General features: G+C 42.5%; 48 protein-coding genes (2 of these 48 running past the window's edge). 30 read left to right on the top strand and 18 right to left on the bottom strand.

Translation table 11 applies throughout. The features are described from left to right. Positions 1-369, top strand: partial view of a glycoside hydrolase family 3 protein gene (locus IT970_RS12310; RefSeq protein ID WP_036966252.1) — the 3' portion only. 2,148 nt of this gene lie to the left of the window's left edge; the window shows 369 of its 2,517 coding nt (coding positions 2,149-2,517); its start codon lies off the left edge, out of view; it ends in the stop codon at positions 367-369. After that, complete coding sequence (locus IT970_RS12305) at positions 360-1,391, top strand: glycoside hydrolase family 16 protein (RefSeq protein WP_196857376.1); 1,032 nt, start codon at positions 360-362, stop codon at positions 1,389-1,391. The genes IT970_RS12310 and IT970_RS12305 overlap by 10 nt, the downstream gene beginning before the upstream one ends. A 65-nt stretch (positions 1,392-1,456) precedes the next feature. Here IT970_RS12305 and IT970_RS12300 read toward each other — a convergent pair whose 3' ends face one another. From IT970_RS12300 to IT970_RS12285, 4 genes are all read right to left on the bottom strand, one after another. Then, the gene (locus tag IT970_RS12300; RefSeq protein ID WP_036966259.1) at positions 1,457-2,467 is read right to left on the bottom strand and encodes a cupin-like domain-containing protein; all 1,011 of its coding nucleotides are present in this window, start codon (positions 2,465-2,467) and stop codon (positions 1,457-1,459) included. Continuing rightward, a complete protein-coding gene (locus IT970_RS12295) occupies positions 2,467-3,192 on the bottom strand; it encodes a SapC family protein (RefSeq protein ID WP_196857375.1) in 726 nt (241 codons plus the stop codon). The genes IT970_RS12300 and IT970_RS12295 overlap by 1 nt, the downstream gene beginning before the upstream one ends. A 20-nt stretch (positions 3,193-3,212) precedes the next feature. Next, entirely contained in the window at positions 3,213-4,754 is a 1,542-nt protein-coding gene (locus IT970_RS12290; RefSeq protein WP_196857374.1) for a tryptophan halogenase family protein, read from the bottom strand. Positions 4,755-4,844: 90 nt separating this feature from the next. Next, complete coding sequence (locus tag IT970_RS12285) at positions 4,845-7,793, bottom strand: TonB-dependent receptor (protein ID WP_231387279.1); 2,949 nt, start codon at positions 7,791-7,793, stop codon at positions 4,845-4,847. 317 nt (positions 7,794-8,110) lie between these two features. On the opposite strand from IT970_RS12285, the gene IT970_RS12280 reads away from it, so the two are divergent. Then, complete coding sequence (locus IT970_RS12280) at positions 8,111-8,722, top strand: fumarylacetoacetate hydrolase family protein (RefSeq protein WP_036966270.1); 612 nt, start codon at positions 8,111-8,113, stop codon at positions 8,720-8,722. Here the strand turns inward: IT970_RS12280 and IT970_RS12275 are convergent. The 3 genes from IT970_RS12275 to IT970_RS12265 all read right to left on the bottom strand — a co-directional run bounded on the left by IT970_RS12275 (position 8,685) and on the right by IT970_RS12265 (position 11,229). Beyond that, positions 8,685-9,599, bottom strand: a complete 915-nt coding sequence (locus IT970_RS12275) for an ABC transporter substrate-binding protein (RefSeq protein ID WP_196857373.1) — start codon at positions 9,597-9,599, stop codon at positions 8,685-8,687. The two genes, IT970_RS12280 and IT970_RS12275, sit on opposite strands and share 38 nt — an antisense overlap. Before the next feature lie 136 nt (positions 9,600-9,735). Beyond that, entirely contained in the window at positions 9,736-10,788 is a 1,053-nt protein-coding gene (locus tag IT970_RS12270; RefSeq protein WP_065979722.1) for an aldo/keto reductase, read from the bottom strand. 12 nt (positions 10,789-10,800) lie between these two features. Further along, on the bottom strand, positions 10,801-11,229 hold the full coding sequence (locus IT970_RS12265) for an acyl-CoA thioesterase (protein WP_036966275.1): 429 nt from the start codon (positions 11,227-11,229) through the stop codon (positions 10,801-10,803). Positions 11,230-11,380: 151 nt separating this feature from the next. On the opposite strand from IT970_RS12265, the gene IT970_RS12260 reads away from it, so the two are divergent. The 4 genes from IT970_RS12260 (at position 11,381) to IT970_RS12245 (ending at position 16,120) form a co-directional block, all read left to right on the top strand. Continuing rightward, on the top strand, positions 11,381-11,587 hold the full coding sequence (locus tag IT970_RS12260; RefSeq protein ID WP_065979723.1) for a hypothetical protein: 207 nt from the start codon (positions 11,381-11,383) through the stop codon (positions 11,585-11,587). 70 nt (positions 11,588-11,657) lie between these two features. Further along, a complete protein-coding gene (gene dinB, locus IT970_RS12255) occupies positions 11,658-12,710 on the top strand; it encodes a DNA polymerase IV (RefSeq protein WP_036966279.1) in 1,053 nt (350 codons plus the stop codon). A 108-nt stretch (positions 12,711-12,818) separates the two neighbouring features. Then, positions 12,819-14,501 carry a carbon starvation CstA family protein gene (locus tag IT970_RS12250; protein WP_036966280.1) on the top strand — a complete coding sequence of 561 codons (1,683 nt, stop codon included), beginning with the start codon at positions 12,819-12,821 and terminating at the stop codon, positions 14,499-14,501. 95 nt (positions 14,502-14,596) lie between these two features. Further along, complete coding sequence (locus IT970_RS12245) at positions 14,597-16,120, top strand: M17 family metallopeptidase (RefSeq protein ID WP_075594055.1); 1,524 nt, start codon at positions 14,597-14,599, stop codon at positions 16,118-16,120. Positions 16,121-16,391: 271 nt separating this feature from the next. On the opposite strand, the gene IT970_RS12240 is transcribed toward IT970_RS12245, so the two are convergent. Further along, positions 16,392-18,029: a methyl-accepting chemotaxis protein gene (locus IT970_RS12240; protein WP_196857372.1), complete on the bottom strand. Its 1,638-nt coding sequence runs from the start codon at positions 18,027-18,029 to the stop codon at positions 16,392-16,394. Between the two features lie 150 nt (positions 18,030-18,179). Beyond that, positions 18,180-20,405, bottom strand: a complete 2,226-nt coding sequence (locus IT970_RS12235) for a S9 family peptidase (RefSeq protein WP_036966286.1) — start codon at positions 20,403-20,405, stop codon at positions 18,180-18,182. Positions 20,406-20,517: 112 nt separating this feature from the next. Here IT970_RS12235 and IT970_RS12230 point away from each other — a divergent pair, with 112 nt between their 5' ends. Together IT970_RS12230 and IT970_RS12225 are read left to right on the top strand one after the other, a co-directional pair. Next, the gene (locus IT970_RS12230) at positions 20,518-20,922 is read left to right on the top strand and encodes an HIT domain-containing protein (RefSeq protein WP_036966288.1); all 405 of its coding nucleotides are present in this window, start codon (positions 20,518-20,520) and stop codon (positions 20,920-20,922) included. A gap of 32 nt (positions 20,923-20,954) precedes the next feature. Then, positions 20,955-21,734, top strand: a complete 780-nt coding sequence (locus tag IT970_RS12225; protein WP_036966290.1) for a substrate-binding periplasmic protein — start codon at positions 20,955-20,957, stop codon at positions 21,732-21,734. Between the two features lie 82 nt (positions 21,735-21,816). Here the strand turns inward: IT970_RS12225 and IT970_RS12220 are convergent, their stop codons facing one another. Continuing rightward, positions 21,817-23,520, bottom strand: coding sequence for a dipeptidyl-peptidase 3 family protein (locus IT970_RS12220; RefSeq protein ID WP_065979727.1), 1,704 nt, complete (start codon positions 23,518-23,520; stop codon positions 21,817-21,819). A gap of 269 nt (positions 23,521-23,789) precedes the next feature. On the opposite strand from IT970_RS12220, the gene IT970_RS12215 reads away from it, so the two are divergent. Continuing rightward, positions 23,790-24,632: an HDOD domain-containing protein gene (locus IT970_RS12215; RefSeq protein WP_036966295.1), complete on the top strand. Its 843-nt coding sequence runs from the start codon at positions 23,790-23,792 to the stop codon at positions 24,630-24,632. 55 nt (positions 24,633-24,687) lie between these two features. Here IT970_RS12215 and rdgC read toward each other — a convergent pair whose 3' ends face one another. Beyond that, complete coding sequence (rdgC, locus tag IT970_RS12210) at positions 24,688-25,596, bottom strand: recombination-associated protein RdgC (RefSeq protein ID WP_036966297.1); 909 nt, start codon at positions 25,594-25,596, stop codon at positions 24,688-24,690. A 90-nt stretch (positions 25,597-25,686) separates the two neighbouring features. After that, the gene (locus tag IT970_RS12205; protein WP_036966299.1) at positions 25,687-27,450 is read right to left on the bottom strand and encodes a sensor histidine kinase; all 1,764 of its coding nucleotides are present in this window, start codon (positions 27,448-27,450) and stop codon (positions 25,687-25,689) included. A 235-nt stretch (positions 27,451-27,685) separates the two neighbouring features. Here IT970_RS12205 and IT970_RS12200 point away from each other — a divergent pair, with 235 nt between their 5' ends. From IT970_RS12200 to thrC, 4 genes are all read left to right on the top strand, one after another. Continuing rightward, positions 27,686-28,060 (top strand): response regulator, encoded by a 375-nt coding sequence (locus IT970_RS12200; protein ID WP_036966301.1) that lies wholly within the window; start codon positions 27,686-27,688, stop codon positions 28,058-28,060. 228 nt (positions 28,061-28,288) lie between these two features. Then, positions 28,289-30,706: a bifunctional aspartate kinase/homoserine dehydrogenase I gene (gene thrA, locus IT970_RS12195; RefSeq protein WP_118844589.1), complete on the top strand. Its 2,418-nt coding sequence runs from the start codon at positions 28,289-28,291 to the stop codon at positions 30,704-30,706. Between the two features lie 9 nt (positions 30,707-30,715). After that, positions 30,716-31,642 (top strand): homoserine kinase, encoded by a 927-nt coding sequence (gene thrB / locus IT970_RS12190; protein ID WP_196857371.1) that lies wholly within the window; start codon positions 30,716-30,718, stop codon positions 31,640-31,642. Positions 31,643-31,660: 18 nt separating this feature from the next. Beyond that, positions 31,661-32,944, top strand: a complete 1,284-nt coding sequence (thrC, locus tag IT970_RS12185) for a threonine synthase (RefSeq protein WP_065979731.1) — start codon at positions 31,661-31,663, stop codon at positions 32,942-32,944. Positions 32,945-32,979: 35 nt separating this feature from the next. On the opposite strand, the gene IT970_RS12180 is transcribed toward thrC, so the two are convergent. Further along, positions 32,980-33,348, bottom strand: a complete 369-nt coding sequence (locus IT970_RS12180; RefSeq protein WP_036966310.1) for a hypothetical protein — start codon at positions 33,346-33,348, stop codon at positions 32,980-32,982. A gap of 294 nt (positions 33,349-33,642) precedes the next feature. Here IT970_RS12180 and glyA point away from each other — a divergent pair, with 294 nt between their 5' ends. The 11 genes from glyA (at position 33,643) to IT970_RS12125 (ending at position 45,343) form a co-directional block, all read left to right on the top strand. Further along, positions 33,643-34,899 (top strand): serine hydroxymethyltransferase, encoded by a 1,257-nt coding sequence (glyA, locus tag IT970_RS12175; protein WP_036966312.1) that lies wholly within the window; start codon positions 33,643-33,645, stop codon positions 34,897-34,899. 108 nt (positions 34,900-35,007) lie between these two features. Then, on the top strand, positions 35,008-35,457 hold the full coding sequence (gene nrdR / locus IT970_RS12170) for a transcriptional regulator NrdR (RefSeq protein WP_036966316.1): 450 nt from the start codon (positions 35,008-35,010) through the stop codon (positions 35,455-35,457). Positions 35,458-35,459: 2 nt separating this feature from the next. Beyond that, positions 35,460-36,599: a bifunctional diaminohydroxyphosphoribosylaminopyrimidine deaminase/5-amino-6-(5-phosphoribosylamino)uracil reductase RibD gene (gene ribD, locus IT970_RS12165; RefSeq protein ID WP_036966319.1), complete on the top strand. Its 1,140-nt coding sequence runs from the start codon at positions 35,460-35,462 to the stop codon at positions 36,597-36,599. A 4-nt stretch (positions 36,600-36,603) separates the two neighbouring features. Further along, positions 36,604-37,257 carry a riboflavin synthase gene (locus tag IT970_RS12160; RefSeq protein WP_036966322.1) on the top strand — a complete coding sequence of 218 codons (654 nt, stop codon included), beginning with the start codon at positions 36,604-36,606 and terminating at the stop codon, positions 37,255-37,257. A 42-nt stretch (positions 37,258-37,299) separates the two neighbouring features. After that, positions 37,300-38,415, top strand: coding sequence for a bifunctional 3,4-dihydroxy-2-butanone-4-phosphate synthase/GTP cyclohydrolase II (gene ribBA / locus IT970_RS12155; protein WP_065979732.1), 1,116 nt, complete (start codon positions 37,300-37,302; stop codon positions 38,413-38,415). A 230-nt stretch (positions 38,416-38,645) separates the two neighbouring features. Continuing rightward, entirely contained in the window at positions 38,646-39,110 is a 465-nt protein-coding gene (gene ribH, locus IT970_RS12150; RefSeq protein ID WP_036966328.1) for a 6,7-dimethyl-8-ribityllumazine synthase, read from the top strand. A gap of 15 nt (positions 39,111-39,125) precedes the next feature. Next, positions 39,126-39,536: a transcription antitermination factor NusB gene (nusB, locus tag IT970_RS12145; protein ID WP_065979733.1), complete on the top strand. Its 411-nt coding sequence runs from the start codon at positions 39,126-39,128 to the stop codon at positions 39,534-39,536. 44 nt (positions 39,537-39,580) lie between these two features. Beyond that, positions 39,581-40,555, top strand: coding sequence for a thiamine-phosphate kinase (thiL, locus tag IT970_RS12140; RefSeq protein WP_036966332.1), 975 nt, complete (start codon positions 39,581-39,583; stop codon positions 40,553-40,555). After that, positions 40,552-41,037, top strand: coding sequence for a phosphatidylglycerophosphatase A family protein (locus IT970_RS12135; RefSeq protein ID WP_036966334.1), 486 nt, complete (start codon positions 40,552-40,554; stop codon positions 41,035-41,037). Before thiL ends, IT970_RS12135 begins: the two co-directional genes overlap by 4 nt. A gap of 33 nt (positions 41,038-41,070) precedes the next feature. After that, positions 41,071-44,157, top strand: coding sequence for a ligand-binding sensor domain-containing diguanylate cyclase (locus IT970_RS12130; RefSeq protein WP_065979734.1), 3,087 nt, complete (start codon positions 41,071-41,073; stop codon positions 44,155-44,157). Positions 44,158-44,230: 73 nt separating this feature from the next. Then, positions 44,231-45,343 (top strand): hypothetical protein, encoded by a 1,113-nt coding sequence (locus tag IT970_RS12125; RefSeq protein WP_036966338.1) that lies wholly within the window; start codon positions 44,231-44,233, stop codon positions 45,341-45,343. A 76-nt stretch (positions 45,344-45,419) separates the two neighbouring features. On the opposite strand, the gene IT970_RS12120 is transcribed toward IT970_RS12125, so the two are convergent. From IT970_RS12120 to IT970_RS12105, 4 genes are all read right to left on the bottom strand, one after another. Continuing rightward, positions 45,420-47,600 (bottom strand): hypothetical protein, encoded by a 2,181-nt coding sequence (locus IT970_RS12120; protein WP_196857370.1) that lies wholly within the window; start codon positions 47,598-47,600, stop codon positions 45,420-45,422. 233 nt (positions 47,601-47,833) lie between these two features. After that, positions 47,834-49,696, bottom strand: coding sequence for a 1-deoxy-D-xylulose-5-phosphate synthase (dxs, locus tag IT970_RS12115; protein ID WP_180311054.1), 1,863 nt, complete (start codon positions 49,694-49,696; stop codon positions 47,834-47,836). 88 nt (positions 49,697-49,784) lie between these two features. Next, complete coding sequence (ispA, locus tag IT970_RS12110; protein WP_036966342.1) at positions 49,785-50,672, bottom strand: (2E,6E)-farnesyl diphosphate synthase; 888 nt, start codon at positions 50,670-50,672, stop codon at positions 49,785-49,787. 4 nt (positions 50,673-50,676) lie between these two features. Further along, entirely contained in the window at positions 50,677-50,919 is a 243-nt protein-coding gene (locus IT970_RS12105) for an exodeoxyribonuclease VII small subunit (protein WP_036966344.1), read from the bottom strand. Positions 50,920-51,190: 271 nt separating this feature from the next. Between IT970_RS12105 and pomA the strand changes: the two genes are divergently transcribed. The 4 genes from pomA (at position 51,191) to IT970_RS12085 (ending at position 55,467) form a co-directional block, all read left to right on the top strand. After that, on the top strand, positions 51,191-51,958 hold the full coding sequence (gene pomA / locus IT970_RS12100) for a flagellar motor protein PomA (protein ID WP_036966347.1): 768 nt from the start codon (positions 51,191-51,193) through the stop codon (positions 51,956-51,958). 2 nt (positions 51,959-51,960) lie between these two features. Then, positions 51,961-52,884, top strand: a complete 924-nt coding sequence (locus IT970_RS12095; RefSeq protein ID WP_036966350.1) for a flagellar motor protein MotB — start codon at positions 51,961-51,963, stop codon at positions 52,882-52,884. A 129-nt stretch (positions 52,885-53,013) separates the two neighbouring features. Further along, positions 53,014-53,490, top strand: a complete 477-nt coding sequence (locus IT970_RS12090) for a hypothetical protein (protein ID WP_036966353.1) — start codon at positions 53,014-53,016, stop codon at positions 53,488-53,490. Positions 53,491-53,556: 66 nt separating this feature from the next. Then, positions 53,557-55,467 carry a DNA topoisomerase III gene (locus IT970_RS12085; protein WP_065979737.1) on the top strand — a complete coding sequence of 637 codons (1,911 nt, stop codon included), beginning with the start codon at positions 53,557-53,559 and terminating at the stop codon, positions 55,465-55,467. Between the two features lie 11 nt (positions 55,468-55,478). Here IT970_RS12085 and IT970_RS12080 read toward each other — a convergent pair whose 3' ends face one another. Further along, the gene (locus tag IT970_RS12080) at positions 55,479-56,789 is read right to left on the bottom strand and encodes a M20 metallopeptidase family protein (protein WP_074988898.1); all 1,311 of its coding nucleotides are present in this window, start codon (positions 56,787-56,789) and stop codon (positions 55,479-55,481) included. An 83-nt stretch (positions 56,790-56,872) separates the two neighbouring features. On the opposite strand from IT970_RS12080, the gene IT970_RS12075 reads away from it, so the two are divergent. Further along, positions 56,873-57,671 carry the 5' portion of a tetratricopeptide repeat protein gene (locus tag IT970_RS12075; RefSeq protein ID WP_075594062.1) on the top strand. The gene runs 59 nt beyond the window's last position, so the window shows 799 of its 858 coding nt (coding positions 1-799); it begins with the start codon at positions 56,873-56,875; the stop codon falls past the right edge of the window.

Genomic DNA, 57,671 nt, shown 5'->3' with positions numbered 1-57,671 from the left:
AATGGTAAAGAGCCTGCTGCGGTACGTTTAATGGCTGCGTTCCCGTCAGATTTGCGTTCATATGTTGAAAAAGCGGGTCAGCTTGAAATGCAAATTAAGATAGACCAAGCAGCAGATGCACCATTGATGTTAGGGATGCAGTGTGGTGAAAATTGTGACGGTCAATTTGATATTAGCAAACAGCTAACACGCACGTCTGAGTGGCAAACACTCACGGTTGATTTGAACTGTTTTGTTGAGCAAGGCGTTAACCTTGGACAAATATTCTCACCATGGCAGCTTGCAACTGACGGTGCGTGGCATGTATCTGTTGCTAAACTTAGTGTGAGCAGTTCACACGCACAGGACTCAACAATTTCATGTCAGTAAAAACCTATGCTGTTATTTTGCTAACAGGCGCATTGAGTGCCTGTCAGCAAACAGCAGAACCCATTAAAGCCAGCCTAGGTGAAGGCTGGCAGCTTGTTTGGCACGATGAGTTTGAACAAAACACCATTGACCCAACTAAGTGGCAGCACGAAGTTAATTGCCGTGGTGGTGGTAATGATGAGCAGCAATGCTATACCGCCAGAAGCGAAAACAGCTTTGTTGAATCTGGCTTGTTGCATATTGTTGCGCGTAAAGAGCAATACACTGGGCCTTTACATAACGCAGATGAAGTTACTCGCGATGCTGAAAGATCGTTGCTGGCTACTCAGCCTTTTACGTCGGCACGGCTTCGTACTAAGCACTTAGGTGATTGGCGTTATGGACGCTTTGAAGTTCGCGCTAAATTGCCAGCAGGACAAGGGGCGTGGCCTGCTATTTGGATGCTGCCTACGGATTGGCACTATGGTCGCTGGGCGTCATCAGGCGAAATTGACATTATGGAAGCGGTTAATTTAAACACTCAAACTGATGATAAAACAGCCCCAGCTGGTAGCTTAGAAACACGCGTGCATGGCACCTTGCATTACGGTGGACCTGCTCCTGAAAATGTTTACAGTGGCACGCCTTATCGTTTTAGTGATGCAGATAACCCCGCTGATAATTTTCATGTTTATGCGCTTGAATGGCAGCAAGATGAAATTCGTTGGTATGTTGATAATGTGCACTATGCAACGTTTCGCCATGACCAGTGGTATTCAACATCACAGCAAGCCGATGGCTCATTTGTAGAAAACAGCGGTTTTGCCCCTTTTGATCAGCGTTTTCATTTATTACTCAACTTTGCAGTTGGGGGTAATTGGCCCGCCAATGTCAATGACAAAGGGGTTGACATGAGTGGTTATCCAAAGCAAATGCTAGTGGATTATGTGCGTGTTTTTCAGTGTAGTCAAAACAGTGAAACGGGCAAGGGGTGCGCTTCTGTGCAGCCATCAGCAGTGCACATAAAAGGCAAACGTCAGTGAATTATGAGCCAAGAGCCTGCAGGTGTTTCGCCGAACTCGTTGCATCTGCTGGCTTTTGGCTCATTCTATCGGTTGAGCTTTTGTAGTAATAATTGTCTTATTTTTCTTGCGGTTAATTCATCAATATCAGCCAAAATACCGTGTGCAGGCTGTGCAATATGGCTGGTTAAATCGACCTCATCAGCAAATACATAGTGATTAAACAATTGCTGCCATTTTTGTTTATGCTCTTTTGGTAAGTCCTTTATCGCCAACATGCTATGCAACATAGCATCAAAGGGGTTGGCCAAATACTCCGGAGCTTGTCGCCACCAATAATTAACTAACACATTAAATGGCTGTGTTGCACTGACTTGGTGCCACCAAAGTGCAGGAATATAAATGGCATCCCCAGGTGTTAATGTCGCTGTTTGCGCCTTTTCTGCAGCCTCTTTGAAACGTGGAAAACGCGTGAAATCAGGGTTATTAAAATCGACTAAGCTAATAGCCTGACCCGCGGGTGTAAACTCAAGAGGCCCAACATATAAGTTATTTACCTGCTCAGTGGGCAGTAGGGTAAAGGTGCGCTTACCTGCAGCAACACACGCCAAGTTATCGGCATTGTCGTAATGAGCCGCAATATGACTGTGATTTCCGACCCAGAGACTTGTTAGGCAGTTATAATCGGTCACCTCTAATGGGTTGTCGAGGCTAAAGCCCGGCGCGCAGTATTCCACAGCGGTTGACCCCATATACAACGAGTCAGCCTGTGTGTGCGCTAATTTATCGACTAACTTGTCTAGCACGCTTTTAAGTGAGTCGGCGTGTTGTGAAAAATTAAGTCCCGATAAATCAGCATTATAAAAATAGCGGCCTTGATGCATAGCATCGGCACTAAAACTGCGAACAGGCGCATTATTGGCCAGCTCTAAAAGGTAGCTTAATGCCTGTTTTTCGCCTTTTTTGGCTGCTGCAACCTGAGGCCAGTGAGCACACAGCTCTCTTATCACCAAAGGCTCAGTTAAGTCGGCTAAAAACGCTTTGAGGTTGGTAATCTCTGAGGCATTGCACTCATTAATTGGTGCTGCGCTAAACATTACTGCTGCGCCCACTTCTTATTCAGTAAGTGTGGGATCTGTTCCATTGATGCAAGTACCATATAAATGGCTTGTAAGTCGCCTTGCTGTTGCAACTGTTTTAACTGTTGCGGTGTTAAATCATTTAGTGCGTGTTGATTAATGGTATAAAAACCTGTCACTGTAACTTTTTCGCCATTCTTTTGGGCATATTCGATACTGAATGCTTCCAGCAGGTTGGCGGCAAGTAGGCGCTCAAAAAAACCATTAATTGTTTGATGCTCTTGATGCAGGGTATTCAGTACTTGAGCAATGTGATTTAAGTAATCACTGTTACCGCCATGCTCAAGGAAAATGGCTTCCCCCTGACTTGTACTAACACGAGGGCTGTCTAAATCAATATGCACCACTAATGATTGCTCAGGAATTCCATTGTTATATTGCGTCTGTTGGCCTATTAAAAACGGTTGGCGCTGCATGCTAAGCGGTAAGTAACTTAGTTTTAATTCGCCTTTTTCATCAAGCAGTAGGTTTTCACCATTTTCAAAACCAAATAATGCCAATGCTTCAAACTGACCTGTTTGTGGTTGCTTACGAAATACGATAGGTTGGTTTGCTTGTACTTTTGCAAACTCGCTTGGGAAAATAGTGGCGCAGCTAATTTTATCGCCCCAGTCGGCACCGCGTGCGGTGATCACTTTCAGGTCTTTATGGCTAATATTATCAAGTAAAACGTGATTGGCCATTGGGCCTCCTAATGCTGATATTAAATAGGTTGAATACCAAATTGCTGAATATGGTTTAGCAGCTCACGATTTGTTGGTAGCTGCTGTAAAGCATATTTGGCATGTTGTTGGTTAGCAGTAAAGTGCTCAACAATTGCAGCAGGCATTGCCATGCTTGGAAATTTAGGCAGCTGTTTCATGCCATAGAGCACATACTGATAACTGGCCGCAGAGAATACCTCTTGGGCACGATCAAAATCGTTGAGCCATGGACTTTGATACTGCCACAGCGCTAAATTCTCTTGCAGTTGCGCCGGTACACTTGCGGCTTCTTTATGTGCTTGCCAGTATGGACTGGTCCGTTTTGATAACACGTAATGCAGTTTTAAAAATTCGATTATGCGCTGCCAGCGATAATGGCATTGGTCATCAAAGCGTTTGGCAAGCGTAGGCATCGCTGCACGGTGTGTGGGAAAATTAGCCAGTAAATTATTAAGACCAAGCTCCACCATCACGAGTGCAGAGGCTTCTAGCGGTTCAATAAAGCCTGCTGACATTCCGATTGCTAAACAGTTTTTATGCCAAAAAGTGCGCCTGTAGCCGGGTGTAAAACGAATCTCGCGAAATGTTAATTGGCTTTGGTCTGTGCCTGGCTGGGTGCTTTCAATGTAGCGGCCAAGCGCTTGTTTGGCATCATCACTGTTGGCAAAACGACTTGAGTAAACCATACCAAGCCCACGACGACTTTGTAGGCCAATATCCCAAATCCAGCCCGCATCTTGAGCGGTGGCTTTGGTATAAGACAAAATGTCTTGTTGTGGACTTGCATAAGGTACTTGCACTGCCACTGCGCGGTCGTTAAATAGCACATCTTGTTGCTCGATTAATTCAACGCCGTAATGTTGATGTAAGAGCTTTGCGTGTGTCCCCGAGCAGTCAATAAACAAGTCGCCGGTAATTATTCCATGATCGCGTGTTTCTAATGAGCTGATGTAGCCTTCATCATCGTTATTAATGCTTTCAACATGGCTTACAATATGCTCGACATTAAGTTGAGTGGTGCAGTGAGTTTGCAATAACATCGCAAACTTTCCAGCATCTAAATGATAACCATAGTTTGCTTCGCCTTGGTAGGCGCTGTGTAGGTGGTTTTTTGGGGCTTTGTGGTGATCGCATAAGTAGGTTTGACTTGCGACGGCATGGCTAAAACTTACGGCCTCTTTATTGGCGAACCAATAGGGAGCAATGTTTAGCTGCTGATAGGCAACAGGCAAACTAAACGGGTGGTAATAATGGGTGCTGCCATCATCTTCGCACCAGCCATCAAAGCGTGAACCTTGTTTAAATGAAGCATCGCAGGTTTGAATAAAGTCACTTTCACTAATGCCGATGGTTTTCAGTGTTTGGCGCATTGTCGGCCAGGTACCTTCACCAACACCAATGGTGGCAATATCAGGGGATTCAATGAGGGTGATCTGTGCGTTATGGGTTAAATGTGGCTGTGCGGCAATTAAACCCGCGGTTAACCAACCGGCAGTTCCCCCTCCTAAAATGACCACTTTTTTTACATTATTCTGTTGCATGTTCAAAGCTACCTTAAACGCTATAAAGACAAACTAGCATATTTGTGAAAAAAAAAGCCGCTGTTGAGCGGCTTTTTTGACAACAAAATGCTAGAACGAGTAGCGGAAGCCGATGTTGTAGCGCGCACCGTACTGGTTTGCACGTAACAGCTGCTCAGAGTAACGAACGTAGGTACGCTGCGTTTCATCTGTCAGGTTTAGACCTTCAACAAACACCGTTAGCTTTTCGTTCACGGCGTAGTTCACGTTGATATCCCACTGGCCATAAGACTCAGTAAAAACAGGTGATGAGTGTTGATCAAAGCCTGTTAAGAATTCATCGCGCCAGTTATATGAAATACGCGCCGATAAGCCGTTTAAATCATAAATAGCTGAGAAGTTTGCTGAATCACTTAAGCCCGGTAAGGCAAATTGATAACCGATAGCATCTCTGTCTGCTTCAACATCACCAAATACAAACGTTGCGTTGGCTGCGATACCAAATCCAGTTTCACCAAACATGTGCTGTGCAGCAAGCTCCCAACCCCAAAGGTTAGCGGTCTCAACGTTGTTATCGCGAGATACAAAGAAGTTTGCCAGTGGGTCAGTGCTATTGCCCACAATCGGTGTGCCTTCTTCAGTGCCTTGGTTTTCGTTGATTTTATCGTGAATTGCTTGGTCAGACGGTTGCTCACCTGCTGCAGCTAGGTCTTCACGCGCTTGCTCAGCACGGTCACCAATGAATGGGTCTGTGATGCCGTCAATTGTTTCTTCTGTGGTGATGTTCACTAAGAAGTTATCAACTTGCTTACGGTAGTAACCAGCAGAAACATAGCTGCCTTCACCGTAGTAGTACTCAAGTGATAAGTCGATGTTATCGGCTGTATAAGGTTTTAAGTTCGGGTTACCTACCGCAACTTTACGTTGACCCACTTTGGGGTTACCCAAGAAAGACGTTGTTGAACGCAGTGCGCCAACAGGTGGGCGAGCTAGGGTACGACTATATGAGAAACGAGCAATCACATCTTCAACCACTTCGATGTTCATATCGATATTTGGTAAAAATTCTTTCGTGCTGCCTTCACCGTTTGAGAAGGTACGCTCATCAGCATAAATGTATGACCATTCGTTGCCGTTTACCCATTCCATTGCAACAGCAGGGCGCTCTAGGCTGTTTGCTGTAACATCTGTTGATTCGTAGCGTAAGCCTGCGGTAATGTTAATTGGCATGCCGTTGAATTCTGTTTCGAAGTTAGCTTGTGCATAAAATGCCGTCGTTTCTTCGCTAACACGGTGGTCATCATCAATTGGACCCGCTTGCACCTTGCCGTTTACTTCCGCTGGCCAACTACATGCACCAATGCCGCCATCTGGGTGGTCACAGTCAATGCTTTCGGCGATTGCAACGATTTCATCAAAGTCAGCATCGTAGTAGTAGTTTAATAGCTTGTCGCTACCGCCACCAGAGAAGCCATCAAGTAAACCAGAGCTGTCAACGCGCGTAAACATGCTGTCATCATACCAATCAGCAGAATTTAGCCACCAACCAGCCGCTAACTGACCTGAATAAGCCGTGGTAGTACGGAAATCAACTTTTGTATGTGATACACCAAAGTTAATGCTTGAAAGCGCGCCTGTGTTTTCATTGTACCAAGTACCTTTTAACTGGTACTGGTCTAGATCGTTAGTGTTCGTGTCTTTATTAACACCGGCGAATAAGGTTCCCATATCGCTTGGTAATAGCTCTGCTTGACCGTTGGTCAATGTCATATCGATCAGTGGGATTTCGCCTTGGCTGAAGTCAGCCATTTTCTCATCAATATTCACTGTTGGGTTTTCACACCATGAACACGATGTATTACCAATGATCATAAATGCATCATGGCCAAGACCAACCCCAGCACTTTCTGCTGATGAGTTGTGAGCATCAAACTCGATGTTTAAGTTATCAGTTACTTGCCAATCAATGTTTAAACCCAGTGATTTGTTTTCGTTTTCTGTGGCACCACGGTTAAGGTTTGTCGAATAATCACCACCAATTTCAGTAACTTTTGTGTAAGTGCCATTTTCGTTGATGTTCGCTGAACTTACGTTACCACCATTATTGAACCACACACCGAAACTACGACCGTCTTTTTCAAATTCAAGTTTTGAGTAGGTGTAATCGAGTGTTGCTGTAATACGGTCTGTTGGCGCGTATTGCAATACAAGTTGACCGTTAGTACGTTTACGTGTGTTGTCCGAGAAGGCATAACCGGCATTTTGTGGATACCATGTTGCCCCATCGGCACGTTGATTGTTGTCTGTTAATGCTAAATCTGGAGATGACGAAATATCAACATTCGGGATCCAGTTATCAACCGCCATTGCTTGCTCGCGGTTGTTACGCTCTTGCACTGAACCTGAAATTAAAACACCAAAACGGTCATCATTGAAAGTGTTGCTGTAAATGCCAGAAACTTCAGGTGTAATATTATCGCCAGTTTCGTTTGATGTATCATGAACCGCTTTTGCACCAATTGATGCCTTAAGACCAGGGTTCGATAATGGTTTTGCTGTAGTGATATTAACGGTTGCACCGATACCACCACTAGGTATGTCTGAACGAGCTGTTTTGTAGACTTCAACACCGCTGACGCTTTCAGTCGCGATATCACCAAAATCAAATGAGCGGCCGCCCGTTGTTGGCATTTGGCGGTTGTTTAACGTGACTAAGTTAAACTCAGGACCAAAGCCACGTACAGTGATTTTACTGCCTTCACCGTTACTGCGGTCTATAGACACACCTGTAATACGTTGCAGAGATTCTGCTAAGTTTGTGTCTGGAAACTTACCGATATCTTCTGACGTGATTGCATCAACAACACCTGCAGATTGACGTTTGATATCCATTGATTTTACAAGGCTACCGCGGATCCCCGATACTTGTATTACTTCAATATCACTCGCTTTCTCGGATTTTTCTTCGGCAGCAGCTGAGTGAGGAACTAGCGCGCTTAATCCCATTGCCATGGAAAGGCTAATGGCAAGCTGCTTTTTCTTGAATAGTGTGTGGTTCATGCAAATCTCCAGATTTGGTTTTATTTTTCGTGTTTGTTGTCTAAATGTAAGCGCTTACATTCTATTGCAAAAAAAATCGCCGAACCCGATTTTTATAAATGTAACCGCTTACAATAAGTTATTAGAAAGTTAAACAATGGTCAATATAAATCACTTTTTAGTTGGCAATTAATATGTATGTTCATGTTATTATAAGGAATAATTAAGTGTAACTTTTTGGCTTTTTAACGGGTTTTGCAGCTGTTTTAGGTAAAATTAGATAATTCAATTAATGTTAATATAGTACAAAAGGTGTTGTAGACTATAAGGAACCCACAATGCACTCAGTCAAATTTGTTAACGAAATAGTGACACCAAGTAAAGTGGTGTGTGTTGGTCGAAACTATGCCGCTCATATCGCAGAGCTCAATAACGAAACACCGACCAGTATGGTGTTATTTGTAAAACCGAACAGCGCATTAACGCAGTCTCTGTATGCTAAGCACGGTTCTGAGCAATTACATTACGAAGCAGAATTGTGTTTTTTAGTGAAAAATAAGCAGCTTGCTGGTGTTGGCCTTGGACTTGACTTAACCAAACGCGATTTACAAACTCAGCTAAAACAAAAAAGCTTACCCTGGGAGCGTGCTAAAGCCTTTGATGGAGCGGCACTTTTTACAGAGTTTGTGCCAGTCAATGAGTCAGGGCAGTATCAATTTAGTCTACACATTGATGGTAAATTAGCCCAGCTTGGCGACACTCAGTTGATGATCCACACTGCTCAGCAGATTTTAGCTGAGATCAATGAATTTATGAGTTTACAGGATGGTGACATCATTATGACAGGCACCCCTGAGGGAGTGGGTAAAGTTATTTCAGGTGCCACTTTTAATGTGGCGCTAAAAGATGGCTCTACTCAAGTTCTAACCCATCAATGGCAGGCGATTTAAGTGGCGCTAAGATAAATCGTTGGTAGTAATTTAAAAAATCAGGAAAACTTTCCTCTAACCAAGCTCGTTGGTTTTGTTGATATTTTTCACTTGGTAATACGGTGTTTTTAAGCGCGTTATTAATGTCGATTAACACGCGTTGTGCATAATTATTGGGGGCGCTGGTTGAGCAGCCAATCGCACCCAGCACAACATGCTGTTCAGGGTCACCGATGGCGAGTTTCTTTATATCTTGCTGGTATTTTTTATTGTAATAGTCTGCCACAAATGGGTAATCAATGGTGTAGTCAATATAGCCGTGCTCAAGCTGCGTGAGTAGTGCATAACTTGCTTGGCTGCCAGTGCTGCTCAGTGCTGCATGGTCATAAAGCTTAATGTTTTTTGCAATGTTATCCAGGGTGTTGCCAAACTTGCGTGCATCATTTTGACCATATATAAAGTGTGCATCTGTTAACAGCGAAATTAATGACACGGGATTACCGTGAGCTTTATAAATTTTTTCAGCTTGTTCGCTATTACTTAATACAGTAAACGGCGGGTAAACCGTGGTCGGAATAGAGTAAGTAACGCGATGTGTTTTTTGTTCACGATGAATCATACACGCATAACAAGCCATGTGGCCTTCATCTAAATATTTACTTGCTCGCTTTTGTGGGATTGTCACCTTGGTATGTTTTATGTGTGGCAGGGCGGTGATGAGTAAATCGGTTATTTCGTTACATAAACCCGCGTGAGGAGTTGTTTCATTTTTTTCGATATAAAAAGGCCCGCTATCGTTTTCGAGCCATGTAATTGATAGTTGTTCAGAAGCATGCACATACGAGCCAAGTAATAAGCTAGAAATAACATAGAATGCTTTTTTTAGATGTTTTCTCATCGTTTACCTTACAACTCAATAACGATGATTAACTATACACCAAAGTATTGAAAATAAAATAAACAGCAATTAAAAATGGTTATATAGTATTGGTTTTGGCGGGATTAAAGCCTATCAAACGATAGGCTTTACAGCATTAAAATGGCATTGGGTAGCGATTAAATACCTGTGCTATTTTTTCAAGTGCCTCATCGGTGAGCGTCACTGAGAAAGCATCAATATTTTCTTTTAACTGCGACATTGACGTGGCACCGATGATGGTTGAACTGACACCATCGACCTGATCACACCATGCAAGCGCAAGTTGTGAAGGGGTTAGATTAAAGGCATTCGCTATCTCTACATACTCTGCGATAGCTTGTTGCGACTGAGGCGTGTCTCTAAATAGGCCATTGCGTTGTACCAGTGTCCAGCGGCTACCTTCAGGGCGCGCACCATTAAGGTATTTACCACTTAACATACCACCACCGAGCGGTGACCAAGGTAAATACGCAATATCTTCGTGAATACATTGCTCGATTAAGTAAGGCCAGTCTTTGGCATGCAGTAGACTAAATTCGTTTTGAATAGACACCATGCGCGGCAAATTATGTTGCTCACTTAAACGCAAGTATTGGCTAATACCCCATGGACTATCATCAGAAAGACCACAGTGTTTAATTTTACCAGCTTTAACACAGTCATTCAGGCCTTCAAGAATATCGAGCATACCTGCAATATTTTGCTCGGTGTCGGCATCTGAAAAACGCACAATGCCGGGCCATTGTTTACCAAAATGCGGCGAGGTGCGGTTAGGCCAATGAAGCTGATATAAGTCGATAACATCGGTTTGTAATCGTTTTAATGAGGCATCAACGGCGTTAACCACCGCTTGACGAGTGATATCTTCGCCTTCACGAACCCAAGGTAAACCATTACCGGCAATTTTAGTCGCAATAACGAGGTTTTCACGTTTATCTTTATTACGTGCAAGCCAATGACCAATAATCTCTTCGGTCTTACCATAGGTGTCAGGCGAGGGCGGTACGGCATACATTTCTGCCGTGTCGATAAAATTAACGCCTTTATCTAACGCATAGGCAATTTGTTCATCGGCATCAGCTTGGTTATTTTGCATACCCCATGTCATGCTTCCTAAGCAAACACGGGAGACGTCAATACCACTTCGGCCAAGTGGGCTATAAAGCATATTAGTTCCTTGTTAATCGTTAGAGTGGGCTTTAAGTGCAGCTAAAAGCTCATCGCTTAGCTCTGCTTTTTTACCCGTTGTAAAGTTAAACATGACAACGTGTGATGAGCCAACAGTGGTAACTGCCTTTTGGCTCTCACTGAATACGGTGTAGTGCATCATAAAGCGGTCTTTTTCAATGTCACTTATGGTTACACCAACATGCACGGAATCTGGAAACGTCACGGGGCGTTTATAGCGAGCATTGTTTTCGCTGATCACCGGACCCACGCCTGTTGCTTGTAAATCTTTAAGAAAGCCTAATTGTGTAAAAAAGTCGATACGAGCGGTTTCAAAGTAACGAAAATAGACCACATTATTCACATGCTGAAGGGCGTCCATTTCACCCCACGCTACATTAATTTTTGTTCTGATAGGGTGTTGTTCTATAAACGATTGCATAGCAAATCCAGGTTAATTGTGAGAAAAGCTAGGTTAGCAACATGCTGCTTTTAGCTCAAGAAAATTAGAAAACTAAGTATATTGTGCTAACTTTATAAGTTCACGCTTACGTAAAGTGTGAGTAAATCGAACACACATGAAGGACCTAGTTATGCAGCAATTAACAGCGAAAATGATAAAGTGGGCAGTATTATTCATCTTACTGGCTCTGGCTCTACTGTGCTACAGTATGGGCACAATGTCTGGGTTTATCGTACTAATTTTCTTGGGACTTTTACTCGAAGCCGCCTTTTGGTTATTTGGAGCACGGCTGTTTAGTCGCAAAAAAACACGCGAGCAAACACGTCAAACCTCTTAGTATGTTCGCTTGCACTATCAGGTAGATTAAATAATAATAACTGTATAAATGAACAGTTGTTGTATGCCTGATGAAAAAATTCATTCATATTGATATGGATTGCTTTTTTGCTGCAGTAGAGATGCGTGACAATCCTGCACTTGCCAGTGTACCTCTTGCGATTGGTGGGAACAGTCGCCGTGGTGTGCTTTCTACGGCCAACTATATTGCGCGCCAATATGGCGTTCGTTCAGCTATGTCTAACTACCATGCTAAACAATTGTGTCCTGATTTAGTCATTGTGCCCGGACGAATGCATGTATACAAAGAAGTCTCTCAACAAATCCGTGAAATTTTCGCTAAATACACTGACCTGATTGAACCCTTATCGCTTGATGAAGCTTATTTAGATGTTACCCAAAGCAGTGCATGCAGAGGCAGTGCGACTCTAATGGCTGAGCAAATTCGACAAGAAATTTTTACCACAACAGGCCTAACTGCATCGGCGGGTATCGCACCGATTAAATTTATTGCCAAAATAGCCAGTGATGAGAATAAACCCAATGGTCAGTGCGTGGTACTGCCTGAGCAAGTGGATAGCTTTTTAGCCAAGTTGCCGCTAGGCAAGATCCCAGGTGTAGGGAAGGTGACGCTTGAAAAATTGCAACTTAAAGGCTTATACACGGGAGCTGATGTTCGCGAAAAAGGGGTTAATTGGATGCAGCAACACGTGGGGAACTTTGGTGTTTCGCTTTATCAAAAATGCGCAGGAGAATACGTAGGTAAAGTGTCTACGGAACGCGTACGTAAATCGCTGAGTGTGGAACACACTTATGAATTCAACAAAAATAGCTTAGCTGAGTGTTTATCTGAGTTACCCCGTTTAATGACAGAGTTAGTACGCCGTTTAGAAAGGCAGCAACTGAGTAACAGAATCAACAAATTATCAGTTAAAGTGAAGTTCGCAAATTTCACAGTGACCAGTGCCGACCAAAGTCATCATCAGTTAGATGACAGCATTTTTACAGAGTTAATGAGTAAAGCGTATGAACGCGGAAATAATAAACCTGTCAGACTCTTGGGCATTGGTGTGGGAATAAAGAGTGAAGCCCACGAGCATTTTCAGTTAAGTATATTAGACTAAAGGTTAACACCTAGGTTGTTTAAAGTTTGTTAGTGTTCAGTGTGGGGTGTTGAACCATTTGTGTTCACGGCCTCTAGACAACATTATAACTACATAAGAGAGATGACTATGCAATCGGTCGTGATCGTGCTGCTCGGAATAGTCGGTATGTTATTCGGATGGTTTGTTTATTCGAAATTCATCGCCGAAAAAATCTTTAAAATGGATGATAACTTCGTCACACCTGCTCATGAGCTTGAGGATGGTGTGGATTATGTACCCACCAATAAGGTCGTGTTGTGGGGCCACCATTTCACGTCTGTAGCAGGTGCGGCACCGATAGTCGGTCCTGCTATTGCTGTTTATTGGGGCTGGGTGCCTGCCGTGTTATGGGTCGTATTTGGAACAATCTTTTTTGCTGGCGTCCATGATATGGGGGCTCTTTGGGCCAGTGCTCGCAACAAAGGTAAGTCGATGGGGGCTTTGTCTGAAAGCGTCATCGGTAAGCGTACCCGTGCATTATTTATGATTGTGGTATTTTTAGTGCTACTGATGGTGAATGCGGTGTTTGGGGTTGTTATTGCTAAATCCTTTGTATCCCAGCCAAATGCGGTTTTTCCTGCTTGGTCAGCCATTGTTGTGGCCCTTGTTATAGGCCAGTTACTGCGCCGTAAAGTTTCTTTAATTCCTCTGTGTTTAATTGGTGTCGGTATCCTTTATTACACCATTTATCTTGGCAGTAGTATGCCCATTGCGTTGCCAGATGAGATGTTTGGCTTAAGTGCAAACGCAAACTGGATCATTATCTTGTTCATCTACGCTGCAATTGCTTCTTTACTGCCTGTGTGGATGTTATTACAACCTCGCGATTTTATTAATGGTATGCAGTTGCTGGTTGGTTTAGTGCTTTTATATGGCGCGGTCTTTATTTCAATGCCAGATATCACCGCACCTGCATTTAATACACAAACGGCAGTGGATACGCCGAGTATTATTCCGCTGTTGTTTGTCACCATAGCCTGTGGTGCGGTATCGGGTTTCCATGGAATCGTGTCATCGGGTACCAGCTCTAAACAGTTAAACAAAGAAACTGACGGTCGCTTTGTTGGGTATTTAGGTGCTGTGGGTGAAGGCATGCTTGCACTTATTACGCTGGTGGCGGTAAGTGGTGTCGCATTGGCTGTATCACCTGAAGAATGGCATGAAATTTACAGCCACTTAGGAGCGGGGAGCGTGAGTGCCTTTATCAATGGGGGTGCAAACTTAATCGAAAGTGGTTGGGGTATTTCACAAGAAGTCGCGTCGACCTTACTAGCGGTAATGGTGGTGCTATTTGCAGGCACGACAATGGACTCTGGCGTTCGTTTACAACGCTACATTATTCAAGAGTGGGGTGATATTTATAATATCAGTATTATTCGCAATGGGATTGTCGCAACGCTTGTCGCTGTACTGTGCTGCTTGCTACTTGCCTTTGGTGCGGGTGGTGCCGATGGCAGCGGCGGAATGATCATTTGGCCGCTGTTTGGCTCTACCAACCAAATCCTTGCAAGTTTAACGTTACTGGTTATTTCGGTAATGTTAATCAAAGCGAATCGTCCAGCGAAGTACACGTTAATACCGATGAGCTTTGTACTGGTAATGGCATTCTTCGCCGGTGTGATTAAGCTAGGTGAATATTACCAACAAGGCAACTGGTTACTTGTAACGCTCGATTTACTGGTACTGGTGATCAGTGTGCTGGTGATGCTAGAAGCATGGTCTGTCATTGTGAAACATCGCAAAGACAACCAATCTGTGTCAGAGCAGTAAACTTTGCTTGCCAGCCGCTCATTTGCACGGCTGGCAATAGCGCGTTAAATCAATGATAATAAGGTCCTATGTTTCTAACAGCAGGACCTTTTTTTATGGCATACCCTCATGCAGTTGTCGCCTCTCAATTAGCTGATGCAGATCACGATGCATTGATTATTATCGGTGATAATTTTTCGTCTTTAGCCGATGCAAGCTTAAGCCACGCTATCAGTGCTCAACAAGCCGTTGATGCACGTATCTCTAAGCAAGTCACATTACTTGTGATTGACTCAAAGCGCGTTATTTTAGCGCCTACAGGTCCGCTTAATCGCGATTATGACGATGTACGTCGTTATTTTGATGCTGCTAAATTAGCCGTGCTAGAAGCAAAAGCTTCGGGCAGCACCAAGCCTGCTATTTTACTTGCGAGTGCACACCACGATGCGCGTTACAAACATGCACTTGAAGTTGCCTTTTTAGGTGCTTGCCAAGCATTATGGCAGCCACTTGAAGCGCGTGAGTTTCATGGCCAAGCGATTGAGCCAATCAGTCAAATTAGCTTAGTGGGTGCTGATGAGGCCATGGTTAAAGCATTGAATGCAATTGCCGCAGGCCAATATGCTGCGCGTGACTTATGCGGTACAGAGCCTGAGCGCATGGCACCGCCACGTTTTGCCGATTATTGTGTTGAGTTATTTGCGGGCAGTAAAGTGTCTGTTGATGTGATTTCAGATATCGACACTATCGATAAAGATTACCCAATGATGAGCACTGTAGCGCGTGCATCATACGCTGTTGAGCGTCATCATCCACGTGTTGTTAAGCTTGAATATGTTCCTGAGGGTGACATTGAACGTACGTTAATGTTCGTTGGTAAGGGGCTTGTTTATGATACTGGTGGTGCCGACCTTAAAGTGGGTGGCTTTATGGCGGGTATGAGCCGCGATAAAGGTGGCGCAGCATCGGTCGCTGGTTTTATGAAGTCAGTGGCTGATTATGCACCTAAAGGTGTCAAAGTGATTGCTTACTTAGCCGTGGTTCGAAACTCAATTGGTTCTGATTGTTTCGTGCCTGACGAAATCATTACGTGCCGTGAAGGCGTTCGTGTACGCATCGGTAATACCGACGCAGAGGGGCGTTTAGCAATGGGTGATTTACTCAGTGAAATGAAAGACCGCGCATTAAATGAAGTAAATCCAGAGCTATTCACTGTTGCAACGCTAACAGGTCACGCAGCACGTGCGATGGGTCCTTACAGCGCTTATGTTGAAAATGGACCCGCTCGTCAAGCGCAGGTTTCACGTAAAATTGCTGATTTAGGTGATTTATGGGCTGATGGCGCAGAGGTCTCTCGCAGCCGTCGTGAAGACTACGACTTTGTTAAGCCTCGTACATTAGCCGATGATGTACTTTCGAGTAACAATGCACCCTCAGCAGTGACTGCACGTGGCCACCAGTTCCCAATGGCATTCTTAGCGATTGTAGGTGGTTTAGATAAGCATGGCACTGAATCAGCACACCCATTACCGTATGTTCATATGGACATCGCGGGCAGTGGTGTAGAAGGCGGTGATTGGCAACATGGTAAGCCAACCGCAGCAGCTGTCAGCAGTTTATTTGCACGTTATTGCTTGTAATATTTAAGCATTAAAAAAGCCCCGCAAAAATGAAGCGGGGCTTTTTTTCGTTAAATTTAGCTTATACCAATCCGCAAAAATACTTAATCATTTTGAGTGATCAAACCAGTCGCTACCTGCGTTAAAAATTTCTGATTTACGACTGCATGGATGCAGGAGGTAGAGCAATGCAGGAGCAATTGCCGAGCACAACTAAATAACTAAATTTTTGCCTTGTTATCAACGCGGTTTTATTGCCTCAAAATAGACCACTTAATTAAGCGGAATGGTATTAATCAAGTCTAAAGCGATTTACCACATCGCTCAGTGCTTGTGAGCTTTGCTTTAAGCTTTCACTGGCATCTGATAGCCCTTGGGTATTAGATAGTGACTGTTCGGTTGATTGTGACAACTCATTGATACGTAAGTTAACTTCATCTGCTGCACTCGTTTGTTGTTCTGTGGCGCGGGCTATTTGGCTATTCATATCTTTAATAATTGTGACCAAACGCTCAATTTCACTGAGTGAGCTGCTTGCTTCACCTGCTTGTAAGACGGTTTCGCTCGACAGTTGTTGACTGGCAGATACCGCATCAACCGCAGCTTTAGCGCCTGCTTGTAACTTACTGATCATGGCCTGAATTTCATCAGTACTTTTACCGGTACGGCTAGCCAGTGTACGCACTTCATCGGCTACGACAGCAAAGCCGCGCCCTTGCTCTCCCGCGCGAGCCGCTTCAATCGCGGCATTAAGCGCAAGTAAGTTTGTTTGCTCTGCTATGCTGCGAATAACATCCAGTACAGAGCCTATATTGTTACTCTCTGCTGCAAGGTCAGTGGTTACCTTACTAACCTGCTCAATATTATGCGACAGAGTTTCAATAGCGGTAATGGTTTTGTTGAGCACCTGTTTACCGGTTGAAGCATTTTGCGCCGCGTCGTTTGCGGCATGCTCAGCTTGATCTGCATTTTGGCTAACATCATGAATTTGATGAGTCATTTCTTCCATTGCGGTGGCAACTTGTGTTGAGCTGTCGTTTTGCAGTTCAATAAAAGAATGATTGGTTTTAGTGGCATCATCCACATTGTGGGCGTACTGATTGACCTGTTGAGCATTTTGCGCGACTTGCTTGAGTGACTCTCGCATTTTTGCAGTGTATAGGTTGAAGTAACGCGATAGCCGAGAGACCTCATCATTGCCGTTTTCATCAAGTTGTTGGGTTAAATCACCTTCACCTTGCGAAATGTCTTTCATCATATCAGCAGCCAATTGAGTTGGTCGTAATATACTATTTGCAATTAAATAACTGAGCGCAATTAACAGACCAAAAATAACCACCGCAGTGATAATGACGTGATTTCGTAGTGAAGCAAATGCATCTTCAATGGTGTCAATGTAGACACCCGAACCAATAATCCATTGCCATGGTGTGAAACCCTTAACATAGGCAATTTTATCAACGGGTTGATCCTTTCCAGGCTTAGGCCATTTGTATGGAACAAACCCTTCGCCTTGTCGTTTAACCACGTTCACCATGTCAACAAACAGGTGTACCCCGTCGGGGTCTTTATTGTTGGCAAGTGATTTACCTTCAAGCTCTGGTTTGAATGGGTGCATAACCATCGCAGGTTGATAGTCGTTTATCCAAAAGTAATTGCTTTTGTCATAGCGAAGTGCAGCGATAGTATCCAGCGCAGCTTGTTTTGCTTGCTGTTCACTGAGTTTACCTTGTTGGAATAAAGCATAATTGTGTTCAATAATGCTGTGAGCTGACTCCACTAGGTTTTGAGTTTTGGTGTATTGTTCTTGTTCTAAAGAATCATATTGCTTCATTAAGCTTGAGATACTTAAAAAGATCAATCCAACCACCACTACACTAACCAACATGGCAAGGCGTTGTAAGATTGTAAAACGGCGTAAGTAGTTCATGTGTATTCCTTGGTCATGCTTGTCTAAAAGCAATATGTTAAGTGTAGTTAAAACAGGTATTAAATCTAGTTGTGGATGGAATACATTGAGACAAAAAAAAGGCTGATTGGACAATCAGCCTTTAGTCTAAGTTACCGAATTTAAAGTCAACTATTGTACGTTAAAGTGACGGTTGAAAAAGCTTGTGATAGTTTGGTGCAAGTGTGTTTGCACACTCTTACCACGTAAACTGTGCTTAGAACCTGGGTACGTCATCATCTCAAACTGCTTTTCTTGATCTTGCAGTTGCTTAAATAACTTCGTGGCGTGAGTAAATAACACGTTGTCATCAGCCATGCCGTGGTAAATCATTAGCGGTCCTTTTAAGCCTTCAGCATAAGGGAAAACGGCACTTGCTTCGTAGCCTTTTGCATTTGTTGCAGGGTGGCCTACGTAGCGTTCTGTGTAGTGTGTGTCGTAAAGTGCCCAGTCGGTTACTGGCGCGCCCGATACACCCGCTTTGAAATAATCACCGGCTTTAAACATGGTCATTAGTGCCATATAGCCACCGTAACTGTGACCGTAAATACCTATGCGCTCAGGATCAACGTAATCAAGAGTGCGTAAGAACTCAACCCCTTTAATTTGGTCAGCGACTTCAGCAACCCCTAAGTGTTTATAGATAACGTCTTCAAACTTTTTACCACGGTTGTAAGAACCACGGTTATCGAGTTGAAAAATAACGTAGCCTTGCTGTGCCATGTATTGGAAATACAAGTTTTTGCTGCGCCAGCTATTTGTCACTCGTTGGGCATGTGGGCCGCCGTATACGTTTACAATAACAGGGTGCTTTTTACCATCTTGATAGTTAGTCGGCTTGAATAAACGGTAATGCATTATTTGGCCGTCTTCAGCTGTTAATGTACCGTATTCAGGAGTGATTAAATCGTCTAAGTACGGTGTAAGTGGATGCGACTTATCGAGTTTGTTTTCTTCAAGCCAGGTAATAAACTCGCCGTTAATTTTACGAAGTGCGGCTGAACCTGGTTTATTAACCGATGAGCTGTTGTCGATAAAGGTTTTATTATCTTTGGCGATAACCACATTATGATAAGCACCAAGCTCTGTTATGCGCTTAATATCCCCTTTTTTGAATAACGGTGCACTGTATAAATGGCTTTCAAGAGCGGTGTCTTTACGCGCTGCAAAATACACAATGCCTTTTTTCTCATCGATTCCTTTTAAGCTATCAACCACCCAGTCACCTTGCGTGATTTGGCGGATCATCTCGCCATTTGTGCGGTACAAATAAAGGTGTTTAAAGCCGTCACGTTCAGAGGCCCACACGAAGTGTTTTTTATCGTTTAGGAACTGTAGATCAAAGTGTAAGTTAATCCATGTATCGCTTTTTTCTGTTAGGGCGACCTTTTGCTTTTTCGTTTCACTGTTGTAAAAACGCAGCTCTAACGTTTGCTGTGAGCGGTCTTGCCATTGATAAGATAGCGTTTTGTTATCTTTTAACCAGTTGGCGCGAGCAATGTAGATATCTTCGTCTTCGCCTAAATCAACCCAATCAGTTTGTTGGTTGTTAATGCTAACAACACCGAGTTTAATTTTAACGTTGTCTGTACCCGTGAACGGGTAACGCTGGTTGAAAAGCTTTACTTCATCAGCGTAAATTTCGTTTCGAATCGCTTCTTTTACAGGGCTTTCATCGACACGCGTGTAGGCAATTTTTGTTTCATCACCTGACCACCAGTAGCCCGTCATGCGGCCCATTTCTTCTTGAGCCACGAATTCAGCCATGCCGTTTTTAATAACGCCACCGCCGTCTTTACTTAACTGGATTTCTTGACCCGTTTTTAAGTTCAGTGCGTAAAGGTTTTGCTCGCGAATAAACGATACAAAATGACCTTTCGGTGAAAAACGTGCATCGGTTTCGAATGCTTCGGTATCGGTCAGTTTGCGGCTTTTAGCTGAGGCAAGTTCGTAGTAATAAAGGTCGCCATTCAGTGGGAAAAGCAGTGCTTTACCATCTTTTGACCATTTATACTCTAAAATCCCTTTACCAAAGATACGCTGACGCTCACGTCGTGCTTTTTCTTCATCTGATAGGTTTTCTGGGCCTGAGAATAGTGCCGCAGAGTCAACTAATAAGCGGTTTTTGTTATCTTTTAAATTGTATTCCCACAAGTCATAACGGTTGTAGTCGTCGGTTTTACCTTGTAAGTAGGTAACGCGGCTACCATCGGGTGAGAATTTAAGTTGTACAGGTGCTTTACCTGCTAAACTAGGATCGTCAAAAATACGCTCTAGTGATAGTGGTTCAGCATTCACACTCAGTGCTGTTGCCACTATTGGTAAGGCAAGTGAGAGAGATTTAATTTTTTTTAGCACAGGGGTACCTTCGCTCGAATAAAAACTGCCACGATGTTAATGGTAAGCTTAGGCAACTGCAACTAAATGCTATAAAGTAGCAGGGGTACAACTTAGATTTAAGGACTTATTGATGAAAAATGCTGATATGCCATTTTCCTTGGCACCTGAATTACAGCGTGATTGTATTGAATTAGCAGATTGGCCACTGTGTAAAGTATTGCTAATGAATGACAGCCAATATCCGTGGTTTATTTTAGTCCCGAGAGAAGCAGGTTTAAAAGAAATTATCGACCTTTGTGAAGCGCAGCAAGTGACACTTTTACGCGAGTCGGCCAAACTAAGTAAATTATTACAGCAGGTTTTTAATCCAGACAAGCTCAATGTGGCTGCTTTGGGAAATATGGTGCCACAACTGCATATTCATCATATCGCACGCTTTAAAACAGATGCTGCTTGGCCTGCACCTGTGTGGGGTAAGTTACCGGCGGTTCCGTATTCTGATGAGCAGATTACTTCGCTTAAAGCGTATTTTTAAACGGTGAATATCGAAAATATAGTCCAGCAAATATGAAAAAGTGGCACGTTAGCGCGGCAATAATAACACGTTGTTTTTTTGTGACGATGTTATCTTTGAGTGCCTTTGAGAGTGTGGCAAAAAGTTATTATTTTGTAGGAAGTCATTTTCCTGCCATTTTAGAACAGGATCAGCACGGTTCTCCAACAGGACTCGGGGCTGACATCGTTTATGAAATAGGCAAGCGATTGGGGCATACTATTGTGATTGATATTATGCCGCTTAAACGGGCTTTAAAAATGGTTGAGCAAGGTGATGCCGATGCCATTATTGGCCCTTATAAATCGTTTCAGCGTAACCAATACATGCTCTTTAGTGCATTACCCTTTTATGAAGATCCAATTGTTTTTTATACCAAACCGAATAATGAAGTTACTTGGCGAGGAAACTTCGCCAGTTTAAAAAAAGATGCAATAGGGGTTATTCGTGGCTGGGATTATGGGGTTGAATTTAAGCGCCATGAATCGAGTTTACTGTTATCAGAAGTCGCCAATGTGCGGGCAAGTTTTTTACAATTAATGTATGACAGGGTTGATTTAATTCTTACTCACCCCCGCGCAGCAAGGCCGGTGATAGAAAGTTTGGGTATTGCCGATAAGGTGATCATACTTTCTCCTATTTTAACGGTTAATCAAGGTTATTTTGGTTTTACTAAGCAGCGAGATTTAGCGCAATTTATTGATGAGTTTAATGCTGAGTTTCAAAAAATGTTGCTAAATGGGGAAATCGTAAAACTAAACAATAAATATGGGCTGAGCTTTGTGGCGCATTAATGACTGTTGTTTAAGCATAAAAAAACGCTGCTCGAAAGCAGCGTTTTTGTTTAAACTCGTTATTACTCAGATGAGAGTGCGTTTAGTTTAAACCTAATACCTCTTTACCTTGTTTAAAGGTCACATCAACAGGGATGTTTGCTTGGCTTAGCTTTTCTAAATCTTTAGCAAGCTCGGCTTTAATTTCACCATGAGTCGCGATTAATTGGTCGACTTTTTGATAATCGCCGTCACCTTGAATCGTTAAGATAAGGCGCGATAGTTTTGCCATCGCTAAGCTCATTTTTTCCATATTTACGCTGTATAAGCCATCTGCATTTTTAGAAAATGCACCTTCTTCGGCAAAAAAGTTAAAACGGATCATGTTTGCTTTACCATGTGCACTTGATGCACCAAAACGCACTGAGCGGAATATACCAGCCATAAAGGTGATGTAGTAATCTTCTAGCGTACCGTCAGTGATTTCACCTTTTTTAAGTAACTGCTCAACCATGTAAAGACCAAGGATATCTGCTTTACCTTCTTCAAGCGCGCTGGCATGCTCTTGCAGTGATTGACGCACAGTCCCTTTGTTGGTGATGGTGTTTTTAATTCCTAAGCCATGTGCGACTTCGTGGAACATGGTGTTTGCAAAAAACGCATCAAAGGTGATGTGTTTACGCTGCTCAGGCACAATTAATTGTTCTGAAATTGGCACTAAGATTTTGTCGAATTTAGCGCGCATCGCGTTTTTAAGCTGTAAACGGCGGGTGCCTTTTTCAAGCTGTACTTGCTCATCATTAGGCAAGTTAATAGCAATTGTTTTGCTGCCGGCATTTGAGTGGCCCGCATAGTAAACAACATCATATGCATTAAGGTCAGCGTCTGAACCCGGTACTTCTTGCTTGTACTTATCGTCTACGGGTAAGCCTTTTTGTAGCTCTGGTAAGAAAGCTGCAAACTTAGCTAAACGCTCACTCCACGCAAGGTCTTTAATTAACACGTAAGACTCGTAAGCGGCACGGTAACCAAAGAGTTGATCTTCGTAGGTTTCGATTGGACCAATAACAACATCAATTGGGTTGTTTTTCATGTCCATCCATGCGAAGTCAGAGGGTTGGAAGTTATCACTAACAAGTGCATCAGCACGCATGCTTAAGTAGTTTGCAAATTCTTTGTCATCGGCGAGTTTACTTGCTTCACGGAGTAAGTTTGCCGCTTTTTCTAGTTCCTGTGCGTATTCTACTGAGTAAGCCACGCTGTATAGTTTGCCATTTTCATCACGTTTAATAACTGAATAAAGGCCTGTTTTATCTTCAACTGTTGCGTTGTTTAATTCTTCTTTAGTGATATCGCTTGGGTAAAACTCTGCGCCAAGTGGTTTTTCTTCATAGCCAGATAAGAACACCTGATCGCCGTTTAAACGGTCCCATGGGCCGTAGTTGATATCTGCAAATTTTTGCACTTTTTCGTCATTAATTTTTGCCAAAAATGCTTCTTTGTTTTCACCAAATGCTTGACGCCAAAATAATGCATCCATGATTTTTGATGCGTCAATAAGTTTGCCAACCATTTGCTTTTGGTTATCGCTTAAGTGGCTCAAGTCTGAGGTTAATGTAAAGTCTGTATAGATATCTAAGCGGTTTCTGTCTGCATTGATTAGTTGCGGATTATTTTCTTCAGTATTTTGAGTCGTTTGCTCTGCAGCAGGCTTTGTTTGAGAAGGGGTCGCTTGTTGGTCAGAACATGCACCTAGAAAAACTGCACCAGATAAGATAAGTGCGTGGCTAATTTTATTTAATGTCATTTTTTTGCCCGTTAAAAAGAGAGAGTCGTTGCTTTGAGAATAAATGTGTAAGCATTAAAGCAAACCTAACATATAAATGGCAAGTTTACTGCGCAGTATGTGATTTTAAGCAATTAAATCGGTGTCTTAAAATATAAAAGTAGATTATTACTGTGAATTTCTTAACTTTAGCGCTAACTTAGACAATACTAAAACAATAATTAATCTAACAATGTCAGTCATTAGTTTGGTTTTATAAAAGCAAGCTAATTCAAGAGGATGGCAAAGATATGTCAACAGAAAATGCACTACTGACCATTTTGGTCGACCGAATTAATAATGACACCCTAGTGTTGCCTACTTTACCTGAAGTGGCTGTAAAAGTCAGACAAGCTGCAGACAATCCTAATGTCAATTTGATGCAAATGGCCGATGTGATTTCACACGACCCCGCGCTTTCTGCCCGCATGATTAAGGTGGCGAACAGTGCCTTTATGGGGCGCTCGGTTAAGGTGACAAACCTACACCAAGCTGTAACGCGGATAGGTTTACGGCAAATTAAAAACATTGCAACGGCCATGGCAATGGAGCAACTGTTTGTATCGCACAATGAGTTGATTAAAGGCTACATGGACAAAGCGTGGCAAAAAACGCTGAAGGTGGCTTGCCACTCAATTACCTTAATGGATTTTTTCCTACGCGATAATAAGAAGACGTCATTAAATCGCGACACCATTACGCTAGCGGCTTTAGTGTATAACATTGGCGTGTTACCCATTTTAACGGAAGCCGAAAAACACCCCGAAGTATTTGCGAACCCCAGCTTTCTTGCGCATGCAATTCAAAAATTGGGAGGCAAAGTAGGGGGAGCGATTATGCGAGCGTGGGGCTTCACTGATGAATTTGTTGAAGTTGCTGAGAGCTGGGCAAACCCTAACTATCGTCCTGAGCATATTTGCTATGTTGACTTTATTCGCATAGGCGCGATCTTAGAGGGCATCCTGCAAGTATCAGATAAGTCTTCAGCATTACAGACCTATTTAGATAAAGGTGTTATTTCGTCACTTGATATGTTTAATTCAGATGAATATCACGACATGTTAAATGATGTAAAAGCGGTGTTTACTGAATAACGCATTAAAAAGCGCAGATTACGACTAATCTGCGCTTTTAGTGTCAACAAGCTGATTATAAATCGCTTGCATCTCCTAATCCTTGAGTTAGTTCTTCAAGTAATTGCTTAATTTCTTCAGATGCTAAAATGAAGTCTGCATCTAATTTTACGGCCATATCTTCTTTAGGGATATCGGCGTTTTCTTCTTTAAGTGTTTCTGAGTAGCTTAGTCGTTTTATTGACCCATCGTTTTGCAGCATGAACTTAACTCGCTCTTGCCAATCAAGTGCAAGCTTAGTCACGCGCTTGCCATTTTCTAGATGCGATTTCACTTCATCACACGATAAATCATGGCCTTTAAGTTTAACCTGTGCGCCACTATCGTCTGCTTCTTCAAGTTCTGCATCGTTGCCAATAGCGAACCCCTCAGGCGCATTAAATTGTGTTAGCCAATCGGTTAGAAACACATCCAGATCATAGTTTGCAAATGCGGGCACTACAGGTAACGACCCTAACGATTTACGTAACAAGGCAAGAAGTTCTTCGGCTTTGTTAAAACTACCACTGTTAACAACCACCCAGCCATTCTTTTGGTCAATAAATGCAAACTGTAAGCTCGACTTTTTGAATGCTTGAGGAAGTAGGGTATGCAGAATATTTTCTTTTAGTTCGTCTTTTTCTTTTTTCTTAACTGGGCGGTTTTCTTCCGCTTCAATCTGCTCTACTTTTTCAGCAACCAGTTCGTTAATAACCGCAGCGGGTAATACTTTTTCTTCACGTTTTGCGCACACTAAAATGCTATCTTGAGAAAAGTGCGATAGGGTTTGACCATGTTTACCAAAGGCTTTGGTCCAACCAAACGTTGATAACTCTTGACCACCACATGAGCGAAACAGGTCTTGTTCTAGGGCTTTATCGAAGTCTTCTTGGTTGTATGATACGTCTTGTTTAAAACGGTAACAGATAAGGTTACTAAACCACATATTTAGGCTAATCCTTTCATTAAATTTGCCCAATCATAGCAATAAAAAAGTGATGCCGAAATGAATGATTTCGGCATCAGGGGGTTTTGTTTATGTATTAAACATTGAAAGTGGCTTTGGCATGTTTTTAGGGAAACTAATGTGGTAATGCAACCCTTGTCCAGGCTCGCTTGTTACTTCTATATCGCCACTGAGCGTTTGTTTTACTAAGTTAAAAGTAATGTGTGTGCCTAAACCGCTGCCGCCTTGGTCGCGCTTGGTAGTAAAAAATGGGTCAAATAGCTTTTCTAACTGCTCTTGAGTTACACCATTACCGTTATCTTTAAAGTCGATGATAACCTCATCGTCTTCTTCTTTTATAACAATCTCTATGATGCCGCTTTCTATGCCTTCGAAACCGTGAATGAGTGAATTCATGATTAAGTTCGTGAAAATTTGACTAATTGCCCCCGCAGGTAAATTGAGTGTTAAGTCTTCAGGGCAATCTAGGTTTATATGGTGCGATGTTTTTTTAAGTTTAGGGTGTAACGAGCGGATCACCTCGCCTAAATACTCTTTAAAATTAATTGTACGCACCGCTTCACTGGCTTGGTCTACCGCGATTTGTTTGAAGCTGGCGACCAGCTCAGAAGCACGGTCTAAATTACTGGTTAATAAGCTGGTGCTTTGTTTTGCGTCGTTTATAAACTCTTCTAATGCTTTCGGCGAAAGGGTTTTGTCTTTATAGGCTGCTTCAATTTGATTCAGGCGCTCTTGTAAAAAAGAGGTCGCTGTAACACCAATACCAATCGGGGTGTTTACATCATGAGTAATACCGGCAACAAGCCCGCCTAATGCGGCCATTTTCTCTGAGCCTACTAACCGCTCTTGGGCCATGTTCAGTTCATCAAGGTAACGCTGTAGTTCAGTTTGCTTTGTTATGAGCTCTTGTTCGGTTTGTTTACGTAAATCGATTTCTTCAGTTAAGGTGAACTTTTGTTTTTCTAGCTCGTATTTTTGTTGCTGTAAGTCCATCATTGCTTGGCTCAAGTTTGATGTCTTACGAGCGACTTCCTGCTCTAATTGCAGGTTTTGTTGATCCAGTTTTTCGTTGCTTATCAGTAATTCTTTTTGTGTATGTTCAAGCTCTTCTCGGTACAGTACCACTTTATCAATCAGGCGATTAAATGACTCTTCCATCACTTTTAATTCGTTATGCTCACTGGTTTGAATGTCGATATGGCGACCTTCTAAATCATTGAGTTCAAGATCTTCTATTTGTTCTGTGAGCTGGGCTAAGGGTTCTGTTAACTGTTTTCTAAAGGCAATTAAGAATAGGATGATCAAAAATGTTGTTTTGATCATCGCATTACCGATTAAGAAATAAATCGAGATCATAATACGGCTAAATACGACGTCTCTGCTTGAAAATAGGGTGACATCACCCACTTGGGTGGCTCTGCCTGAAAACTCAAAAATCAGCGGGAAAGTGTAACCAAATAAACCTGACGGGGTGTCTTCAATAATCGCCTCTTCTTGCACTAGCTGCTGACTGTATAACTCATGTATGTCTAAAGAGCGCCCTAATTGTGATAACACTTCACCACTGTCATCTCGCACAATAATGCCTTCAATCATAGGGATCGCAAGTAACCCCTCAGCAGTGGTGATCGTTTGCTTAGTGTTCAGCTCCCAAATGGCGCGTGTGAGGCTGCGACTGAATGTTTTTTGCAACGTGGTTAATTCATCGCGAATGTAATCTTTGGTATTAACGTACTCAGCAATAACCTGCCCACACGTAACGACAAACGTTAATAAAAAATAAACCGAGAGCACACTGGTTAATAATTTTTTTGACAGGCTTTTTTGTAGCATGGATTATCCATAGCTCCTTGGTGAGATTTGTAATACATTCAGCTAAATCTAAAGTTAGCTAATAAATGATTAAAAATAAATAAATATATCCTTTTTTACGGGATCATTTACAGATTGTAACTAAATCATGAAAAAACTTGACCTTACTGCCTTTTAAAAAGTGTGATATAAAATTAGTCATCTTTAATTTATCCTCTATTAACGCTGTGTTTGCAACAGCGAAGATGTATATTTCATGAGTAATTCTAATTTTTCAGTGCTTGTCTGTGATGATTCAAACGTTGCCCGAAAACAGGTCGTACGCTGTTTAGGTGACTGCATCAGTGCCGACATTAAACAAGCCAGTAACGGCCGTGAGGCACTTGCTTTATTGCGGCAGCAAAACTTTGATTTGCTTTGCCTCGACTTAACCATGCCAGAAGTTGATGGTGTTGCTGTACTTGAAACGATTAAAGCCGAAAAAATAGAGTGTTTTGTGTTGGTTATTTCGGCGGATATTCAAACAGAAATGAAGCAACGAGTCGCAAAACTTGGTGCCATTGATTTTATTGATAAGCCGATAGAACTTGTCCGCTTAAAAACAACTTTGCATAAATTTGGTATTCATTAAGTCTTTATATAACCTAATTGCATAATTTATCTTTTTATTAAGGGTTGACAGACTGGCTGTTTTTAAGGCAGTCTAGGGGCTATGAAAACATTTAATCACGCAACGACCATTATTATTACAACCATCATCCTTACGGGATAGTGGCATAGGTCGGTGCAACAAAATTAAAGGCCTGTGTTCACTAGAACACAGGCCTTTTTTCGTTTATGGGATGAGGAAACATAAATAATGCGAGTATTAAAATTTGGCGGGTCGTCCTTGGCTGACTTCGCATGTTTGCAACAGGTAGCTCAGTTAGTCAAACAAGAACTTAAAGATGAAATGCTATTAGTGCTTTCTGCACCGGGCGGCATGACTGATTCACTCGTTGCGCTAGCGAGTGCAGCAGAGCAGGGGCGTGATTATAGTGAGTTATGGCATGCACTGGTTAATCGTTGTGAGCAGTTAAAGGCGGATGTAGAAGCAGAGTTTGGCGCAGTTGATAATTGGCCTAATTTAAATGACCTAAAAAATAAATTGGATGGTGTTGCATTATTAACGTGCTGCCCAGACCAAGTTAAAGCTTATGTTATTAGCTTTGGTGAGCGAGTGAGTGTAGCGCTCATGCAGCGTATGTTAAAAGAGAGTAATGCGCACTACCTTGAAGCAACTGACTGTATTGCTTCTGTTGGTGGATATATTGATGCAGAAGCAGACTTAGCCGCGAGTAAGTTGCGTTTTCGTGAAGCATTAAAAGCAGCACCAAGTACCATTTACATCATGCCTGGTTTTACTGCGGCTAATGAGCAAGGCGAGCTTACAACACTTGGCCGTAATGGCTCTGATTATTCAGCAGCAATTGCTGCAGCCTGCTTAGAAGCCGATGTTTGTCAAATTTGGACCGATGTTGACGGTGTTTACAATGCGGACCCGCGTTATATCAAAAAAGCCTCTAAAGTAGATTCGCTGTCTTATAAAGAAGCGATGGAACTTTCTTACTTTGGTGCCAAGGTGTTACACCCAAAAACAATTTTGCCATGTGCTAAAGCTGGCGTACCTTGCGAGATCAAAAATACTCATAACCCTCGCGCTGAAGGCTCTGTGATCAGTAACGATAGCGTATCATCAGAACCGGTTAAAGCGTTATCAAGCTTACAAAACCTTGCAATGCTAACGGTCTCAGGTCCCGGCATGAAAGGTAAAGTGGGTATGGCATCAAAGGTGTTTAATGCCCTTGCTCATGACAATGTATCGATTGTGTTAATTACACAATCGTCGTGTGAATTTAGTATCAGTTTTTGTGTTCACGAAAGTGATTTAGCGCTGGCTTTAGAAGCGTTGCAAACGGCTTTCGAACTTGAGTCGCAAGCTGGGCTTATTGAACCCGTTCAAGTACAACGTAATTTAGCGATTGTTACTCTAGTGGGCGACAATATGCGAGCGCACAAGGGTCTTGCAGCAAAATTCTTTGCTTCATTAGCGCAAGCGCAAGTCAACATTGTGGCGATTGCCCAAGATTCAACAGAGAGTGCTATTTCTGCGGTTATTGATGGTGAGCTGTGCAATGATGCTGTGAAAGTGTGCCACGAGAACTTTTTTACACATATTCCATCAATCGATATGTTCTTATTAGGCTGTGGTTTAGTTGGCCAAGAGCTTATCCAGCAACTTGAGCGCCAGCAAGCATGGCTTGAAAAGCGCAATATTAAGCTTAATTTGTACGGTGTTGCTAACTCAAAACAACTCTACCTCGACAGTGACGGTATTGCCTTTAGTGATTGGCAAGAAAAATTAGCGATATCGGAGCAAGGTTTTGACTTAAAACTCGTTGAGCAATTTGTGAAACAAAACCATTTAATCAACCCTGTTATTGTTGATTGTAGCTCAGCCGATAAACTCGCCGCGCAGTATGTTGATTTCTTAAATGCTGGTTTCCATGTTGTGGCTGCGAATAAAAAAGCAAATACCAGCTCATTTGCGTACTATCAAGATTTGATTTCTGCGACACAAAAGAATAACCGTAAGTTTTTATACGAAACCAACGTAGGGGCAGGTTTACCAGTCCTTGATAATTTAAAGTCATTATTTGGCGCGGGTGATGAACTTATTAAGTTCAGCGGCATATTATCAGGCTCGTTGTCGTACATGTTTGGTGCTTTGCAAGATGGCCTCTCGTTGAGCGAAGCAACTGTAAAGGCAAAAGAAAGTGGCTTCACTGAGCCAGACCCACGTGATGACTTATCGGGGACCGATGTTGCTAGAAAGCTGCTGATCATTGCGCGTGAGTCTGGACTTGAACTTGAGTTAAGCGATATTGAAGTTGAATCTGTATTACCAACAGGGTTTGCAGAGGGAGATTCGGTTGCTGAGTTTATGGAAAAGCTGCCCAGTCTTGATGCTGCTTTTAATGACCGTATCCAAAGTGCAGCAAGCGAAGGTAAAGTGCTGCGTTATGTTGGCATTATTGAAAATGGTCACTGCAAAGTAGGTATTGAAGCGGTTGATAGTAAGCATGCACTTTATGATATTCGTGATGGTGAAAATGCACTGGCGATTCTTAGCCAATATTATCAGCCTCGTCCGTTTGTTATCCGTGGCTATGGTGCGGGTGCAGAAGTGACTGCCGCAGGTGTATTTGCTGATATCTTAAAAACATTATCACGCTAGGAGAAGGTTATGATCCGTATTTACGCACCGGCTTCTATCGGTAACTTTGCGGTTGGATTTGATGCTTTAGGTGCCGCATTGGCACCTATTGATGGCAGCCTACTTGGTGATGTGGTTGAGGTATCTGCAGCTGAGCAAGACACATTTGTGTGCTCAGGAGAGTATGCAAGTAAGTTACCAGCTAACGCAGAAGAAAATCTTTCCTATCAGTGCCTTATTCATTTTAAAGCGCATGTTGCACCGGCCATGCCCACCGTGAAACTAGAGCTTAAAAAGAACTTACCAATCGGTTCTGGGCTTGGTTCAAGTGCATGCTCGGTGGTTGCCACATTTGCTGCGCTTGATCAGTTTGCTAAAACTGACTTATCGCAAGAGCAGTTGATTGAACTTATGGCTGATTTTGAGGCGATTGTGAGTGGTGGTCGTCATTACGATAACATCACGCCATGTTACCTAGGTGGTTTACAGTTAACAGGCGATCTTATTCCCAATAAATCCATTGCGTTACCGGTTGATGAGCGCTGGTATTACGTGGCAGCTTTTCCTGGCTTTTCTCTTAATACGGCAAAAGCTCGCTCGGTTTTACCCACGCAACTATCAATGCATGACAGTGTCGAGTTCGCACAAAGATTGTCTGCATTTAGTAGCTTGTTACTGACGGGGCGTTTTGATGATGCCTTATCAATTATGCGTGATGAAATTGCTGAGCCACACCGAGCGCCACTTATAAACGGGTTTAGCGAGGCGAAGCATGCTTTACCAGAACTTGGCGCTGAGATTGTGAGTATTTCGGGTGCTGGACCGACTCTTTTTACAGTGTGTAAAAGTCTAGAAGCCGCTAAGCAATGCGCAGCGTGGCTTAATGATAATTACATTAATGAACATGGTTTTTGCCATATTTGCCAGCTTGATCAGCTTGGCACACGACAGCTATAAAGAATTTAAGGAACTACAATGCAATTACATAATTTAAAAGATGCAACACAACAGGTGTCGTTTATTGAAGCTGTAAAAACGGGTTTGGGTCGTAACCAAGGCGTTTTCTTTCCAGATAGCTTGGCGCCTATTGCTGATATTGATGCTTTATTAGATTTGGACTTTGTTACTCGCAGTAGCAAAATCTTATCCCATTTGATTGGGGATGAATTACCCGCAGACACCGTTGCTGAGATGGTACAAAATGCGTTTAACTTTGATGTAAAACTTGTTGAAGTCGAAAAGGATATTTACTGTTTAGAGCTTTTTCACGGGCCAACATTAGCGTTTAAAGATTTTGGTGGGCGTTTCATGGCAGAGTGTCTTGCACAATTTAGCCAAGGAGAAAAAGTTACCATTCTAACCGCAACGTCGGGTGACACAGGTGCTGCGGTTGCGCATGCCTTTTACAACAAACCGAATATTGATGTGGTTATTCTATATCCGAAAGGCAAAATTTCGCTAGCACAGCAAAAACTATTCACTACGTTAGGCAACAACATTCATTGCTATGCGGTTGATGGCAGCTTTGATGATTGCCAAAGCATGGTAAAACAAGCGTTTCTCGATGATGAAGTAAAAGAAAAGCTAGGGTTAAACTCAGCGAATTCAATCAACATCAGCCGTTTAGTTGCACAGGTGTGTTACTACTTTGAAGCAATAGCACAATTGCCAAAAGCGCAACGTGCTAAAGCGCATATCTCTGTACCAAGTGGAAACTTTGGTAACGTGTGTGCTGCGATGATTGGCGCTGTACTAGGGATGCCAGTGGCAAAACTTAGTGCAACAACCAACCAAAACGATACGGTGCCTCGTTTCTTGCAAAATAAAGAGTGGGCTCCTAACGCAACGATTGAATCGTTATCGAACGCGATGGATGTGAGTAAACCAAACAATTGGCCGCGTGTTCAGCACATGTTAGATAATGCATGGTTTAGTTATGATGACTTTTATTCAAGCTGTGTCGATGAAGAGACAACCAAAGAGGTGATGAAAAAAATTCATCAAACAGGGTATGTTGCAGAGCCTCATACTGCGATTGCATACCAAGGCTTAAAAGAAAACATTGCACCGGGCAGTGCGGGTATCTTTTTAGCGACGGCACACCCCGCTAAATTTAAAGAAAGCGTGGAAGAAATACTCGAGATTGAGTTACCGATGCCAAAGCCTTTAGCAGATGCGTTAGCAAAGCAATGTCTTGCAGAAGATATTGTGTGTGATTACCAGCTTTTGCGTACTGAGCTGTTAAAAAAACTGGCGTAAAAAACCATAAAAAAGAGCGGCTAAGCCGCTCTTTTTTAATGCAATATTGAATGACTATGCCGGTTTAAAATCCGCATCACAAGAATCACCACAGCGGTAATACACAGTAACACGCCAATCACTGAAACAAGTTCATTTTGTGTCCATTGGATCAAGGTATATGCCGCAATAAAAACAATAAATGGTTTAAATTCATAGTAATAATAGAGCTTTCTTTGATTTACTCGTTGACTCGAATGATCTGTGCGTCTTGCATTTGAGCGCATTCGCCAAATATTTGCACCCAGTAAAAAGAGTACGATACCAATGACTGTAGGCACCACATTATTCGCTAATGTGATGCAACTGATGCCGAGGATAAAGTAGCCATAGGGGGCGGCTTCGTAAAGAGGTTTTGCTAACATGAGATTTTATACCATCCTTGATATTTATTAAGACTATTAGGGTAGTTTGAAAATAGTAAAAAGCAATGCCTGTGTGCTATTTTTTATGCAAATGACATTTTAAAAACCTATGTAATATTTTAAATTCATAAATTTTCGTTATGTATCAATAAAAAAATATCATTATTAAAACACTGTGAAATAAATTCAATCCCTGTTTAAATATGTTCATCTTTACACGATAGGCAAATGTGCGTTTTCAGCGTACAATATAGCCTTCAAAAAAACACCATACACGTTGCCTTAGGAGACCCCATGTTAGAACGTAGCATGAATATTTCGGATTTCGATCCAGAGTTATTTGCAGCCATCACTAAAGAGACGGCTCGTCAAGAAGAGCACATCGAACTGATCGCGTCTGAAAACTACTGTAGCCCACGCGTGCTAGAAGCACAGGGTTCTCAGCTTACAAACAAATATGCTGAAGGTTATCCAGGCAAACGTTACTATGGCGGTTGTGAGCACGTTGACGTTGTTGAACAATTAGCAATTGACCGTGCAAACGAGTTATTCGGCACAGACTACGCAAACGTACAACCGCACGCTGGTTCACAAGCTAATGCGGCTGTTTTCCAAGCGCTTCTTCAGCCACATGACACCGTACTAGGTATGAGCTTAGCTCATGGTGGCCACTTAACGCATGGTTCACACGTTAACTTTTCTGGTAAAACGTACAACGCAATTCAATATGGCCTAAATGAAGAAACGGGCGAAATTGATTACGCTCAAGTTGAAGCACTAGCACTAGAGCACAAACCAAAAATGATCATTGCGGGTTTCTCTGCATACTCAGGTATCGTTGATTGGGCTAAGTTCCGTGAAATCGCTGATAAAGTGGATGCGTACTTATTCGTAGATATGGCACACGTTGCAGGTCTTATTGCGGCTGGCGTATACCCAAGCCCAATCCCTCACGCGCATGTTGTTACAACAACAACTCATAAAACATTAGCGGGTCCTCGTGGCGGTCTAATTGTTTCTGCGTGTGGTGATGAAGAGATCTATAAAAAGCTTAACAGCGCCGTATTCCCGGGTGGCCAAGGTGGTCCTTTATGTCACATCATCGCTGCTAAAGCGGTTGCGTTTAAAGAAGCATTACAGCCTGAATTCAAAACATACCAAGCGCAAGTGGTTAAAAACGCACAAGCAATGGTTGAAGTGTTACAAGAGCGTGGCTATAAAGTTGTTTCTGGTAAAACAGACAACCACTTATTCCTTCTAGACCTAATTGATAAAGATATCACAGGTAAAGATGCTGACGCTGCCCTTGGTAATGCAAACATCACAGTAAACAAAAACTCAGTACCAAATGACCCACGTTCACCGTTTGTAACGTCGGGTCTTCGTATTGGTTCTCCGGCAATTACGCGCCGTGGTTTCAAAGAAGCTGAGTCTAAAGAACTTGCTGGCTGGATCTGTGACGTACTAGACAACATCAACGATGCATCAGTACAAGCAGAAGTAAAAGAGAAAGTTAAAGCAATCTGTAAAAAACTACCTGTTTACGCTTAATTGCTGGTTAAACCGTAATTAAGATAACAATAGTGTTGTTTTTTGCTATTATAAAGGCCGCTTACTAAGCGGTCTTTTTTTGTTTTTTATAAACGGAAGTTTAACCTTATGCATTGCCCTTTTTGCACAGCAAAAGATACTAAAGTAATCGATTCACGACTTGTTGGCGGTGGTCACCAAGTTAGACGCCGTCGCGAATGCAACGAATGTCACGAGCGTTTTACCACCTTTGAAGGTGCTGAACTTGTTATGCCAAGGGTGATAAAGCAAGACGGTAGTCGAGAACCTTTTAACGAAGACAAATTATTAAATGGTCTGCACCGCGCATTAGAAAAACGCCCAGTGAGTACAGAGCAAATCGAAGAAGTCGTCAACGTGATTAAATCACAGCTACGTGCCACCGGAGAGCGTGAAATCTCAAGCCATTTAATCGGCGAGTGTATTATGGAATCGCTCAAAAAGCTTGATAAAGTAGCTTATGTTAGGTTTGCCTCAGTATATCGCTCATTTGAAGATATTCGTGAGTTTGGCGAAGAAATTGCCCGTTTAGGTGATTAAGCATGTCGTTCACTGAACTTGATAGCATTTATATGGCACGCGCTATTGAGCTTGCCAAACAGGGCCGTTTTACCACGACGCCAAACCCTAATGTGGGTTGTGTACTTGTTAAAGACGGCCATATAGTTGGTGAGGGTTTTCATCAACTTGCCGGGCAGGGTCATGCCGAGGTGAATGCACTGGCCGTTGCTGGCGATAATGCCAAAGGGGCAACAGCCTATGTGACGCTTGAACCTTGCAGTCATTATGGTCGTACTCCGCCCTGTGCTGAAGGTCTAAAAGCGGCCGGTGTGAGTAAAGTGATTGCTGCAATGGTAGACCCAAATCCAGCAGTCAGTGGCCGTGGCTTACAAATATTGGCTGATGCAGGTATTGACGTTGCCTCTGGGTTACTTGAGCAACAGGCGCGCGATTTAAACAAAGGCTTTTTGAAGCGAATGGAAACAGGGTTGCCTTTTGTTACCTGTAAAATGGCCTGTAGTTTAGATGGAAAAACGGCACTTAATAACGGCCAAAGTAAATGGATCACGGGTCCGCAAGCACGCCAAGACGTTCAAGCATTTCGCGCACAAAGCTGCGCAATTTTGAGTGGTGCAGATACCGTTATCAGTGATAACGCCAAATTAAATGTGCGTACTGAAGAGCTGCCATTTGCAATGCCAACATCATTGCCGATACGTCAGCCAACACGTGTGATTATCGATTCGCAAAACAGACTCACCCCAGATCTCGCTTTATTTAGTATTGAGAGTCCGGTGATTATTTTCACAACACAGCTTGATAATCAGCAGCAATGGCCACATTTTGTAAAACACGAAGTGGTGGCAGCTAACAAAAATAAAGTTGATTTATCGGCCGTTTTAGCACGGTTAGCCGAATTACAATTTAATCATATTTGGCTTGAAGCAGGAGCAACCTTAGCGGGCGCTTTTGCACAGCAAGACCTAATTGACGAATACATTGTTTATATTGCCCCAAAGTTAATAGGTGATATGGGCAAAAGCTTACTAAACTTTGCAGAAGTAACAGCCATGGGTGATGTCACTCAATTAACGTTTACCGACACACAGATAATTGGCGACGATATCCGCTTAACAGCGTACAAAGCAAAGCAAGCCACACACACTGAAGATAAAGAGTAGCATTATGTTTACTGGAATAATTGAAGCAACAGGTAAAATTGTTGAATTAACACAAAAACAAGGTGATCTCGCTATTCGTATTCAAAGTAATGATTTGGATATGAAAGACGTAAAATTAGGCGACAGTATTGCAACAAATGGTGTGTGCTTAACAGTGGTTACTAAACATAGCGATGGCTTCAGTGCTGATTTATCAAATGAAACCATTAGCCTGACAGGGTTTGCGCACTATAAAAAAGGCCAAACCGTGAATCTAGAAAAGGCTATGCAGCCAATTTCTCGCCTTGGTGGGCATTTAGTGTCAGGCCATGTTGATGGCATCGCGACAGTTGAAAGCATTACCGCCAATGCCAGAGCAACAGAGTACTGGCTAAGTACCGACCATAATTTAATGAAATACATTCCGTATAAAGGGTCGGTATGTATAGATGGAATTAGTTTAACGGTGAATGAGGTCGAGCAAAATCGCTTCAAGCTGACCATTGTTCCACACACCGCTGAGCAAACGACGATTGCAGAATTTCAAGTGGGCACGCAGGTTAACTTAGAAGTTGATCAAATTGCTCGCTACTTAGAGCGCCTGATCAAAGGGGCTGAACAACCTTCCCGTTCAGACATATCTATGAGCTTGTTAGCGCAAGCTGGTTTTATTAAATAAGCGAAGATACGTCATTATTAATCATACTCTCATGGGCACATTATGAATTTACACAGCGCGCAAGAAATTATCGATGACATTAAAGCCGGTAAAATGGTTATTTTAATGGACGATGAAGATAGAGAAAATGAAGGCGATTTAATTATCGCAGCAGAGCACATAAGTGCAGATGCTATCAATTTTATGGCAACGCATGGTCGTGGTTTAATTTGTTTAACCATGACTCAAGAGCGTTGTCAGCAGTTAGAATTACCGTTAATGGTTAAAAATAACGGAGCGGCTTTCTCAACAAACTTTACAATGTCGATTGAAGCTGCAAAAGGCGTAACAACCGGTATTTCAGCTGCTGACCGTGCACGCACAGTGCAAGCGGCCATCGCGAAAGGAGCTGTGCCAAGTGATATCGTACAGCCGGGTCATATTTTCCCTATTATGGCACAACCTGGTGGCGTTCTTACCCGTGCGGGTCACACTGAAGCGGGCTGTGATTTAGCGCGCTTGGCTGGTCTTGAGCCTTCTTCTGTTATTGTTGAAATTCTCAATGCCGATGGCACCATGGCCCGTCGTCCCGACCTTGAAGTGTTTGCTAAAGAGCATGGTCTGAAGATTGGTACAATTGCTGATTTAATCGAGTACAGAAATCTAAACGAAACCACCATTGAACGTGTTGCAAAATGTAAGTTGCCAACCGATCACGGTGAATTCGATTTAGTAACGTATAAAGACACCATTGATGGTCAGCTCCACTATGCATTGCAAAAAGGCGACGTATCGAAAGATGACGCTACGTTAGTACGTGTTCACTTACAAAGTACGTTTAACGATATTTTACTGTCAGACCGCAGCGCAGATCGTAGCTGGAGTTTATCAGATGCAATGGCCTATATTGCTGAGCATAACGGCGTATTGGTTATCTTAGGTAAACAAGAATCAACCGAAGATCTTGAAGCAACGGTCAAAGCATTTGCAGCAGAAGATGCGGGTGAAAATGTCAGTCATCGTAAATTCCAAGGCACGTCACGCACAGTGGGTGTGGGGTCACAAATTTTAGCAGACCTTGGCATTGAGAAAATGCGCTTGATGAGTCGTCCGAAGAAGTATCATGCATTGTCTGGTTTCCACTTAGAAGTGGTTGATTACGTTGAGCCGCAGTCTTAATTAACGCACAGCTTAGTTAACAAAATTTACTAGCAAGCTAATTTTAAGGCCAAGGTATTCTTGGCCTATTGCATGTAAATTCAAGGCAGTAAGCGTTGAAAGTAACCGCTGGAGATAGATTTATTATCCAGAGTTCAGGTTAACTAGGCGACTTTTATATTTTTGTGGTATTATGCGCCGTAATTTTTGCGCAATCGCAACCGCTTAAACTTATTTTTTAGGGTTATTAAATGAAAATTATTGAAGGTAACAAATACGCACCGGGCAAAAAATTTGCCATTGTCATTTCACGCTTTAATGACTTTATTGGTAGCAGCCTTTTAGCAGGTGCTGTTGATGAGCTTAAGCGCACAGGTGGTGTATCTGACGACGACATTACTGTTGTTTACGTACCAGGTGCCGTTGAATTACCTTTAGCAGCGAAACGCGTTGCAGCAAAGAAAGAACATGATGCAATCATCGCCCTCGGTGTCGTGATCAGAGGTGGTACACCACACTTTGATTTAGTCGCTGGCGAATCAAACAAAGGTCTTGCACAAGTATCACTTGAGTACGATATCCCGGTTGCATTTGGCGTATTAACCACTGAAAGCATTGAACAAGCAATCGAACGCGCAGGCACCAAAATGGGCAATAAAGGCGGCGAAGCTGCTTTAGGCGCGCTCGAAATGGTTAATGTGTTAGACAAAATTTAAGTTTAAGGAATCTCTGTGAAACCAGCAGCAAGACGTAAAGCACGCATCTTAGCACTTCAGGCCGTATATTCTTGGCAGTTAAGTGCCAACCCAATTGCTGATATCGAACAGCAAATGTTAATTGAAAATGATGTGACTAAAATCGACGTCGAATATTTCAAAGACCTAGCACGTGGTGTTGTTGTTAACTGTAAGCAACTTGATCAGATTGTTGCACCACATTTAGCACGCCCTGCTGATGAGTTAGATATGGTCGAAAAAGCAATTTTACGTCTGTCTGCCTATGAGCTTAAGTTCCGTGAAGACGTACCCTATAAAGTAGCAATCAATGAAGGTATTGAGCTTGCGAAAATGTTTGGTGCTGAAGACAGTCATAAATTTGTCAACGGTGTACTTGATAAAGCAGTTAAAGAACTGCGTAAGTAAGTAACCCCGTAGAGGAGAGCCGGCTTGGGCCGGCTTTTTTGTGTATGAAGGAATTTGAATTAATCAATCGTTACTTTAAAGGTCGCGGTATTATCCGCCGTGATGTAAACCTTGGAATAGGTGACGATTGTGCGTTGGTCACCGTGCCTGAAAACTGTCAGTTAGCCGTGACAACTGATACCCTAGTTGCAGGAGTTCACTTTTTTGATGATATCTCTCCTCGTGCACTTGGACATCGAGCACTGGCCGTCAACTTAAGTGATTTAGCGGCGATGGGTGCAGAGCCTACGTGGATTTCGGTTGGTTTAACTTTGCCAGAAGCAAACGTTGAATGGCTTGAAGAGTTCACTGAAGGGATGCATGAAATTGCCGAATACTTTAATGTGCAAATTATAGGGGGAGACACCACGCAAGGGCCTCTCACCATTACTATTTGTGCAAAAGGTATCGTACCGCAAGGCAAAGCTCTGCGTCGCAGTGGTGCAAAAGTGGGTGATTGGATTTACGTGACAGGCCCCTTAGGTGATGCAGGTGTGGCGATTGAAGCGCGCAAGCAAGGTTTCAATATCGCACCAGAGCATTTATCGTATTTAAATAACCGCTTTGATTACCCCGCTCCTCGTGTTGCCGCAGGACAAGTATTGCGTGGTGCAGCATCTGCTGCAATCGATATCTCCGATGGCTTGTTGGCTGACTTAGGGCATATTTTAGCGCTTTCTCAAGTAAGCGCGGTTATAAATGTTGATAAAGTTCCGGTGTCTGACGCCGTGAATGCGTCAATTCCGCGTGCTGAGCAGTTTGATTATATTTTAAATTATGGTGACGATTACGAACTACTTTTCACTGTGCCAGAAAGTAATAAAAGCATGGTGGATATGAAGCTTCGTCAGTATGGCGTTGAAGCCAGTTGTATTGGACAAATCAAAAATGGCGTAGGCGAAATTGAACTTTTACTTGATGGTGAAAAATTTAACTATCAAGGTAAAGGATTTCAGCATTTTACGAAGGAGCCGGTTTGAGCAGTAACCGTTTATTCAATTTAAAACGTCCACATCAATTTTTTGGTTTGGGTTTCGGTTTAGGTTTAGCGCCTAAAGCGCCGGGTACATTTGGTACTTTTGCTGCGTTGCCACTAATTTTTACTACAATGTACTTTCCACTGTGGTTGCAAATTGTGTTTGCTGTGGTGATTAGTGTGTTTGGTATTTGGGCATGCGGTAAAACAGCTGATGACTTAGGGGTACATGATCATCCTGCCATTGTATGGGACGAAGTAGCTGGTTATTATATCACCATGATTGGTGCTGCTCTCAGTTGGCAGTCACTGTTAGTTGGTTTTTTATTGTTCCGTTTTTTTGATATCGCTAAACCAGGCCCAATACGTATTCTTGATAGACGTTTACATGGTGGTCTGGGCATCATGGCTGATGATATTCTAGCAGGTGTATTTTCATTGATTTGTGTTCAAGCTTTGTTTAAAAGTGGCCTTTTACCTTTTTAAGCAATGAATTAAGGTTTTCTTGGTGGCAAAGGTATGATGCGATTTCTAGTGGTTTGTTTGTTGATGTTTTGCAGCACGTCGGTGTTTGCATCTATCACTGAGTACGTTGTCAAACAATGGAATATCCAAAATGGCTTGCCATCACAATCATTAAAAAGCATTGCGCAAGACGAACAGGGTTATATGTGGCTAGGCACCCAGTTTGGTCTTAGTCGTTTTGACGGTAATACATTTACTAACTTTAATACACAAAATAGCGATTTTTTACCAAGCAATGGTATCAACAAGCTATTAGTTGATAGTGATGGTTTGCTGTGGGTTGGCACCAAAAATGGGTTAGTCACACTCGACCCCGAAACCATGATGTCGCAAACTTTCAATGTGAAAGGCCCCGTGCGGGACATTTTAGAAGACTCAAAGGGCAGTATTTGGATTGCTGCGAATGGTCTTTATTATGTCGCTCGTAACCAGGTAGCACTGCAACAGAACTCAGCGTTAAGTGTTCCGGTGTCTAACGCGACCGCAATCACGCAAATTGTTGGTTCTGTCAGTCAAATGGCGCTCTCTCCTGAAGGAATTTGGCTGGTAAATGAACGTCACTTACTGCGCTTAACCAATACCTCATCTGATTTTGCGAAACTGCGCTTAGAGTTAACCGCAAAAGTCTCACTTCCCGAGCGTTTAGCGCAAACGATTATCCATGATATGGCTTGGCTTGAAGGTAACTTGTATCTTGCTTCTGAGCTGGGTGCTTACTTTCTTGATTTAGACGATGAACTACGCCCATTTCCTTTGCCTAATGCGAGTAACTCGGCGGTGTATAAATTCATGAGTGACTCCGATGGGGCATTGTGGATCTCAACCTATGGGCGACTCTTGTTCCGTGATAACTCGGGTGACTGGCAATGGGTAGAGCCGAGCCAACTTGATCAAAGTATTTGGTTTGCAGATATCTTCCGCGATAACCAAAATAATATTTGGTTAGCAAGCTTTAGTGAAGGTTTATGGCTTGCACATGAAGGGCGTATTGAGCGCCACTCAGCAATTTCTAACATGACCGAGGCGGTAATGGCGATAAGCCAAGCCCCCGACGGCAAGCTGTGGGTTGCTAACCGAAGTGGTGTTGGCTATTTCGATTACAATAAAAACTTTGTTAACAAAATCCCTAGTAATCAATTTGGTCGTGCCGCCGTGCACGATTTGCAGTTTGATGGTGATCGCCTTTATATCGCAACAGGTCGTGGCGTTTTTTATTACGAGAACCAAAGTTTATATACGGTGCCCGGCCGTGCATTACGAGACAACCCAGTGTTTGCTATTAGTCGCTCCAATAAAGGAGGATTTTGGTTAGGGACTGGGCGCGGTATGTATCGTTTAAGTTACGGGGGGCTTACTCCATTTGCCTATAACGCGTTCCTTGGTAGTAAATTTATTACTTATGTACTTGATGAACAGAACTTTGGTCTTATCGGAACCAGTAAAGGAGCTTACTACTTTACCGACCGTGGTATTGAAAAAATAGGCGACCAAACAAGCTTAGAAAGTGCCTACGTCACCAGTATTTTAAACATTGAAGGGGTTGGCATTTTAATAGGCTCATTAAATGACGGCTTATTTTATCGCAGTACAAAAGGGCAGTGGCGGCAGCTTGATGCCACCGATGGTTTACCTTATGGCTCTATTTTTAGTCTAGTGTATGACAAGCAGTTGAAGCGTATTTGGGTTAGTACCATGAAAGGCGTATACCGTATGCCGGTTGAACAGTTTGGTACTGATATTGAAAGCTTGAAAGTGGAGCAGGTTATCTCATCGTTTGATCGTCAACTCGATGGTAAAGCGAGTCAATGTTGTGCGGGGCTTGGCCATGATGCGGTTGCAGATACAGGAAATTCAATTTGGTACCCAAGCTTGCAAGGTGTTGTTGAGATTCCGAAAAGTGTAGAGCTTTTTGGAGTGAAAGCATTAAAGCCACGCATTGAAAATATTGTTACTCCATTGCGCCATTTGAGCACCGCAACATTAGGTAACAAACCTGAGCTGCAAATAGATGAGCGTGACATAACGATTAAGTACACAGCGATTGATTATTATGCGCCTTCAAGTATTGAATTTCGTTATCGATTAAGCGGATTAGACAATGATTGGCGATACGCGAATACGCGACGTGAAGCTATTTATACTAACTTACCCCCAGGTTCTTTTTTATTTCAGCTTGAAGCAAAACGCCGGGGTGAAGATTGGAAAAAAGCACGCCGAACAGAGTATTCATTTATTGTACCGCGCCGCTTTGATGAGACTATTTACTTTAGGTTGCTGATCACCAGCAGCTTTATTCTATTGTTTTATCTTGTATTCTGGGTGTTTAGAGCGCAAGAGAAGCGTAAGCAATTGGCGCTGGAAAGTTTGGTTACTGAGCGTACCGTAGAGCTTCGTGAGGCTAACGATAAACTTAACCAAGTGAACTCGCAGCTTAAGTTAGTCAGCCACTCTGATGAGCTAACGGGGCTTCGTAGTCGTCGCTTCTTATTTGATCAATTACCGAAAGACATTGAACACTTTCAGCGAAATTCACAGTCATTGCAGGCACAAGGTAAATCGTTGGTACTGTTAATTATTAATTTTGATAATTTTAGCCGTATTAATGACGCGTATGGTCCGCTTGCAGGCGACAGCTGTTTACAACAAATGGCTACGTTGCTTAATAGCCGTACTCAAGGTTCCGACTACGTGGCTCGATGGAGCGGCGATGAGTTTTTACTCTTACTGCGCGATTTTAAACGCACCGCGATAGATGATTATGTTGCAGAATTATGTGAAGCAGTGGCGAGTAACTCATTTAGGTTACCAAATGGTGAGTCGACAACAATCACCGCATCAATCGGTTGGTCGTTTTATCCATTGCCTTTATTAGGCGGCCAAGTAATTGGCTGGGAAACGTCTGTCAATTTAGCTGATATTGCACTGCATCAAGTTAAAAAGCGCGGGGGTGATGGTGTGGCTAATATTACCTTTGATGAGCAGCTAGATGCATTTGAGTTTGAACAAACCAATAATGTTGATCAGCAACTCAGTGTTTTACAAGAGAATGGCCTAGCAGACATCAAAATTTGGATGCGCTAGATATGATTTTTTGATTTACTAATATATAGTGGTGATAACATTTTGTTGGAGTTGTATTTAAAAGGAATGAAATATGAAAACAATGAAAGTAATTTTAATTTCCCTTTTGTGTCTTTATTCGTTTAGTGGTGTAGCAGATATTCAATCTGAGGCTTTTTTTTGCAAGCAATGTACAAGTAAAGACATTGCTAGAACAATAGCAAAAAATGAGTACGTAAACCCTAAGAAGTGTTACCCAGAAGACCCTAACCGTCCAATGAACGATGCTAATATGATTTGTAGCTCTGTTCAGAAAAATGTGGTTTTAGTTAACCCTGACACGAAAGCTGTTTATAGTTTTTTATTAGGGCACAGTAACGTTGCTCCAATTTTTCCTACCCTAGCATTAGACATGACACTGAGCCAGAATCAAATTGAAGGCTACCAAGCTGTTGTTGATTACAATGCTGCGCTTAATTATGCAGTAAGCAATATTCAAAATTATAAAGCAATTAACTCTCAGTATTTAATGACTTTTAATGCAAAGGCTACGCGTACATCTTCATCGGCATCTTGCCCAGATAATTCAGCTTTATCCATCATAGTCGAGCCGAATAAAATAAATCAGCTCAAAGAGTTGATGAATTTATCTCTAATGTTTAACTTAGAAAGTTCTCCAAGCGCAGACGTCTTAGATCGTATTAACAATTCAGGGCGAGTCAGCTCCACTAGTGTTGGAGTTAACCTAATGGGTGTAAATTTCACCGTACAATACACTGATGAAACGAAAAAGCCTACCCTAATTTGGGAGTTTGAACAAAGCGAAAAAGAAAGTTCGTTCAAAGATGGTTTAGTTTTTGATTATGAAATCTACCTTCATGATTCTAATGGCGCGCCACGTGCCCGTTACACTATTATTGATGAAGCATCGAGAGTTGCAGGCATGACTCTTTCAGCTCTAAAAGGGCATGATGCAGGACCTTCAGTAATTGACAATGAATGTACTCTAGATAAGTTAGCAGAATTGAATGAAACAGGCATGTTCACTAATTCAAATGGAGATGTTTTAGGTTTTAATGGTTCAGATGGGGCTACAAATACTGTAATTAACGGTGCTGGAAGCGGTAGAACATGCACAATCTTTTTTCAGCAATATGGAACTGGTGACACTATAGTATTCCGTGTTCCTAGGTCAATGTGTAATTAAAAATGCCTTGTCTATTACTAGAGAAGGCATTGTGAGGCTAACCAGGGCGCTTGTTACCTAAGCCCCCTTTTTAGTTTTAATGGTTAAGCCAAGCCGGTAAAATAGCCACTGACTCTGGTGCCGTGAATGAGTAACTCACAGTCGCGGCAATATCACCACTTGGGCTATTTAAAATATTATCGAAGCGCATTACCAAACCATTCGACTTTTCAGCGACATATAAATGGTTGCCTGTATACATAATATCAACGGGGTTACCAAGCTGACTAGCTGGCCCTGCAATGTTGACGCTTACATTGGTTAAGCCGCTTGCTTTTGATGCGTTATTTAACACGTAAATTTTACCGTCGGTAGCATCGGCTGCACTGCCTACATCTGACACTATCAATGAATCACTTAGAGGATCATAATCAATACCATGAAGGTTAGTTGGCGCTGCAAACGCCGTACCGCCGGATGCTGGTGTGATCAAACGGTCTTCTCCAGTGATGGTTGTCATGCCTGCCATTAATTTGCTTTTCACTTCGTCAAATACTGCAACTGTGCCATTAGTCAGGGCAACAAATGCTTTGTCTGTTGCAGGGTCATAATCAACATCCCATGGGCGAGCACCGCCATTGGCTGTTAAAGTCATGAGTGGGCTAACATTGCCCGTTGCACAGCTCGAAAAGATTAAAATACCAGGGGTTGTGGCATTAAATTCAGCCACAAATACCATGCCATTATCAGAGGCCACATCGATACCTTTAGGTGAAATGATACCTGTATTTGTTCCAGTGATTAGCCTGTCTTGGCTGGTTGTAAATGTGTCGCCATCACGATGGGTTGCTACTTTGTTCGAGATAACGAGACCGCCTATTGATGTCGTTGCATTATCGTACGTGGCATAGCTTGTCCCTGATTTGTCGAAGGCGACACTTTCAATGGTTTGACTTGCATTATAGCTGGCAAGCTCTGCAGTCAAGGGGGCATTAATGCGGCTAATTTGACCGGTTGTAGCGCCTAGTACAGCTGGGTTGCTACTGACAGCAACGCCCAATAATGGCATGTTAATCATGACGCTGTCAGAGCTATCTTGCATACCATTGTGCATGACTGTAGGTGTGATTGATTCAGGCTTTGTGGTTGCTGTCACTAAGTTAGGAGCAATATCACCGCTGTCACCAGCGAAAATATTGCTAAACACGAGTACGGCATCATTTGATTTTTCGGCAACACGTAAATCACTGCCTGTCAGACTAATATCAACCGGATTGCCAAGCATAGACATTGGGCCTGCGATATGGCGGTCAACTGTGACCATGCCATCAGCCTGTGATGCATTTGAAATAACAAAGAGCGCACCGTCGGTTGCATCAGATGCACTTCCTACATCAGAGAGCACTAATTTATTAGTATGTGATTCAAGCGAGATGCCATGAAGGTTCACTGATATTTTGGCGCCGGTTTCATCGCTAGGGGTAATTGTCCGCGCGGGTGTAGCTGCAAAGCCGCCCATCACATAGTTATCATATACGGCCACATCACCATTAGTGAGTGCAACGTATAATCGGTCGTTAATTTCATCGTAGGTTAAATCCCACGGTTTTGCGTCTGTCACTGTGCTGGCCAGTGGTGCAACATCTCCTGCGGCTTCTTTACCGAACACCGTTACTTGCATACCATTAAAGTCAGCAGCAAAAATTAGCCCGTGCTTGTTCGAAATAGTGATGCCTTTGGGGTTGACTAAGGTGCTGTTTGTACCTGATATCATTCTATCAACGTCACTGTTATACATCCCGCCATCACCTCGGCTGAGAATCTGACACACTGTGCTGATTGCCCCATTGCCCGAATCGGCTGCTTGTACAAGGTTACCTAAACTGTCGAATACGACACCTTCATTTGCCCCAGTGTTAAAACTTGAAAGCTTAGCGGCATTTTGATTGATAACATTGACTGTCCCCGCATTTTCTTGGCCATTATTAGCGAGAATAAAGGTGGCAGCTGCAAAACCGGGTGCACCATCGTTACCATCCATACCGTCTGAACCATCAGTGCCATTTGTACCATCTTGACCGTCAACGCCATTGGCTCCGTCAGCACCATCTTGACCTGCAACACCCTGAGCACCCATCGCACCGTCTTTACCGTCGTCACCACTACATCCACTTACGCCGAGCAACACGGCTAGTGTTAATGCACAAAGTGTAAATTTTGTTAGTGTTGAATCTGTGTGAGTATGTAGTGCTGTTTCATCATTTTTAAACGCTTTCATTTGTTCATACCTTATTTAATAATCCATCAAAAAGTGAACAGACAACGTGTAGTGCTCAGAACCGCTTTCAAAAGCATAACCCTTGCTCACGAGTTAACCTCATTGAGTAAACGGGGAAGGGGGAAGATTGGATGCAGGAAAAAATAACTTTTTTAGTATTTGTTTTTATATTATTGATTTTAAAATTAAAAAAGGAGCATTATGCTCCTTTTTATTTGAACTGATTGTGTAAGTTAAGCAATAAAGGCTTTAATACTAGCTAAAATACCGTTTGCATCTAGGCCCATTTCGGCATGCATTTCTTCCTGCGTACCGTGCTTTATAAACTCATCAGGGATACCCAAATTCAAGATAGATGCATTGGCTTTAATGGTAGCAAGGTATTCATTAACTGCAGAACCTGCACCGCCAGCAATCGCGTTGTCCTCGAGAGTGACAATCACATCGTGCTCGCTTAGTAAGTCGCTAATTGCCTGTGTATCGAGTGGCTTAATAAAGCGCATATCAAGCAGAGTTGCATTTAATGCTTCTGCGGCAAGCTGTGCATTATCTAACAAGGTTCCAAATGATAATATGGCCACCTTGTTTCCTTGTTTTATTGTACGGGCTTTACCAAGTTCAATTGCATGCATCTGTGCTTGCACTTCACAATGGCCAGCGCTACCGCGCGGATAACGTACCGCAACCGGTTGATTACATTGATAGCCAGTATAAAGCATTTGGCGGCATTCATTGGTGTCACTCGGTGCCATGATGATCATGTTTGGTATACAGCGCATAAAGCTTAAATCGTAAGCACCTTGGTGTGTTTCACCGTCGGCGCCAACAATACCTGCACGGTCAATGGCAAATAAAACAGGGAGGTTTTGCAGTGCAACATCATGAATTAGTTGGTCATAGGCACGTTGTAAGAAACTAGAGTAAATAGCAACGACAGGCTTTAAGCCTTCGCACGCAAAACCTGCAGCGAGTGTCACGGCGTGTTGTTCTGCAATGGCAACATCGAAGTACTGTTTAGGAAACTCTTTTGAAAAGCGTACCATGCCCGAGCCTTCTCGCATTGCAGGGGTAATTGCCATGAGTTTGTCGTCTTGTTTTGCCATGTCACAAAGCCAATCACCAAACACATTCGAGAATGTGGCTGCGCCCGGTTTTGATTTAGGCAATTTTGACATGCTAGGGTCAAATTTCGGTACCCCATGGTAGCCAATAGGATCCGCTTCAGCAGGTTTATAACCTTTGCCTTTTTGCGTTTTTATATGCAGTAATTGCGGCCCTTTAAGGTTACGCATATTACGCAGGGTATCGACCAACATATTCACGTCGTGGCCATCTATTGGGCCGATATAGTTTAAACCTAACTCTTCAAAGAAAGTGCCTGGTATGACCATGCCTTTCAAGTGCTCTTCCATTCGGCTGGCAAGTTCTTTTACGGGGGGTAAACCCGAAAGTAGCTTTTTACTGCCTTCTCGGATATTGGTATAGAAACTACCTGATAAAATGCGAGCGAAGTGGTTGTTTAATGCGCCCACGTTTTCTGAAATCGACATTTCGTTATCATTTAAGATAATCAGCACATTTGGGTTTACATCACCCATGTGGTTCATCGCTTCAAATGCCATACCCGCAGTAATGGCACCATCACCAATTACGGCAACTGTTTTTCGATCTTTACCTTCTTTTTCTGCCGCAATTGCCATGCCTAGGGCTGCAGAAATAGAGGTGCTAGAGTGACCTACACTGAATGTATCGTATTTACTTTCTTCACGGAATGGGAAAGGGTGTAAGCCATCCTTTTGACGAATCGTATGCATTTGGTCACGACGACCCGTTAAGATTTTGTGTGGGTATGCTTGGTGACCCACATCCCATACTAAACGATCTTCAGGGGTGTTATAGACATAATGCAGCGCAACAGTTAACTCAACAGTGCCTAATCCTGATGCTAAATGACCACTACTTTGCGAAACTGAGTTCAAAAGGTATTCACGTAACTCTTTACTAAACGCAGGTAATTTGTCTTGCGCTAAATCACGCAGTTGTGCTGGTTCGTCAACCAAACTTAATAATGGATACTTGCTACTATCAAGTGTCATGTTTTTTATACATCCTTCGCTAACCAGAGTGCATTATAGCCCATAGCGGCTCTGATTTTTTAGTTATTTTGTCTTTCTTTTGTAGGCACTAATATTTACGTTCAACTATATAGCTGGCAAGGCTTGCCAACTCATTTGTGTCGTAATCTATTGCCTCAAGAGCCTGATGAGCTTGGGCAAGTAAATCTTGCGCTTTTTGTTTAGCACCTGCCATGCCTAATAAAGCAGGGTAGGTTGCTTTATTAGCCGCAATATCTGACCCTTGAGGCTTTCCTAATGTTTCAGTATCAGCTTCAACGTCTAGGATATCGTCTTGTACCTGAAAAGCCAGACCTATCGCTTGACCAAATAGATTTAGTTGCTGCAATGTATGCTGATCACAGTGAGTCGCGCACAAAGCTCCCAGTGTAATTGCACAATTTAAAAGCGCCCCGGTTTTCAGTTGGTGGATACGTTCCAATTGCTCAACACTGATCACTTGATCGGTAGAGACAATATCCAGTGCTTGTCCCCCAACCATACCTTCAATACCTGAGGCTTTGCTTAATGAGGCTATCATTTTAACCTGTTGTGTCGCTGGCACCGTAAATTGATGATTAGCAATTAAATCAAATGCAAGCGTTTGCAGTGCATCGCCGGCTAAAATTGCCTGTGCTTCGCCATAAACAATGTGGCAAGTTGGTCGGCCTCGGCGTAAATCATCATCGTCCATTGCTGGCAAATCATCGTGTACAAGTGAGTAACTATGGATACACTCAATGGCTGCTGCAAGTACATCTAAATCGGCTTTGTTTGCTCCCATCATACGACCGGTTGCGTAAACAAGGTACGGCCGTAAACGCTTCCCCCCATTTAAAACACCATAATGGGTTGCGTCTTTAATTGTTTGTTCGGTATTAAGTGGCTGATCAAAATAGCGATTTAACATGGCTTCAACATCGTGTTGAGCACGTTGTAGTTGTTCTTTTAATTGCACTGAATTAGTCCAGGTTTGAATCAAAGTTGCTCAGAGGAGCTTGGCTATCGTTGCCCATTAAAATGGCCACTTTTTGTTCTGCTTGCTGTAATTTACCTGATGAGGCATTTGCCAGTGCAATACCACGTTCAAACTGTTTAAGTGACTGTTCCAAAGACAGTTCACCTTGCTCCATTTGCACAACTATTTGAGATAATTCATCCAGCGCTTCTTCAAAGCTTAAGTTTTCTGGTTTCTTTGCCGCCATTGTGGCCTCGATAGCTATTAGAAAGTGAGGCCAATTTTAGGGGGAATGCTAAACTAGGTCAAAGAATGATGTGTTTTTTTACACATAAAGCGATTTCGATATGCTATTTTTACGCTTTTAGATACAGCTTAAACTTGTAGCTTAAAAATCTTACATTAAAATAAAATTAATTCATTTAATGATTTAAGTAATTCAATTGCTTGCCGATAAGCAGTTAATAATAAAAATTTGATGCCTGAGGGTGTCGTGTTATTTTCCTCTGGAGGGGTATGTGGATTTAGCAACCATAATAGGTATTCTTGGTGCCATAGGCTTAATTGCTATGTCGATGGTGTTAAGTAGTGACGGCCAAGTTGCAATGTTTTACAACACACCTTCGGTGGTCATTGTATTCGGTGGCTCGATTTTTATTGTGTTATCAAACTTCACCATGGGACAGTTTTTGGGGATAGGGAAGGTTGCAGCTAAAGCCTTCATGTTCAAAATTGAATCTCCAGAAGAGTTAATTGAAAAAGCAGTTGAACTAGCTGACTCTGCACGTAAAGGTGGCTTTCTCGCGCTGGAAGAGGCTGATATCCCCAATGCGTTCATGCGAAAAGGGGTTGATATGCTGGTTGATGGTCATGATGCCGATGTTGTGAGGGCTACGCTACAAAAAGATATTTCTTTGACATCTGCACGTCATGAACATGGTGCCACTTTATTTAAATCGCTTGCTGATATCGCCCCGGCAATGGGTATGATTGGTACGCTGATAGGGTTGGTTGCGATGTTATCAAACATGGATGACCCTAAAGCGATTGGTCCTGCTATGGCGGTGGCCTTACTTACCACCTTATACGGTGCATTTTTAGCGAATGTTATTGCTATTCCAATCCAGGTAAAGCTTGAGCTTCGTAAAGACGAAGAAGCACTAAACCAGCGCCTCATTTTGGATGCGGTTTTAGGCATACAAGATGGTCAAAACCCGAAAGTAATTGAAGGGATTTTGAAAAACTATTTAGCCGAATCTAAACGTAAAGTAGATACTGAGGAGTAGGCATGTCTGATCAAGAGTGCAAATGTCCGCCCCCTGGCCTGCCAGCTTGGATGGGCACGTTTGCTGACTTAATGTCGTTATTAATGTGCTTCTTTGTACTCTTACTTGCTTTCTCTGAAATGGATGTACTTAAGTTTAAGCAAATAGCAGGCTCGATGAAGTTTGCTTTTGGTGTGCAAAATAAGATTGAAGTAAAAGATATTCCCAAAGGAACCTCGGTGATTGCAATGGAGTTCACGCCAGGTAAACCTGAGCCCACGCCGATTGAAACGATTCAACAACAAACCGTTGAAATGACTCAGCAAATGTTAGAGTTTCAAGCGGGTGATGAAAGCTCTGCTGGTGGTCGCCAAGAGCAACGAGGTAACAAGCGCGGTGGTGAATCGCAAAGTACTGCGCAAGAGCAAGCGATGGAGCAGTCAATTTCAGCGGCTGATCAAGAGCAAACTAATGAGCTTGTGAAAAAAATTGCTCAGCAATTAGAGCAACAGATTATGGATGGGGCGATTGAGCTTGAGTCGCTTGGTCAGCAAATTATTATCCGTATTCGTGAAAATGGCTCGTTCCCATCGGGCAGCGCATTTTTACAGCCTAAATTTAAACCTATCATTCGTGATATAGCGACCTTACTTAAAGACGTACCTGGTGAAATTACGGTGTCTGGCCATACTGATGATTTTCAGGTTTCTAATGAGCTATACACCAATAACTGGGATTTATCTTCGAAAAGAGCGGTGGCGGTTGCCAGTGAAATGGAAAAAGCCTCAGGTTTCGATAAGTCGCGCATGGTGGTTGTCGGGCATGCTGAAACACGGCCGCTTGTTCCCAATGTGACCGATGAAGATCGCCGACGTAATCGACGTGTCGAGATCTCTATAATGCAGGGTAAAGCGCACGAGTCAGACCCTATTGATGTGAGACCATAAATCTATTACAGTAAAACTTCGTTAACAGATGTAATGGAGTATACAAATGAAAAAAATAGATAAGTACTGCTACATGCCAGGTAATGGTAGTGGTGATGATGATGATAAAACTGATTAAGGTAGGTAATTTTGCCTGATTGGTTTGGCTCCATCATATCAATATTAAATAATAGCTGGGTATTCATGTTGAGCCCAGCTATTTTCGTTTTCTATCTACAAAAAGACTGGTTTGCCTTTCGGTTTGCACTAATCACAGCCTGCTTCTTTTTATACGGCACGTTGATTCATGACCATTTACGTGGTTTTGATGATATTTATGTCTGGCGCTATGTAGTGTGGGCTTTCAATGATATTGCTTGGATGGCTGTAATTGCGTATTTAGGGATCAAAGATAAAGTTTATTTGTGGCAGAGTGTGTTGGGTCAACTTGTTGTTATTATGGCCCCTATTTTACAACTCTTTCGTTTAGTCGATCGTCACCTTTGGGACTTATCGTACAGCACATATATGTATAAGACGCTGCTGCCTCTCATTAATATTGCTACTGTTATTGTGTGTTATTTACCACTGATTTACTTACTAACACGGCGAGCAAAGCACGCTTAACTTATTCCTAAGTTAAAAACCCTATGCTAGACTACTGTTCATATAAACAGTATCTAGTGTTGCTTTATGAAACTTTACATTGCCGAAAAACCTTCTTTAGCACGCGCTATAGCAGATGCGCTGCCAAAACCTCAAAAAAAGCAGGATGGTTTTATTGAACTTGCCAATGGTGATTGTGTTTCATGGTGTATAGGTCATTTACTTGAGCAAGCTGAACCTGATGAGTACGATGAACGCTTTAAAAAATGGCGTTTTGAACATTTACCTATCGTGCCAGAGCAATGGCAACTAAAGCCAAAACCAAAAACGCGCAAACAACTTACCGTTTTAAAAAAGTTAATCAAACAGGCTACTCAGATTGTACACGCAGGCGATCCTGACCGCGAAGGGCAATTACTTGTCGATCAAGTGATCGATCAAGTTAAACTTAGCCAAGCAAAAAAACAGCAAATACAACGTTTACTAATCAGCGATTTAAACTTAAATGCAGTAAAAAAAGCACTCAATAATTTGCGGTCTAATCGCGAGTTTATTCCTTTAAGTGTCTCTGCTTTGGCTCGTTCACGCGCTGATTGGTTATTTGGCATGAATTTGACTCGTGCTTATACATTAGCCGGTCAAAAAGCTGGATTTGGTAATGTGTTATCTGTTGGCCGTGTGCAAACGCCTATTTTAGGTTTAGTCGTCAACCGTGATAATGAAATTGCTAATTTTACAGCCAAGCCTTTTTATGAAGTATTGGCCCATCTAAAAACCCAAAACCAGCAAACATTTACAGCTAAGTGGCAACCGAGTAAAGCGTGTGAGCCGTATCAAGATGACGAAGGTCGCGTGTTGCACCGAGGACTTGCAGAAAATGTTGTATCGCGAATAACTGACCAGCCTGCAACGGTATCAGAACTTGAGCAAAAGCAAAAAAAACAACAAGCACCTTTGCCCTATAACTTATCCGCTTTACAAATAGATGCAGCAAAAGCGTTTTCGATGCCAGCACAAAGTGTGCTCGATATCTGCCAAAATTTATACGAGCGCCATAAATTAATTACTTATCCTCGTTCAGATAATCGTTACTTACCAAAAGATCATCACCGTGAGGCTGCGGGCATTATTGCTGCAATTGCGCATAATGATGGACAACCTAATGAAGCATGCAATAAAGCCGATAGCAGTAAGCGAAGTAAATGTTTTAATGATAGCAAGGTCGCTGCGCATCATGCGATAGTGCCAACAGTTAAACAATTACGTACTGCAGCCTTAAATGCCGATGAGCAAAAGGTTTATAGACTTATTTGTCGCCAATATTTAGCTCAGTTTTATCCAGATTATATTTTTAATGAAACCAAAGTGAGTGTGATGATTGCGGGCGGGCTTTTTAAAACAACAGCTAAGCAAGATGTTAGTCTGGGCTTTAAAGCATTAATGGGTAAAACAGAATTAAAGGACGAACAAACACTTCCTCCATTAGAAAAAGGCCAGCAACTGCATTGTTACGAAGCTCAGCTCGTTGACAAAATGACGTCACCGCCCGCGCATTTCACAGACGCCACTCTATTAAGTGCTATGACGGGCATTAGTCGTTATGTAAAAGATTCAGAAATCAAAAAAATACTGAAAGAAACTGATGGACTTGGAACAGAGGCCACGCGAGCGGGCATTATTGAGTTACTCTTTAAACGACGTTTTCTAAAACGCCAAGGTAAAAGTATTATTGCTACAGAAACAGGGCAAGCGCTTATAAGTGCCTTACCTCTTGCGTTAGCGAGTCCTGATTTAACAGCGAAGTGGGAAGCTTCTTTGAGTAACATTGCTGAACAGCAAATGAGTTATCAGCAATTTTTAACACCGCTACTTGATGAATTGCAACAACTTGTAGAACAAGCCAAACACTGCGATAGCCAGGTATTTGCGCAACTACCAAAAACGCCACCTAAGCGGCGTTTTAAAAGAAAAGCAAAATCTAAGGCTAAGCCAGCTTAGCCTTAAAATAGTTATTGATTGAATAATGCGACAGCGGCGTTGCTCATCGCAGTTATTCCTGTGGGTAGGGCTTTTTTATAATCTGGCGCAAATTTACTGGAGTGCAGTGAAGGTAAAGTGCTACCCGATTTTATTGCATCATTGTACTGGTTAGGTTCGACACCCCCTAACCAAAATAGCGTGATAGGGACATGGTGCTCTGTACGGCCATACAAACCAAAATCTTCACCTGCCATTACTGCATCTGCATCAAGTACATTTTCTTCACCAAGTGCACTGGAAATCGCATTACGTACAACATTTGTTTGTGCGGGGTTATTATAAGTTGATGGAATAGACTCATCTTCATGAACGTATACCTCTGGGATTAAGCTTTCATCCAAACCAGCACTCAGTGCAATACCTTTACTAATTCGTTTAATCGCCGCAATTTGCTGCAAACGTACTTCGGGATTATAGCTGCGAAGTGTTAATTGCAGTTTTACTTCATCAGAAATGACATTATGTTTAGAACCACCATGAATAGAGCCAACAGTAATGACCGAGGGTTCTAATGGAGAAAGCTCGCGACTCGTTATTGTTTGTAATGCTAAAACAATGCGCGAAGCGATAACAACGGGGTCAATTGTTGTATGTGGGTAAGCACCATGGCCCCCTTTGCCTTTTACAGTGATATCTACAGAGTCAACACTGGCCATGGTATATTCATTTTTCATGCTCACTTTCCCCGCAGGGACGCTCGCACTAACATGCAGCGCAATGACATGATCTGGGGTCGGATATTGAGAGAAAAGTCCTTCTTTTAGCATGGCTTTTGCACCGCCACCAACTTCTTCAGCGGGCTGTGCTACCATCATTAGCGTGCCTTGCCATTGATCTTTGTGAGATATTAATTGCTCTGCGGTCCCAATAAAAGAGCTCATATGGATATCATGGCCACAACCATGCATCACACCAACAGTCGCACCGCTGTCATTTTTCACAGTGACTTTAGAAGCGTAAGGCTTTCCCGTTTGTTCAACAATAGGTAATCCGTCAGTATCTGTGCGGATCATGATAGTTGGGCCTTCACCATTTTTATAAAGGCCTACAACCCCGTAACCACCCACATTATCAGTCACAGTAAAACCAAGCTTTTTAAGTTCTTTTGCTAGTTTTTGACCTGTTTGCTTTTCGTGATAAGACAATTCGGGTGTTTGATGTAAATCTAAATAAAGCTTTTCGATATTTGGCATTGATTGCGTTAGATTTAAATCCAATGATGCGGCGTGAGCAAGTGGACTAAGGAGTACTAATGCAGCACATATGCGCGATAATTTCATAATGACCTCGACTGAGTGGGCTTGTAATTGTTATGTTCGTCACCATATAAAAACCTAAATGAATATATAGTGCAATCGATCACATGAACAATATGATAAATCTTACACCGCAGAATCTGCAGCAAGCATTGGGTGAAACATCTTCAGAAAAACTAGTGCTACTTAGTTTTTATTCTGCACAAAACCCAGAATGTCATCAGCAAGCTGCAATTTTAGAGAAAATAGCCAGCGAATATGGTGAGCATTTATTAGTAGCAACACTAGACTGTGATGTGGAGCAAGCGCTGGCGTCGCAATTGGCACAACAAATTGGCTTGCAAGCTTTGCCTACATTAGTATTGCTAAAAGATGCTGCTCCTGTTGATATGTTGCCAGGCGCACAGTCTGAGCAGCAAATTCGTGATGCACTTGCAAAGCATTTACCTGCACAACATGAGTTATTACTTGAACAAGCTAAACAAGCCTTAATTAATCAAGATCTAAACAATGCTTTTAATTATGCCAAGAAAGCGTATGAGCTAGACCCAAGTCATACGCGCGTAAAATTAGTGCTCGCGGATATTTGTATTCAAATTCATAAATTAGATGATGCGCAAGCTTTATTAGATTCAGTTGATGAAAGCGAGCGCGATGCTTATTTTACAAACATTAAAGCTAAATGTGAGCAGGCATTGGCAGCAACAGACTCACCAGAGATAAAAGCGTTACAAGTAAAAGTAGAAAAGTACCCGAACGATTTAGAAATAAAGCTGGAATTAAGTAATGCATTTAATGGAGCAGGGCGCAAAGAAGAAGCATTAGAGTTATTGTTTAATGTACTTAAGAAAGATCTAAACTTTGCAGATGCAAAACCAACATACCTAGAAATTATTGCTTCATTAC

It is taken from the genome of Pseudoalteromonas sp. A41-2 (assembly GCF_015767615.1).
GTDB classification, from domain to species: Bacteria; Pseudomonadota; Gammaproteobacteria; order Enterobacterales; family Alteromonadaceae; genus Pseudoalteromonas; species Pseudoalteromonas lipolytica.
The sequence above is the reverse complement of the archived record's forward strand: the minus strand, read 5'-3'. Positions and strand labels throughout refer to the sequence as shown.

Excerpts from the sequence above, each read along its gene's own strand:
- rdgC (WP_036966297.1), bottom strand. The coding sequence starts at position 25,596 with ATGTGGTTTAGTAACCTTATCTGTTACCGTTTTAAACAAGACGTATCA.
- IT970_RS12260 (WP_065979723.1), top strand. The coding sequence starts at position 11,381 with ATGCAGCAATTAACAGCGAAAATGATAAAGTGGGCAGTATTATTCATC.
- IT970_RS12280 (WP_036966270.1), top strand. The coding sequence starts at position 8,111 with ATGCACTCAGTCAAATTTGTTAACGAAATAGTGACACCAAGTAAAGTG.
- ribD (WP_036966319.1), top strand. The coding sequence starts at position 35,460 with ATGTCGTTCACTGAACTTGATAGCATTTATATGGCACGCGCTATTGAG.
- ribBA (WP_065979732.1), top strand. The coding sequence starts at position 37,300 with ATGAATTTACACAGCGCGCAAGAAATTATCGATGACATTAAAGCCGGT.
- ribH (WP_036966328.1), top strand. The coding sequence starts at position 38,646 with ATGAAAATTATTGAAGGTAACAAATACGCACCGGGCAAAAAATTTGCC.
- IT970_RS12125 (WP_036966338.1), top strand. The coding sequence starts at position 44,231 with ATGAAAACAATGAAAGTAATTTTAATTTCCCTTTTGTGTCTTTATTCG.
- IT970_RS12265 (WP_036966275.1), bottom strand. The coding sequence starts at position 11,229 with ATGCAATCGTTTATAGAACAACACCCTATCAGAACAAAAATTAATGTA.
- IT970_RS12230 (WP_036966288.1), top strand. The coding sequence starts at position 20,518 with ATGAAAAATGCTGATATGCCATTTTCCTTGGCACCTGAATTACAGCGT.
- thrC (WP_065979731.1), top strand. The coding sequence starts at position 31,661 with ATGCAATTACATAATTTAAAAGATGCAACACAACAGGTGTCGTTTATT.
- IT970_RS12180 (WP_036966310.1), bottom strand. The coding sequence starts at position 33,348 with ATGTTAGCAAAACCTCTTTACGAAGCCGCCCCCTATGGCTACTTTATC.
- IT970_RS12245 (WP_075594055.1), top strand. The coding sequence starts at position 14,597 with ATGGCATACCCTCATGCAGTTGTCGCCTCTCAATTAGCTGATGCAGAT.
- IT970_RS12120 (WP_196857370.1), bottom strand. The coding sequence starts at position 47,600 with ATGAAAGCGTTTAAAAATGATGAAACAGCACTACATACTCACACAGAT.
- IT970_RS12300 (WP_036966259.1), bottom strand. The coding sequence starts at position 2,467 with ATGTTTAGCGCAGCACCAATTAATGAGTGCAATGCCTCAGAGATTACC.
- dxs (WP_180311054.1), bottom strand. The coding sequence starts at position 49,696 with ATGACACTTGATAGTAGCAAGTATCCATTATTAAGTTTGGTTGACGAA.
- IT970_RS12205 (WP_036966299.1), bottom strand. The coding sequence starts at position 27,450 with ATGCTACAAAAAAGCCTGTCAAAAAAATTATTAACCAGTGTGCTCTCG.
- nrdR (WP_036966316.1), top strand. The coding sequence starts at position 35,008 with ATGCATTGCCCTTTTTGCACAGCAAAAGATACTAAAGTAATCGATTCA.
- IT970_RS12240 (WP_196857372.1), bottom strand. The coding sequence starts at position 18,029 with ATGAACTACTTACGCCGTTTTACAATCTTACAACGCCTTGCCATGTTG.
- IT970_RS12250 (WP_036966280.1), top strand. The coding sequence starts at position 12,819 with ATGCAATCGGTCGTGATCGTGCTGCTCGGAATAGTCGGTATGTTATTC.
- IT970_RS12285 (WP_231387279.1), bottom strand. The coding sequence starts at position 7,793 with ATGAACCACACACTATTCAAGAAAAAGCAGCTTGCCATTAGCCTTTCC.
- IT970_RS12290 (WP_196857374.1), bottom strand. The coding sequence starts at position 4,754 with ATGCAACAGAATAATGTAAAAAAAGTGGTCATTTTAGGAGGGGGAACT.
- thrA (WP_118844589.1), top strand. The coding sequence starts at position 28,289 with ATGCGAGTATTAAAATTTGGCGGGTCGTCCTTGGCTGACTTCGCATGT.
- IT970_RS12305 (WP_196857376.1), top strand. The coding sequence starts at position 360 with ATGTCAGTAAAAACCTATGCTGTTATTTTGCTAACAGGCGCATTGAGT.
- IT970_RS12295 (WP_196857375.1), bottom strand. The coding sequence starts at position 3,192 with ATGGCCAATCACGTTTTACTTGATAATATTAGCCATAAAGACCTGAAA.
- IT970_RS12220 (WP_065979727.1), bottom strand. The coding sequence starts at position 23,520 with ATGACATTAAATAAAATTAGCCACGCACTTATCTTATCTGGTGCAGTT.
- IT970_RS12215 (WP_036966295.1), top strand. The coding sequence starts at position 23,790 with ATGTCAACAGAAAATGCACTACTGACCATTTTGGTCGACCGAATTAAT.
- dinB (WP_036966279.1), top strand. The coding sequence starts at position 11,658 with ATGAAAAAATTCATTCATATTGATATGGATTGCTTTTTTGCTGCAGTA.
- IT970_RS12085 (WP_065979737.1), top strand. The coding sequence starts at position 53,557 with ATGAAACTTTACATTGCCGAAAAACCTTCTTTAGCACGCGCTATAGCA.
- IT970_RS12200 (WP_036966301.1), top strand. The coding sequence starts at position 27,686 with ATGAGTAATTCTAATTTTTCAGTGCTTGTCTGTGATGATTCAAACGTT.
- IT970_RS12105 (WP_036966344.1), bottom strand. The coding sequence starts at position 50,919 with ATGGCGGCAAAGAAACCAGAAAACTTAAGCTTTGAAGAAGCGCTGGAT.
- thiL (WP_036966332.1), top strand. The coding sequence starts at position 39,581 with ATGAAGGAATTTGAATTAATCAATCGTTACTTTAAAGGTCGCGGTATT.
- IT970_RS12080 (WP_074988898.1), bottom strand. The coding sequence starts at position 56,789 with ATGAAATTATCGCGCATATGTGCTGCATTAGTACTCCTTAGTCCACTT.
- IT970_RS12095 (WP_036966350.1), top strand. The coding sequence starts at position 51,961 with ATGTCTGATCAAGAGTGCAAATGTCCGCCCCCTGGCCTGCCAGCTTGG.
- IT970_RS12270 (WP_065979722.1), bottom strand. The coding sequence starts at position 10,788 with ATGCTTTATAGCCCACTTGGCCGAAGTGGTATTGACGTCTCCCGTGTT.
- IT970_RS12275 (WP_196857373.1), bottom strand. The coding sequence starts at position 9,599 with ATGAGAAAACATCTAAAAAAAGCATTCTATGTTATTTCTAGCTTATTA.
- IT970_RS12225 (WP_036966290.1), top strand. The coding sequence starts at position 20,955 with ATGAAAAAGTGGCACGTTAGCGCGGCAATAATAACACGTTGTTTTTTT.
- thrB (WP_196857371.1), top strand. The coding sequence starts at position 30,716 with ATGATCCGTATTTACGCACCGGCTTCTATCGGTAACTTTGCGGTTGGA.
- IT970_RS12130 (WP_065979734.1), top strand. The coding sequence starts at position 41,071 with ATGATGCGATTTCTAGTGGTTTGTTTGTTGATGTTTTGCAGCACGTCG.
- IT970_RS12160 (WP_036966322.1), top strand. The coding sequence starts at position 36,604 with ATGTTTACTGGAATAATTGAAGCAACAGGTAAAATTGTTGAATTAACA.
- glyA (WP_036966312.1), top strand. The coding sequence starts at position 33,643 with ATGTTAGAACGTAGCATGAATATTTCGGATTTCGATCCAGAGTTATTT.